A 57,671-nucleotide genomic window follows, 5' to 3' on the forward strand; every position below is an offset into this window, starting at 1 on the left:
GACAGCGCGACGAACTCCTGATAGGCGCCCATGGCGAAAGCCGACGACCCGGAAACCCGTTCGCCGACCTGAAACCGCGTCACCTTTTCTCCGACCGCCACCACTTCGCCTGCCACCTCCATGCCCAGCACCGGCTGGCGCGGACGGGTTACCCCCAACGCGAGCCGCACCGGCACCCAGGCCCAACTCACGACCTGGAATTTTCTGAGCTCACAGTCACCCAGTGTAACGCTCGCCGCGTGGACGCGGATAAGCACCTGGTTGGGTTTCGGCACTGGAACCGGAACCTCTTTGAGTTCAAGCACTTCCGGCCCGCCATAGCGGGTGCAGTGAACGGCTTTCATGGCAAAATCCCCCGCAGGCAGACTAGGCGGCAGGGCGAATAAGGCAAGACTGCTGCGATTTCGCCCGGCGAAAGACATGCGGATGAACGGAAGCTGACGGGCGTTTTGGGCGTGTTGCAGCGGTCACGGGGCAAGCTGAACAGCCGTTGCTGGATCGTGGGGGGCACGCCCTCGTGGTTCGACAAGCTCACCATGAGGGCTGCTGCTGGGACAGTGCCGTTGGCGAGGCGCCTCATCCTGAGCTTGTCGAAGGATGGGGCGGGCGCATCGGGACACACCCTCGCGGTTCGACAGGCTCACCATGAGGGCCGTCGAACAAAATCTGCATTAGTCCGTCGACGGGGCACCGTAGACGGGGGTGGGGATGTTCTCCATCCGGGCCTTGATCTGCAGCGCGACGAATTTCGAGAAGAAGCGCGACAGGGCGAGATTGCCGCCGTGGATGAACAGGTTCGGATGGGCGACGGGCTTGTACATGTTGCGCAGCTCGCCATGCCACGGGCCGGGGTCGTTGCGCGTGCCCGAGCCGAGGCCCCAGCAGGTGCCGATCCGGTCGCCGACCTCGCGGGAGACCAGGTTTGCGATCACCTCGTGCAGCGAGTGGAAGCCAGTCGACTGGATGATGACATCGGCCTCGAGTGTGCGGCCGTCGGCGAAGGCGATGCCGGATGGCGTGAGCCGGTCGATCTCGACGCCGGACTTCACCTTGATCTCGCCGTCGATGATCAGCTGCGAGCCGCCGACATCGACATAATAGCCGGAACCGGTGCGATAGGCCTTCATCAACAGCCCGGTGTCGTCGGGCCCAAAATCGAGCAGGAAACCGGTCGCGGCGAGCTTGTCGTAAAAATCGGCGTCGCGCTCGCGGATCTTGTCGTAGAGCGCCTTGGCGGCGACTGGCTGCAGTGCAAAGGGCGTCGCCATCGCCAGCATGTCGGCGGTGTCGACGTCGATGCCGTCGGCCACCGCCTGCTCCGAATAGGTGTCGAAGGCGAGCGCCATCAGCGTGTCGGACTTGACCACGGTGATCGGCGAGCGCTGCACCATGGTGACTTCGGCCCCGGCTTCCCAGAGGTCCACCGACACATCGTGGGCGGAACTTGCGGCGCCGATGACGGCGACCTTCTTGCCGGCATATTTGCGGCCATCGAAATAGGCCGAAGAATGCAGCATCTCGCCGGTAAAGCTGTCGGCCCCCGGCAGATCGAGCGTGCGCGGCGGCCCATAGGCACCGGTGGCAAAAACCAGTTGCGTTGGATTGAGGGTGATGGCTTCGCCGTCGCGGATCAGCTCAAGCGTCCAGTGTCCGGTTTCGGCATCGAAGCTGGCGGACTGCGCCTCGGTCGCGCCCCAGTAGTCGAGCTCCATCAGGCTCACATAGGACTCGAGCCAGTCGCCCATCTTGTCCTTGGGTGTGAACACCGGCCAGTTCTCGGGGAAGGGAAGATAGGGCAGATGGTCGTACCAGACCGGGTCATGCAGGACGAGCGAGCGGTAGCGGTTGCGCCAGGAGTCGCCGGCCCGCGGATTCTTTTCGACGATGATCGTCGGCACGCCGAGCATTTTCAGCCGGGCACCGAGCATGATGCCGCCCTGCCCGCCACCGATGATCACGCAATAAGGCTGCTCGGTGACCCCGAGCGCAGCGGTTTCGCGGGCCCGCTGCTCGGTCCAGGTTTCGCGGTCGCGGCGGGCGCCGTGCCGGACACCGAGTGGCCGCTCGAAGCCGGTCGGCTCCTCGTGCCCGGCCAGCGATTGCAGCGTGGTGAGGATGGTGCGGCAGAGCCCGCCCTCAAGCCGGAAGATGCCGGTGCCGCTGCCGACGGCCGTGGTGAAGCTGAACCAGGCCTCGATACCCTCGGGCGTGCTCTTGGCGCGCGTCACCTGCCAGCCGGACGGCGCGGTGGCGCCCAACTGCGCCTCCAGCATGTCGCCGATCGCCGCCTTGCCCTCGAGCGTCTTGATGTTCCAGGTGAAACTGACGAAGTCGCGCCAATAGCAATCGGCTGCGAAACCATCGAGCACGGCGGCAATGTCACCGGCTGCAAGGGCGGTGGAAAAATCGGCAAGCCAGCGGCGCGCCTCCGCGGCAGACGCGGTGTCGTCCATGGTCAGTCCCCAAAATGCGCGCCCGGCGGGAGGTGCCGGGCGAAACTCAGTCGCCCAAAGGCTCCAGCACCTTGCCCTTGCGATGGGTCAGCACCGTATATTTGATCCGTCGCAGCGTTTCGCGCGCGGCCGGATCGAGCTGGTAGCCGACCGCCGTAGACAGCAGGTCGATGATGGCGAGGAAAGCGTAGCGCGAGGCCGTGGGCTTCAGCGTATCGGGATACTCGGGCACCTCGACCGTCAGCTTGACGTCGCAGAGTTCGGCAAGTTCGGAGCCCGGCGCGGTGATGCCGATCGCGCCGGCACGATAGTGCCGCGCCAGTTCGACGGCTTCGATGATTTCACGGGTGCGCCCGGTGCCGGAAATGGCGATGACGAGATCGTTGGGCTTGAGCGTCGCCGCCATCATCCTGAGCATATAGGGATCGGCATGGGCATGCGCGACGACACCATAGCGGAACAGCCGGTTCTGCGTTTCCTGCGCCAGTGAGGTGGACGAGCCACCGAGCCCGAAGATGAGCACCTGATGCGCCTTGGCGACGAGTTCGGCGCCCCTGAGGATTTCCGCCGGATCGACGCTGCGTTCGGCAGCGGCCAGCGCATTGCGCGCCTCGCCGAACACGACACTCCACAGCGGCGATCCGTCCTCGCTGGAGGGCGCCGGGCCATCGGAGGCGAGATAAAGCCGCCCGACGACGACGCTTTGCGCCAGCTTGAGCTTGAAGTCGCGCACCCCGTCGCAGCCGATGGCGCGGCAGAACCGCGTGACGGTCGGCTCGCTGGCATCGGCGCGCCGGGCGATTTCGGCATTGGAGGCATCAACGGCGAAGCCGACATCGGCCAGCACCACATCGGCGACGCGCCGCTCGGCCGGGCGCAACTCGGCGTAGGAATCCTTGATGATCGACAGGATATCGGGGATCGGCTTGTCATAGCCGTCAGTCTTCGCGGGTGTCGGCGTGCGCATGGGGCGCCTTTCTGCTGTGGCCGTCATCTCGCCTATAGCACTCAGGATCGCGATTGCACTGCTCCGCCACGCGTTGGCACTGGAAAACCCGCCACAACAGCTACGGTTCAGACGGATAGTGTAGGAAACTTACAAACTCTGCAAGCGCCAAAATGCCTTGTAATTGGGCAGAAATCGAGAGAGAGCCGACATCTGTTTCAGTCGCTTGACAGCAAAAGTAAGTTAGTTACAGACTGAGCTGTCGGGGGGCAAAACTGCGAAAGCATCCTCCCCAAAACTTGGCTCAAGTCACAGGGGGCGATGAGACGATGAGCGCCGCGGCGGAACCCAAACTGCGGGTCAGAAACGCCACCAAGGCCTATCCCACGCGCTCCGGCGACGTGCTGGCGCTCGACCATTGCAGCCTCGACGTCAGACCCGGCGAAATCGTCTCGATCGTCGGACCTTCCGGCTGCGGCAAGACCACGCTGCTGTGGTCGATGTCGGGCCTGCACGGGCTGACCGCCGGCGACGTGCTGCTGGACGGCAAAGAAATTACCGGCCCGAACCCCGAGATCGGCATGGTGTTTCAGGACGCCAACCTGCTGCCCTGGCGCAATCTCGAGGCCAATATTCACTTCCCCTTCGAGATCAAGGGCACCAAGCCCGACCGCATCTGGATCGACGAACTGCTGAACCGGGTCGGGCTGGAAGGCTTTGGCGGCAAGTTTCCGCGCGAACTGTCGGGCGGCATGCAGCAGCGCGCTGCCCTGGTGCGGGCCCTGAGCTTCAAACCCTCGGTGCTGCTGATGGACGAGCCCTTCGGCGCGCTCGATGCTTTCACGCGTGAAGAGATGAACCGCATGGTCGAGGAGATCTGGCTCGATAGCCCGACGACCATCGTTCTGATCACCCATTCGATCGAGGAAGCGATTTTTCTCAGCGACCGCATCGTGGTGATGACGCCGCGTCCGGGTCGGGTCGCCGCCATTCACGACGTGCCGTTCCCGCGGCCGCGCTCGCTCGAGATCATGTCGACCCGCGAAGTGTTCGACCTGACCAATGCCATCAAGGCCGAGATCGTCGGCAAGCAGCAGAGCCGCTACGCCGACCCTGTCCCCCAGCCCGCGCAGTGAGGTGACACCGTGAGCGATACCGACGCCATCCCCCAGTTCAAGCAGTCTTCGGGTTCAGGGGACGTCGGCCTGTCGGGCGGCATGTCGGCGCTGGCCGCCGGACCGGGCATTCGCAGCCTCGGCGAAGCACTGGCCATCCTGCTGGTCGCAGTCATCATCATCGGCGGCACCGAGCTGACGCTGCTCTATTTTGAGGTGCCGCAATATGTGCTGCCGCGCCCCTCGGAGATTTTTCTGGCGCTGGTCACCGAATTTCCGCTGATCGCGCCGCACCTGGGTCATACGCTGGTCGAACTGCTCGGCGGCTTTGCCATCGGCGCCTCGGTCGGGCTGGTGCTCGCCGCGGTCATCACTCAGTTCCCCTTCGTCGAAAAGATCGTGACGCCCTATATCCTGCTGCTGGTGACGACGCCCATGCTGGCGCTGGTGCCGCTGCTGATCCTGCGTTTCGGCTTCGGCTATGAACCACGCATCATCGCCGTGGCGCTCGCCTCGGGCCCGATGGTGATGATCAATGCCGCGACCGGCTTCCGCCGCGTCGACAAGGGCAAGATCGCGCTCGCCCGCTCCTACGGCGCCTCGACATTGCAGATCTTCTGGAAGGTGCGGGCGCCCATGGCGCTGCCGATGATCTTCGTCGGTCTGATGGTCGGCTCGATCTTCGGCCTGCTGACTGCCGTTGGCGCCGAAATGGTCGGCGGCGGCTTTGGCCTCGGCAACCGGCTCACCTCCTACTCATCCATGATTCAGATGCCGCAGTTTTTCGCTGTGGTGCTGATCCTGTCCATCCTCGGCATCCTGATCTACGTGCTGTTTTTCCTGTTGGGAAAGAAGTTCGCGAGCTGGGAAGCCTGAGTATCGTCCGGCGCGTGGGGTGCCGGACGCGCCTAGGAAACGACCAAGACAAAGAGGGTACCACATGCACAAGCGACCACTGTCTGGCGGTATGAGCCGCCGTACGTTCCTGCAGGTTTCCGCCGCCGGCGTCGTCACCGCCACGGCACTCGGCACCGGCCGGGCCCAGGCCGAACCCTATGACAAGTTCACCTGGATCTCGCCGCGCGGCACGCTCGAAGTGCTCGACGACTATCCCTACTGGATCGGCAAGAAGCTGGGCTATTTCGACGATCTCGGCGTCGAGACTGAAATGCAGCCCGGACCGTCAGACGGCACCGCCACGGTGAAGTTCGTCGACGTCGGCCAGGCCGACATGGGCTTCCCGTCGCCCGGCGTTTTCTCCTTCGCGCTCGAAAACGGCATGAAGCTGCGCTCGGCCTTCCACATGGGCGCGCTCGACACCTTCTCGATCGCGTTCAGGAAGGGCGAGGGCTCGAACGATCTCAAGTCGCTCGAAGGCAAGACCATGCTGCTCGGCTCGGCCGCCTGGCAGTCGATCGTCGACCCGATGCTGGCCGTGCAGGGCGTCGATGTCTCCAAGGTCAAATATGTCGAAGCGGGCTGGCCGACCTGGTCGACCGCACTGCAGGCCGGTCAGGGCGACGCGGCGCTGAGCTGGGAGGGCCTGCGCGCCGAATGGATCGGCTCGGGGCTCGACTTCGAATACTGGCTCGGCGTGCAGAAATCGCCGCTGTTCGCCAACACCTTCGTGGTGCGCGCCGAAGACCTCGAGGATCCGGACAAGAAGGCCTTCCTCGACAAGTACCTGCGTGGCTGGGCCATGGGGCTGGAATTCGGCTATCACAACCCGCGCGCTGCGGTGGAAGCGGTGTTCGAAGAGTTCCCGACGCTGGCCAGCAATATCGGGCCGGAGCTGGGCACCACCTCGATCCTGCAGCAGATTGCCGTGTTCCGCGGTGACATGTCGAAGCGCGAGGGCTGGGGCTGGCACGACATGGCGGCCTGGCAGACCTTCTTCGACCAGATCTACGAGCTGGGCCAGATCAGCTCGCCGGTGAATGCCGAGGAGGCCTGTTCCAACGCCTGTATCGCAGCGGCCAACGACTTCGACCACGACAAGGTCGCCGCCGATGCGGCCGCCTATACGCTGAGCGAGGATTTCGCCGCGATCGACATCGACGACGTGCAGGCACATCTGTACGACCAGGCGATCCCGGCCGACCGCTAAGGTCGCACCACACCTGGGACGGGCGGCACCGCGCGTGCCGTCCGCACCCGACAGCAAGAACATGAGACGGAGCGAGGGGAAAAATGGCGGATAAAGTGCGCGTACTGGTGGTGGGCCTGGGCAATATGGGCGTGTCCCATGCCAGCTCTTACCACCGCAATGAGGGTTTCGAGATCGTCGGGCTGATGAGCCGTTCGATCAAGTCCAAGACCATCCCGGACGAGCTCAAGGGCTATCCGCTGTTCGAGGATTTCGACGCGGCATTGGCTGAAACCAAGCCGGACGCCGTCTCGATCAACTCCTGGCCGAATTCCCACGCCGAATATGCCATCAAGGCGATGGAAGCCGGCGCCCATGTGTTCATGGAAAAGCCGATCGCGACGACGATCGAGGACGCCGAAAAGGTGGTCGAGACCGCCAAGCGCCTGAACCGCAAGCTGGTGCTCGGCTATATCCTGAGGGTCCACCCGAGCTGGATCAAGTTCATTGAGCTCGGCAAGACCATGGGCAAGCCGTTGGTGATGCGGCTCAACCTCAACCAGCAGTCGAACGGACCGGCCTGGACCTGGCACAAGAACCTGATCGACAGCCTGATCCCCATCGTCGATTGCGGCGTGCACTATGTCGACGTCATGTGCCAGCTGACCGGCGCCAAGCCGGTGCGCGTGCACGGCATCGGCGCGGCCCTGTGGCAGGAGGCGGCCCAGGCCAATTACGGCCACCTGCACGTCACCTTCGATGATGGTTCCGTCGGCTGGTACGAGGCCGGCTGGGGCCCGATGATGAGCGAGACCGCGTTTTTCGTGAAGGACGTCGTGGGCCCCAAGGGCGCCGTGTCGATCGTCCCCGGACATTCCGATGACAAGGACCAGCTCGAGGACGTCTCGGATTCGGCCGATATCGACAGGCACACCAAGACCGACCTGATCCAGGTGCATCACGCCGAAGTGGGGCCGGACAAGAATTTCGTGCACAAGGACGAGTTCGTCCGCACCGAGGACGAGCCGGGTCATCAGGAGCTGTGCGACCGCGAGCAGGCGCTGTTCCTGCGCGCCATCACCGAGGACCTCGACCTGACCGAGTCTATGGAAGCGGCGGTCAACAGCCTCAGGATTGTGCTTGCCGCCGAGCAGAGCATCGAAGAAAAGCGCGTCGTGGAACTGGCCTGAGGCCACGCCCTTCGCTATGCCTGCGGCGGGTCAAGCGACCCGCCCACCCTTTCCTCTCCGGAGCTCCGGATGCCAAAACCCACCACTGCCCCCGCCTTCGACCTCGTGCTCAAGGGCGGCCGGGTCATCGATGAACGCAACGGGATCGACGGGATCCGCGATGTCGCCATATCAGGCGGCAAGATCGCCGCGGTTGCGGCCGATATCGCGCCCGACGGCGCTCCGGTCCGCGACGTCAGCGGCCTCGTCGTCGCGCCCGGCCTGATCGATATCCATACCCATGTTTATCACAAGGCGACCTCGCTGAGCGTCGACCCGGGCTTCATCGCTAGGCGCTCCGCCTGCACGACGCTGATTGATGCGGGCAGCGCCGGCGCCGGCAATTACGACGGCTTCCGCGACTATGTGATGGCGCATTCGCCCTATCGCATCTTCGCCTATCTAAACATCTCCTTCCCCGGCATCTTCGGGTTCGACAAGGACGTGGCGATCGGCGAGGCGACGGCGAAATCCATGCTGCCGGTGCACCGCTGCGTGCAGACCATCGAGGCCAATCGCGACCGGATTATCGGCGTCAAGGTGCGCATCGGCGGCATCGTCACCGGCGATTTCGGCCTCGGCGCGCTGAACCTGGCGCTCGAAGCGGCCAATGAGGTCGACCTGCCGCTGATGACCCATATCGGCACCGCCCCGCCGAGCTATGCCGATGTCGTCGACAAGCTGCGGACCGGCGATATTCTCACCCATTGCTACCGCCCCGACCCGAACTCGGCCATCGGCGAGGACGGCAAGGTGCTGGACGCGGTATGGAAGGCGCGCGAACGCGGCGTGCTGTTCGATATCGCCCACGGCATGGGCGCCTTCGGCTATCAGAGCGCCGAGGCGGCCCTCAAGGACGGCTTCAAACCCGACCTGATTTCGTCCGACGTGCACGTCATCGCCGTCAACGGCCCGGGTTATGACCTGCTGCACACGATGAGCAAGCTGCTGAACTGCGGGCTGACGACCGCCGAGGTGATCGGCATGTCGAGCTCGCGCCCGGCCCTCGCCATCCAGAAGCCCGAACTCGGCCAGCTCGGCGTCGGCTGCCCGGCCGATATCACCGTGCTCAAAGAAACCCCGTCGAACTATGTCTTCGAGGACGTGGTGGGCACGAAGCGCGACGGCTCGGTGCTGCTGCAGCCCGAGGCGGTCTATCTCGCGGGCCGCGAGATGGAAGTCAGCCGCCGCCCCTTCGAGGAGGGCTTCCTGCTCGACCGGACCCACAGCCACTAGGACAAGACCATGAGCGGACAGTTTGCAGGAAAGACCATTGCCATCACTGGCGCCGCGGGCGGCGTCGGCCAGTGGCTCTGCCGCTTCTTCGGCGAGGAAGGCGCGACCATCGCCGCGCTCGATCGCTCCGAAAAGGTGCATGAGCTGGTCGATACGCTGGGTCAGGACGGCATCACCGTGCGCCCGGCCCAGGTGGAGCTGATCGAAACCGAGGCGGTCGAGACAGCCATCGCCAGCTTCGGCCAGGTTGACGTGCTGATCAACAATGCCGGCATTTCGACCAACCCGACACTCGCCAACACCACCCCGGCGAGCTGGCGCGCCGACATGGCCGCCAATCTCGACGCGGCCTTCACTTGCGCCCATGCCGTCTTGCCGCAGATGGTCGAGCGCCGCGCCGGCAACATCGTCAACGTCGGCTCGGTCAACGGGCTGAGCGCTTTGGGCGATGCCGCCTATTCGGCCGCCAAGGCGGGGATGATTTCGCTGACCCGCTCGCTGGCTCAGGAATATGGCCGCTACGGCATCCGCGCCAATATCGTGCTGCCCGGCACGGTCCGCACCCCGATCTGGGACCATCGCATCGCCAAGGATCCGGATGTGCTGAAGACGCTGGAGCGCTGGTATCCGCTCGGCCGCATCGTCGAGCCCTACGAGGTCGCCCGCGTCATCGCCTTCCTCGCCTCGGATGCCGCCAGCGCCGTGACCGGCGCCGTCATCCCCGTCGACAACGGCCTCACCGCCGGCAACATCGTCATGGCGCGGGAACTGACGGTCGAGGAGTTCTGAGGGCGGTCAGTCGGACCAGAACGCGAGCCCCGCAGCCTTGAACTGCTCCAGCACATATCGGGCGCCGTCGAGCGTCAGGTGACCATAGTCGTTTGCCATTACGGCGCCCGACGGAGCGAGGGTCCGGCAACTGGAGGCGCCTGCGCGGCAGATGGCATCAAGCGGCGAGTAGAACTCCCCAGCACGACCAGCCACTTGATCGAGAACCGCGTCATCGACAGCGCGCATGGCATCGTACCGTGTCAGCTCTTCAATCGGAATCTGCCGCCTCAGCAGCGTGTCGGCTGCCATCAGAACCGGCAAGTCGACGGCGTATTCGATGGTCTGTCCAAAGACGATAACCCGGGGCGTGAAGCGCTGCAGATAGTCGACGGTTTCGGCAATCCTGTGGGCGTTCCCGTTATGCCAGCGTGCCGAAAGGATGATCGCATCAAATCCGAACACCGGTACGACGTCCTCAAACAGTCGCTCCGTCGCTTCGAAACACGTCTCACGTCCCAGGCTCCTGTCCATGTCCGCCGATGCGAGCACCGGCCGACAATTGACCTGAACGGCAACCACGAAGTTCACATTCGGGAACATTTCGCCCAACGCGCGACCGAAATGCCGCGCGTGACTATCGCCAGCCAAGAGAACATTGGGACGGTCCGACGCGAGATGCAGGCAGTTTCTGTCGCGCCCGGTGCCAACGATCAACGCAACCTCGCAGTCGCGCGCTCTTTTGGCAGGCTTGGCGACCGATGCCATCGCGATGGCACGTTCGGCTTCGGGCAACCGGTTCGGGAAACCCTTGTTCGTGTATAGCGCCAGGCCGAAACCGAAGCTGATCGCTATTGCCCCGACACCTACGAGTGCCATTCGCCATGGATGCAGCGGCCGTCTGCGGAACGGCTGCTCGACGAAGCGCCAGCTCAAAATCGATAGACCCACCGTAGCGACGAGCAAGAGAGCGATTTCCGCAACATCCGGAGACTGCCACTGCGCGTAGTGTAGAAAGAGTGCAATGACCGGGTAATGCCACAGATAAAGAGAATAGGAGATGAGCCCGATACCGACGAGCGGCCGCATGGCCAGTCCACGATTTACGAGGCTTGCCTGCTCTACCGGCCAGATGACCAGCAATGCCCCGAGGCACGGCAGCAGGGACATCGCCGGCAACGGCAGCGAGCGATTGAGGAGAAAGACCGAAACGGCGATCGCGACCAACCCGACTGCTGGCACCAGTTCGACCAGCCAGCGCCGTCGGAGGACCGGCAGCAGGCACCCAAGCCCGCCGAGTGCAAGCTCGAAGGCCCGCGTGTGCAGCAGATAAAAGGCCTCGTCCGGGTGGGCGACCGACTGACTCAGCGCCAGCGCATAGCTCCCAGCCCCGATCAGCGCGATGAGAGCAAGAACGGCAGCTCGGGACCCACGCGACAGCTTCCAGGTAACCACCACCAGCGCTGGCCACAGCAGATAGAACTGCTCCTCGACGCCGAGTGACCAGGTATGCAGCAGCGGCTTCAGCGTGGCATCGGGATGGAAGTAATCGACGATGCTGTAGAACAGGAAGTTCGACAGCCCTACAGATGCCAACCCTGCCTGCTCGCCCAGGCTCTGCAGTTCATTCGGCAGCAGGAGGAACCAGCCCGCAATCATGGTCGCCACAAGCATGGTGAGCAAGGCGGGGAGGATGCGTCGCGCGCGACGGGCGTAAAAGCCGAGGAATGAAAAGCGCCGCTGCCCCAGTTCGGCGAGGATCAACGAAGTGATCAAATAGCCTGAAATAACGAAGAAGACATCGACGCCAAAGAAGCCGCCACGCAAACCCATCTCGAAGTGATAGGCAATTACACTCAAAACTGCGATGGCTCGCAGGCCATCGATTTCCGGTCTATAGGTTCGCAATTTGACGTACCGAGATTCTGTCGAGTGCTCGACGTTGGGAAGATTGAGCTTCGAATGCAATGTCACTTTGGCACAGAACGGTTCAGTTCCACGCACATTGCCCCCGCAACGATCGATCTGCGCCGAGGAAATCGTCGCGCACTTGACATTGAAGGCGTGAGCGGCGCACCGGTTTCGCGGGGGGGATGGGCATCATGGTTACGCTGAAACAGATCGCGCAGTCAGTCGGGGTTTCGACCGCGACGGTTTCGCGTGTTCTGAACTTCGACACCTCGCTGTCGATCACCGATGCCAAGCGCCAGGCGATCATCGAAACCGCCGAGGCGATGAACTATGCGACGCCGCGCAACCGCAACCGGGCCAACCAGCTCGGTCTGACGCGGCTGGCGCTGGTGCATTTCCTCAGCCCCGACAAGGAGCTGATCGACCCCTATTACGTCGGCTTGCGGCTAGGGATCGAGCGGCGCTGCCAGGCGCTGAAGATCGAAACAGTAAAAGTTTACCACACGCGCTCGCTGCCGGACCCGACGCTGCTGCAATCGGCCTCGGGCGTCATCGCCATCGGCCAGCATTCGCCCGACGAGATCAACTGGCTGCTGCAATATGCGCGGCTGCTGGTGTTCGCGGACTTCGCCCCGCCCGAGGGCGGGCTGGACAGCGTCAGCAGCGATTTGCGGCTCGCCATGCACCGGCTGGTCGCTGCGCTCTGGGCCAAGGACTACCGCCGCATCGGCTTCATCGGCTGGATGGAAGACTATGCCGAGGACCCTTATGGCGAGCTGCGCTGCAGTGCTTTTGTCGAGGAGATGAATCGGCGCGGCGCCTTCGACCCGCGCATCTGCCTCACCGAAAAGACGCCCGAGCGCAACACCGAGCGCATCGGCTATGACCTGACCCGGCGGATGATCCAGTCCGGCGACCCTCCCGACGCGCTGATCACCTGCAATGACAATATGGCTGTCGGCGCCTATCGCGCGCTGCACGAAGCCGGGCTGACCATTCCACGCGATATCGCCGTGGCGAGCTTCAACGACACCTCGGTGGCGCAGTTCGTCACCCCGCCGCTGACCACCGTGCACCTGCCGGCCGAGGAGATCGGCGAGACGGCGGTCGAACTGCTGCTGGAACGGGCGTCGGGGCGTGAGCTGGGCAAACGCATCACGCTCGAGAGCCAGATCATCTGGCGCGGCAGCACCCGGCGGCCAGAACCGGCAGCAGCCATGACGCCCGGCACACCGGCGACCTGATCGCGCCGCTGCGAGACCAGGCTGCCAAGGGACCAGCAGATGCCGCCGGGCATGCATTTCCCGGCGCCGATCGACGGCCTGCTGGATCGATCACGAAGGCCAGTCGCCACTCATCAGCCGCCTCACATGCACGAAATTTACCTCGACCGCTGCATTGCAGAGGGCCGAAAAATGGCCCGCGCAGAGGAAGACGCTGGCGCCAGAACGTATTCTGTTACAGGTACTTAATAATGGGGACCAGCCCCAGAAACGTCAGCCATGCTGCCCGAGATAAAAATTTACTGAAAAACTTGCGCTCGCGATTTGGCCCGGCTAACACTTTGGTCTGAGGCAAGAGGATGCCTCGCCCATTGGGAGGAAATTTCATGACTCGCTTCGCAACGCGAATGCTGGCCCTTGCCGGTATCTCCACGCTCACGATTTCGACCGCCATGGCCGGCACGGTCACGGTGTGGTGCTGGGATCCGAACTTCAACGGCGCGACGATGGAGCTCGCCGGTGAGATCTACGCCAAGGATCATCCGGACTTCGAACTGGAAATCGTCGACTTCGCCAAGGCCGATCTGGAGCAGAAGCTGCAGGCGCAGCTGGCTTCCGGCACGACCCAGGGTCTGCCTGACATCGTTCTGATCGAGGATTACGGCGCACAGAAATACCTGCAGTCGTTCCCCGGCGCGTTCGAGCCGCTGAACGACAAGATCGATTACTCGGCTTTTGCCGACTACAAGGTCGAACTGGCCACCGTGAACGGCCAGACCTATTCGCTGCCCTTCGACTCCGGCGTCACCGGCTATTTCTACCGCTCCGACATCCTGGGCGAGGCCGGCTATACCGAAGCCGACCTGCAGGACATCACCTGGGACCGGCTGATCGAGATCGGCAAGGACGTCAAGGAAAAGACCGGCAAGGAACTGCTGCCGCTCGACCCCAATGACGCGGGCTGGATGCGCATCATGCTGCAGTCGGCCGGCTCGTGGTACTTCGATGCCGACGGCAACGCCACGATCTCCGACAACCCGGTGTTCCGCGCCGCGCTGGAAACCTATCAGGATCTGCTCGCCGCCGGGATCAGCAAGCCCGTCGCCGGCTGGACCGAATACACCGGCAGCTTCACCTCGGGTGACACGGTTTCAACCTTCACCGGCGTGTGGATGGTCGGCACGATCAAGGCCAACCCGGACCAGTCCGGCATGTGGGGCGTGGCGCCGCTTCCGGCGCTCGACGACGTCGAAGGCGCAACCCATGCGTCCAACCTCGGCGGCTCCAGCTGGTACGTTCTGTCCTCGTCTGACAACAAGGACGAAGCCATCGACTTTTTGGCTGATGTGTGGGGTTCCGACGTCGAGTTCTACCAGCAGATCCTGGTGAACCAGGGCGCGCTCGGCTCGCTGACCGCGGCCCGTGACGGCGAGGCCTATTCGGCTTCCGACGACTTCTTCGGCGGTCAGCCCGTGTGGCAGAACTTCACCAAGTGGCTCGGCGAGATTCCCGCGGTCAACTACGGCATCTTCACCAACGAGGCCGACGCGGCCGTCGTGGCGCAGATCCCGGCGCTCACCAATGGTGGCGATATCGACCAGATCATCTCCGACATCGACGCCCAGGTGCGTCAGCAGATCCAGTAATCTGAACAATGAAGGGCGGCCATTGCGCCGCCCTTCATTTCCACGCGCCGCCCATCGGGCCGGGCGCGACCATGCTGCGTGACGTGAAGCGGGGATTGCCGAGTGGCTGAGGGAAGGCTGGACCGTAGCGGTCAGATCAATGGCTGGCTGTTCATCATGCCGGCGCTGGTGCTTTTGGGCATCTTCATGGTCTATCCGATCCTGTGGTCGCTTTGGATGAGCCTGCAGGTCGGCCGCGGCATGAACCTGAATTTTGGCGGCTTCGCCAATATCGTCCGGCTGACGCAGGACCCGGTTTTCCAGCGCGCGCTTTCCAACACGCTGATCTTCCTGGCCATCCAGGTGCCCATCATGCTGGTCCTGGCGCTGCTGTTCGCCAATGCCCTTAATGACAGCAAGCTGTGGGGCCGCAGCCTGTTCCGCACGGCGATCTTTTTGCCCTGCGTCACCTCGCTCGTCGCCTATTCGGTGGTCTTCCGCGCCATGTATGCGCAGGACGGCATCATCAACCAGATGCTGATGGGCCTCAATATCATCGCCGACCCGATCCCGTGGCTGGCGGACCCGTTCTGGGCCAAGGTCGTGATCATCTCGGCGATCACCTGGCGCTGGACCGGCTACAACATGATTTTCTATCTGGCCGCGATGCAGAACATCGATCGCTCGATCTATGAGGCGGCCCGGATCGACGGCGTGCCGGCCTGGGCGCGGTTCTGGCATCTGACCGTGCCGATGCTGAAGCCGGTGATCCTGTTCACCACGGTGATTTCGACCATCGGCACGCTGCAGCTGTTCGACGAACCGAACCTGCTGACCCAGGGCGGACCGTCGGATTCTACGCTCACGCTGTCGCTCTATATCTACAACCTGAGCTTCAAGTTCATGCCCAGCTTCGGCTACGCCGCGACCGTCAGCTACGTGATCGTCGTCCTGGTGGGCATTCTGAGCTTCTTCCAGTTCTTCGTTGCACGGGAGCGCCGCTGATGCACAATCCTCTGGCGCTGGTATCGCGGGCCATCACCTATCTGGTGCTGTCCATTGCCGCCTTCATCTCGATCTTCCCCTTCTTCTGGATGATCGTCGGGGCAACCAACAGCTCGAACGACATCATCAAGGGCAAGGCGACGCCGGGTGGCGCGCTGTTCGAGAACCTCGCGAACTTCTTCGCCGCGGTCGACATGCCGCGCGTGCTGTTCAACTCGTTCCTGATCGCCGGTGTCGGCACGATCCTGACACTGCTGGTCTCCTCGCTGGCCGGCTATGGCTTCGAGATCTTCCGCTCGCGCTTCCGCGAACGGGTGTTCGGCGGCCTGCTGCTGATGCTCTCCATCCCCTTCGCGGCGCTGATGATCCCGCTGTTCGTGATGATGGCCAACCTCAAGCTGATCAACACCTACCAGGCGATCATCCTGCCCACCGTCGCCTCGATCTTCATCATCTTCTACTTCCGCCAGGCGACGAAGGCCTTCCCGCGCGAGCTGCGCGATGCGGCGCGCGTCGACGGGCTGAAGGAATGGCAGATCTTCTTTTTCATCTACCTGCCGGTGATGCGCTCGACCTACGCGGCGGCGACGATCATCGTCTTCATGCTCAACTGGAACAACTACCTGTGGCCGCTGATCGTGCTGCAGACCAATGACATGAAAACCCTGACCCTTGCGGTTGCGAGCCTGATTTCCGCCTACACGCCAGACTTCGGCGTCGTGATGGTCGGCGCGATCTTCGCCACCCTGCCCACTCTCATCATCTTCTTCCTGCTCCAGCGCCGCTTCGTCGAAGGCATGCTGGGCGCTGTCAAATAGGTCTATCGATGCGTTCTGTGACGAATTTCAACGACAACTGGGTGTTCGAGGGCGGCGAGACCGTCACCCTGCCGCATACGGCGGTCGAACTGCCCTTCGCCTATTTCGACGAGCGCCGCTACCAGCGCGCCTTCACCTATGAGAAGCGCTTCACCGCCGATGCGTCCTGGGACGGCAACGAAGTCGCGCTGGTGTTCGACGGCGCCATGGCCGACGCCAAAGTGAAGCTGAACGGTACCGAGCTCGTCGCCCACAAGGACGGCTATACGCCCTTTACCGCGCGGCTGACGGACCACCTGACGCCGGGCGAGAATGTCGTCACCGTCACCATCGACGGCTCGGAGAACCCCGAGATCCCGCCCTTCGGCGCGATGATCGACTATCTGACCTATGCCGGTATCTATCGCGACGTATGGCTGCGCGTCACCGACAAGGTGTTCATCGACAATGTGAAGATCGAGACCCCGGACGCGCTGGCGGAGAAAAAGACCGTCGTCGCCAAGGTCTGGCTGGCGAGCTCCGGCAATGCCGAGGTGACCGGCACGCTGCACGCGGCGCTCGTGGACGAAAATGGCCGCCAGATCGCCAGCGTCGACGCCCCGGCCGGCGATACGGTGGAGCTGCGCTTCGACGGGCTCGAAGGCCTGGCGCTGTGGGATCTCAAGACGCCCAGGCTCTATACGCTCACCCTCTCCCTGGGGGATTCGGACGCGCTGGAAACCAGCTTCGGTTTCCGCACGGCCGAATTCACCCCGGAGGGCTTCAAGCTCAACGGCAAACTGCTGAAGCTGCGCGGCCTCAACCGCCACCAGAGCTTCCCCTATGCCGGCTATGCGCTGGGCCGCGCCGCGCAGGAGCGCGACGCCGAAATCCTCAAGCACGAGCTGCACCTCAACATGGTGCGCACCTCGCACTATCCGCAGTCAAAGTGGTTCCTCGACCATTGCGACCGCATTGGCCTGCTGGTCTTCGAGGAGATCCCCGGCTGGCAGCACATCGGTGGTGACGCCTGGAAGGACGAGTCGGTCGAAAACGTCCGCCGCATGATCACCCGCGACTGGAACCACCCCTCGATCGTCATCTGGGGCGTGCGGATCAACGAGAGCCAGGACGACCACGAGTTCTACCTGCGCACCAATGCGCTGGCGCATGAACTCGACACCACCCGCTCGACCGGTGGCGTGCGTTACATCACCGAATCCGAGCTGCTCGAAGACGTCTATACGATGAACGACTTCATCCTCGGCAATGAGGAGCTGGGCGGCAACCGGCCGCGCACCCCGCTGCGCCCGCAGCAGGAAGTGACCGGTCTCGACCATGTCGTGCCCTATATGATCACCGAGTTTGGCGGGCACATGTACCCGACCAAGACCTACGATCAGGAGCAGCGACAGGCCGAGCATGTGACGCGCCATCTCGAGGTGCTGAACGCCGCGTACGGCGACCCTCAGATCGCCGGCGCCATCGGCTGGTGCGCCTTCGACTACAACACCCACAAGGATTTCGGTTCGGGCGACCGCATCTGCCACCATGGCGTGATGGACATGTTCCGCGAACCCAAGTTCGCCGCCTATGCCTATGCCAGCCAGTGCGACCCGGACGAGGAAGCGATCCTCAAGCCGGTGACCTTCTGGGCCCGCGGCGAACGCAATATCGGTGGCGTGCTGCCGCTGATCGTGCTGACCAATTGCGACGAGGTCGAAATCGCCTATGGCGACGCACCGCCCAAGCGCATCGGCCCCGATCGTGAAGCCTATCCGCACCTGCCGCACGCCCCGGTGATCATCGATCGCCGCCACTTCAGCGCCGACGAACTCGGCCGCTGGGGCATGCAGTGGAACGACGCGACGCTGACCGGCTATGTCGATGGCAAGCCCGTCAAGACTGTCAGCTTCGTCGCCGACCCGGTGATGAGCAAGCTGGAGGTCGTCGCCGATCGCGAGACGCTCGAGGCGGACGCCGGCGACAGCACCCGCATCATGGTGCGGGCGCTCGACCAGGCCGGGCACAAGCTGCCCTTCCTGTTCGATTCCGTTGCCATCGCTGTTGAAGGACCTGCCAGACTTGTCGGCCCGGACCAGTCGCCGCTACGCGGCGGCGCGACCGGCTTCTGGGTCGTGACCACCGGCGGCAGCGGGGCGATCACCGTCACCGTGTCCAACCCGGATCTGGGTGAACACACCATCGTGCTCAAGGCACAATAGGGGAAAAGCGATGAGCGGGCTCAAGCTGCGCGGGGTGCGCAAATCCTACGGTAATGTCGAGGTCATCAAGGGTGTCGACCTCGAGATCAAGGACCGGGAATTCGTCGTCTTCGTCGGCCCCTCGGGCTGCGGCAAGTCCACGCTGCTGCGGCTGATAGCCGGGCTCGAAACCATCACCGGCGGCGATATCGAGATCGGCGACCAGCGCGTCAACGAGCTCGACCCGTCCAAGCGCGGCATCGCCATGGTGTTCCAGTCCTATGCGCTCTATCCGCATATGACTGTGCGCGAGAACATGGGCTTTGCCCTGCGCTTTGCCGGCGAAAAGAAGGATGCGATCGCCAAGCGCGTCGATGAGGCGGCCCGCATTCTCGAACTCGACCCGCTGCTCGACCGGCGCCCCGGCGAACTGTCGGGCGGCCAGCGCCAGCGCGTCGCCATCGGCCGCGCCATCGTGCGCCATCCCGAAGTGTTCCTGTTCGACGAGCCGCTGAGCAATCTTGATGCCGAACTGCGCGTCCACATGCGCATCGAGATCGCCAAGCTGCACAAGAAGCTGGCGACCACCATCATCTACGTGACCCACGACCAGGTCGAGGCGATGACCCTGGCCGACAAGATCGTGGTGCTCAAGGACGGCGAGATCGCCCAGGTCGGCGCACCGCTGGAACTGTTCAACGATCCCGACAACCTGTTCGTCGCCGGCTTCATCGGCTCGCCCAAGATGAACTTCATGAAGGGTGAGCTGAAAAATGGCGTGGTGAAGCTCGACGGCTATGAGAATGTGAACATTCCGGTGACGCTGAGCTCGGCACCCGCCGATCAGCCGGTGACCGTCGGCCTCAGGCCCGAAGCCTTCCTGCGCGGTGGCCAGATGTCGCTGCCGCTGACTGTGGAATTCGTCGAGCACCTGGGCACCGAGGCCTATGCCTATGCGCGCTACGGCGCCGAAGAGCTGCTGACCATCGGCATCGCCAATGACCGCGCACTGAGTGCCGGCGACAGCTTCGCAGCCGAGTTCGACCCCACTGCCGCCCTGCTCTTCGACGCCAAGGGCCAGCGTCTGCGCTAAGCCCGGAGCGCGCAAGCAAAGCGCGCGATCACGGCCGATTACCGATTGCCTCTACATCCCCGGCATCGCCTTGCGGGAGCGCCTGCTGATCATGATCAGCAGGCTGCGGCCGCCTATCCTTGCGGCGAAAGGCCAGCAGGGTAAGGCCGGGTGAGCTAATCAGACATTTTTGTAAACTGACAATCGCTGGGCCGTAATGTACTGAAACGGAAGCGATGCCGCGGCGCTTTCGGGCGTTGCAGGGCATCGGGTGACGGAGGTTGATGCGGGCGCGGCACCGGGTTGTAGCGCGGCAGTGCGAGGGTCTTGGTTTGAAGACGCCTATCTTTTGGGTGACGAGGGTGATCGCCGGCGCGGTACTGGCGGGCTTTGCGGCAGACGTGGCATTTGCGGCCCAGCCGCTTGAGCAGAGTTTCCTGCAGCCCATGGGGCCGATCGCCGACGAGCAGTTCGCCCATCTGATGCGGGTCATCGCGATCTCGATGGTCGTCATCCTGCCTGTCCTTATCGGCGTACCGTTGATCCTGTGGCGCTATCGCTATGCCAAGCCGAGGGGCCGCTACGCACGGGATTGGGACTTTTCGCCCAAGCTCGAAGTGGCCATGTGGGGCGTGCCCATGCTGATCGTCCTCATTCTTGGCGGCTGGCTCTGGTACTCCACCGGCAAGCTCGACCCCTACAAGACGCTCGGCCCGGACCCGGTCCAAGTTCAAGTCATCGGCCTCGACTGGAAGTGGCTGTTCATCTACCCGCAGGAGGGGATCGCCACGGTCGATGAACTCGTCGTCCCCGTCGGCCGACCCGTGCAACTGACCCTGACGACCGACACCGTGATGCAGAGCCTGCTCATCGCGCCGCTCACCGGACAGATCTATGCCATGCCGGGCATGACCACCCAGTTGAACTTTGAAGCCAACCGCACGGGCGTGGCGGAGGGCGAGAACACCCAGTTCAACGGCACCAGCTTCGGGCGACAGAAATTCACCGTGCGCGCGATCGAGCCGGACGATTACGCGGCCTGGGCGGCACAGGGCGGTGGCGCGCTGACGCTCGATGAAGCCACCTACAGCACCCTGCGCGAACGCTCTGTGCTCGCCGACGCCCGCACCGATCTCGGTCTTGCCGCGGGCACTGAGCCCATCGTCATGACGCTCGGCCAAGCCGATGTCTTTGATCAGATCGTCGCCAAGTACAAGCAGCCGGGCGGCGCGCAGGCGACCACCACCTGGGGCGGGACCGGTCTGCCCGGAAGCGACAAGCCGGAGGCAGGCCAATGAACGGCGAGACCAGTCCCATCTTCGGCAACCTCACCTGGTACGTCACGCCCTATACCGACCTCATCGAACATCCGAGCCTGAGCACGCTGGTGGGTGCGGGTGCGGCGAGCGTATTGGTTCTCGGCGGCATCGCCACCCTGGTCCTTATGACCTACATGCGCTGGTGGGGGCCGCTCTATCGCAACTGGCTGGTCTCGGCCGACGCCAAAAAGATCGGCATCATGTACATCGCGCTGGCGCTGGTCATGCTGGCGCGTGGCGTCATCGAGGGCTTCGTCATCCGCGCGCACCAGGCGACGGCGCTCGGTACGCTCGCCCAGCCGGAAAGCGGGCTCGTCGCGCCGGACCACTTCGCTCAGCTGTTCAGCACCCATGGCACGATCATGATCTTTTTCGTCGCCATGCCGCTGCTCATCGGGCTCATCAATTTCGTGCTGCCGCAGCAGCTCGGCGCCCGCGACATGGCGTTCCCGGTGCTCAATCAGGTCAGCCTCGGCCTGACCGCGGCCGGCGCCGCGCTGGTGATGGTGTCGCTGCTGATCGGCCAGTTCGGCACCGGCGGATGGACCATGTATCCGCCCTATACCGGCAAGACCTTCAGCCCCGGCGAAGGCGTCGACTACTGGCTCTGGGCCATCCTGATATCGGGCGTCGGCTCGACGCTGACGGGCATGAACTTCGCCGTCACCATCTTCAAGAAGCGCGCCCCCGGCATGCACTTCATGCGCATGCCGCTGTTCTGCTGGACCTCGCTGTGCGTCGCCATCATGCTGATCTACGCCATGCCGGCGCTGACCGTGTCGAGCGGCATGCTGGCGCTGGACCGCTACGCCGGCTTCCACTTTTTCACCAATACCGCCGGCGGCAATATGATGAACTACGCCAACATCTTCTGGATGTTCGGCCACCCGGAGGTCTACATCCTGATCCTGCCGGCCTTCGGCGTGTTCTCCGAGATCAGCTCAACCTTCGCGAGCAAGCGGCTGTATGGCTACACCTCGCTGGTCATCGCCAGCATGAGCATCGCGGTGATCAGCTTCACCGTGTGGCTGCACCACTTCTTCACGATGGGACAGAGCGCCGGCGTCAACATCGCCTTCGGCATCGCCACCATGGTGATCGCCATCCCGACGGGCGTGAAGGTCTACGACTGGATGGCGACCCTGTGGCGCGGCCGCGTCCGCATCACCGCGCCGATCGTCTATCTCGTCGGCTTTTTCATGCTGTTCGTGATCGGCGGCCTCTCCGGCATCATCCTCGCCAACCCGTCGATCGACTATCAGGTCCACAACACGACCTTCCTCGTCGCGCATTTCCACAATGTCATCATCCCCGGCGTGCTCTACGGCATGCTGGCGGGCATCCACTACTGGTTTCCCAAGGCCTTCGGCTTTCGCCTCGACGAGAAATGGGGGCGGCGCACCGCCCTGCTCTTCGTGGCCGGCTTCATCGTGACCTTCATGCCGCTCTATGTGCTGGGCCTGATGGGACTGCCGCGCCGCTCGCCGACCTTCCAGAACCCGGACTTCATGCCCTGGATGTATGTGGCGGCGCTCGGCGCCGTCTTCATGCTCTGCGCGCTGGCCAGCCTGTTCTGGACCTTCTGGACCAGCTATCGCCACCGCGCCGACCTGGCGGTGCCCGGCGGCGACCCCTGGGACGGGACCTCGCTCGAATGGTCGACCCCCGCGCCGGTGCCGGAATGGACCTTCCCGACCATCCCCGAGGTCAGCACGCGGGACCAGTGGGGCGCCACCAAGCGCGCCGGCAAGGCGTGGCAGGCGCCGGCGGAATATGTCGACATCGAAATGCCCCCCGATACCGCGCATGGCGTGATCATTTCGGGTGCCGCCGTCGTTTTCGGCTTCGCCATGGTGTGGAACATCTGGTGGCTGGCGATCGTGAGCCTCCTCGTCATTCCCGCCGCACTGATCCTGCGCGGTATGCGCAGGATCGAGCCGAGGATCATCCCTGCTGCCGAGGTGGAGGCCGCCGACACCCGCTTCCGCGAGACGGTAGCCAGCCTCACCCCGGCGACGCGCGCCGATGAATCGACCGCCCGCAATCGCGGCGTTCCAGACGTTGCGGAGTTCGCTGCATGAGCAATAACGATGCCTATCCCGGCCTGAACCTCGGCGGGGGCCATGGCGAAGCGGACCAGAAGGCCGAGCCGATCGTCTTCGGCTTCTGGGTCTTTTTGATGAGCGACCTCATCATCTTCGGCATCCTGTTCGCCTCCTACGCCGCCTATCTCGATCCGATCGGCCTGGCCGGCGCGCCGGGACCGAGCGAGCTGTTCGACATCCGCAGCGTCGCGATCCAGACCGCCCTCCTGCTCGTCGGCGGCACCGCCTATGCGGGTGTGTCCCTGAGCGTCAAATACTGGGATGGGCGCGGCAAGGTGATCGCCTGGCTCCTCGTCTGCGCGGTCTTTGGCGCCGCGTTCCTCTATTTCGAGATCAGCGATTTCCTGACCCAGGCCGGCAGGGGCGGCGTGCCGCAGGCGAGCGGCTGGCTCAGCACCTATTTCGCGCTCGTCGGGCTGCACGGACTGCATGTGTTTGCCGGGATATTGTGGATCCTCGCCATGGTCGGCCAGATCCTCTGGCGCGGCATCGACGACACGGTGAAGGTCCGCCTGTCGATGCTGGGCGTTTTCTGGCATTTCCTCGACCTCATCTGGGTCGGCATCTTCTCATTCGTCTTCCTGGTGCCTCTCGCATGATCAGAACCAACACCGGCATGCTCGACCCCAAGCAAAGCGCCAGCCACGAGCGTCGCAGCTATGCTGTCGGCTTCGTCATCAGTCTGTGCCTGACCGCGCTCGCCTTCGGCGCCCTGCTGTCTGGCCTGTCGGCGACCGTCACGATTGTCATTATCGTCGTCGCGGCGCTGCTGCAGATCGTCGTGCACATGCACAATTTTCTGCACCTCAGCTTTTCAGCAGGGCAATCGCGCGAGGACCTGCTGCTCGTCCTCTTCTCGGTCAGCCTTCTGGCGATCATGGCAGGCGGCACCTGGTACATCATGTCCGACCTCAGCGGCCGGATGCACCAGACCATGACGCACGACGCCCAGGACCACATGCCATCGGGTGACTGAGCGGGGCTGCATCCTGCTGCCGAAGCCGGTCGCATCGCCAACTGCATGACAACCCGAGTATTGGTAGCATGCTCGATGTCGTCGCCGTCTCGCAGGGACGCTGAGCGGCCCCAAGTCCAAGCAGCTACCGCTACCCACCCCTTAAATTACACTGCCGCGGCCAGATTCTTGGCCGGTGAGTTCTTGCGGTCTTTGGAGGATTTGCCAAACACACTGCGGCCTTTCTGTACCGGCACTAGGAAGGCGCCTGAACGCCACGGCTGCGTCATCCGCACCGGTATCAAATGGGATCTGGGAGCTGGAGCGGGTGAAGGGAATCGAACCCTCGTCGTAAGCTTGGGAAGCTTCTGCTCTACCATTGAGCTACACCCGCGACGGCTTGGTTTTGCCGGAACAGCAGCGGGGCGTCAAGCGGGATGGTAGGACCAGCTGAATGCGGGGGGCTCAAGACTTCGAGACTTCAGGCACGGCGCACCTAGGCCCGGCGTTCGGGCGATTTGTCAGACTTGTCGCCAACTGCGGGACACAGGGCCGCGCCTGGGCATGGCCTGCTGCCAAGCAGGGAAGGCCGCCGCCCAAATTACGACCCAGCTACCCCTCAGCGGGTGGGTGACGTGTCGAACGCGATGCGTATCTAGATACTTACGCTCAACTCCATAGTCGCGAGCATTTTGCGGTTCACGTCACGGATATCGAATTTCTCCTCGGCCAGTTCTCGGCTTCTGTGTCCCATCGTGGAAATGAGCGACGGGTCTTTTGCAAACTTAATCATTGCGCTTGCGAGCTGATCCGGGTCGCGTGGCGGAACGAGAAATCCATTCTCCCCCGGGATGACGGTTTCCTTGCAGCCAGGCGTATCCGTCGTGATCACCGGCCGGCCGCTGCTTAGCGCTTCGAGGATGGAACGCGGGATTCCTTCTCGGTAGTATGAAGGCAGCACGAACACGCTGGACTGCGCGAGATAGGGCCGCACATCGACATGGCCGGTCCATTTCACCAGCCCTTCGTCGACCCACGCCGCGACATCCGTCGACGAAAGCGCGCCGGGGTTGGAATCTAGGCCGCCGACTATGAGAAAACGGGCCTCGGGCGCCATTTGCCTAACGATGCGAGCGGCGAAAACGAAGTCCTCGATGCCCTTTTCGCGCAGCAGGCGGGCGACAAGGATGAAGGTGAGCGGCCGCGCGACGGGCGAAAGCGCGGGAAACGCATCGAGGTCGACGCCGGTGCCGTTGACGCGGGTTATCCTGTGAGCTGGAACAATGCCCATGCGGACGAAGTCGTGGGCATCATCCGGGTTTTGCATGAACACCCGGTCGGTCAGTGACAGCGCCAGCTTGTAGGACCAGCGGGCAGCCTGGCGCAGGGCCCAGCGACGCGGCCCGCTGCCGTCGCCGAAGGCGTAGCCCAGTCCGGCAATGAGCGCATAACGATGTGGAATGCCCGCCCATTTGGCGGCAATCGTTCCATAGACAACGGGTTTGATGCCATAGGACAGCAGGACGTCGAGCTTCAAGGACCGTAGCTGACGCGCCAGCGCGACCAGGTCGCTGGAATCACGCAGCGAGTTGGTCCCCGCGCGCGCCAGGGAGACCGGGACCGGTGTGATGTTTTCCGCCACCAGCGCAGCCCGGGTCTGCTCGTCATAGTCGGGCGCCACGGCGAACACCTGATGCCCGTGCCGAACCATCTTGCGCATCAGCGGCAGGCGAAAATTTACCAGAGTGAACGCATTGCTGCCGAATACGCCTATGCGTTGATGTGTGGTTCGCAAAGCCGCTATCTTTTCGCCGTCCAGAAACGAGCGAAAGCCTATATTGGCGCCTTTGAGAAAGTGTCAAAGGCGTATTTCCCAGACCGAAAGTGCAACGATGAGCTGCAATGACGAGGTTTTGTCCATACGCCGTGTGCGCATTGACATGCCGACCGTATACGCGTGAAACCTAGGTTGTGAGCGCGCTAAGCCGAGTCTAATTTTTCGGCTATCGATGGGCGGGCGAAAATCGCTCTTTGCCCAGTTTTCGACGGCGGGTGAGCATCATAGAACGCTGGGGCCAGATACCTAGGAAGAGGTTGTCAGCTTGATCATTTCACATAAGCACAAATTCATATTCATTCATTGTCCCAAGACGGCCGGTAGCTCGATAACATCGGCATTGGCACCGCTGCTCGGCGTTCGAGACATACAAATAGGTCACTTTCCCGAGACAATTCCGCTAGGCATCGTACCGCCGCTGGCCATGATTGCTCGCTCGTTCACCTTCACGGGGGCCAAGACCATTGCCGGAAACATTCGGGCGGGTAAACCTATGAACAAGGCCTTCGACGCGGCGGTGAAAGCAAGCTATCGTAAGGCACTTGGTCCTGTGCCTGCGCATGCCTCTGCAGTCAATGTCCGTCGAGCATTCCCCAAATCGTGGGAAGAGTACAGCTCTTTTTGCGTGGTTAGAAACCCATACGATCGAGTCGTTTCAGATTATTTCTACCGAACTAATAAAATGTCCACAAGACCTGAGTTCTCGAACTACCTTCGTGCCGTCCTAGGCGACGAAAGGAATGAGTTGAGTTCACGGCTTTATGGCAATCCCATTAAAACGTGGCCTCTTTATACAGCAGACTCCCGCCCTATTGTGAGCCGTGTATTAAGGTACGAGAACTTGGAGGACGATTTTCCCCGGTTTATGGCCAGCATAAATGTGCAACCTGCACCTCAGCTACCACGTCTAAAACAGGGCATCCGCAACGAGGCCGGATTTCGACAGTTTTTCCAAAGCCAAGATGTTGACTTAATGAAGCGCCACTTTGGCGAGGAGCTGGACCACTACGGATACACAATATCATGATATTATTTGATGTATTTGTGATGAAAAAGAAGATACCGCAAATATTGCACAGATATTGGCGAAAATTCCTGCTCAAGTTTTTCGGTATTAGGCCAAATGGAAGATCGCGGCCGATATTGGCTCCAGCCACCTTTCCCAAAACGATATGGTTGTACTGGGCTCAGGGCGAAGATGATGCTCCTGAACTGGTTAAATTTTGTATGCGGTCCTGGGCGGCGATGAACCCTGACTGGGATTTGAACTTTGTGTCCGATGCCAATGCTTCAAGATTCGTTAGCATGGCAGGTATTCCGCCAACCTTAAGACCCGCGCACAAATCTGATGTCCTAAGAGTTCGGCTGCTCGCGAAGTATGGCGGTGTGTGGGCAGACGCAACGTGTCTTTGTACGGTGCCTTTGGACCGCTGGCTGCCCGTGGTCATGCAGAGTGGCTTTTTTGCGTATAGCAGACCGGCAAGAGATCGCATGATCTCGAGTTGGTTCCTAGCCTCAGTTCCCAATGGCATGATAACCCAGAGGTTGGAAGAGGCTACCACCAGATATTGGCGCTCCCGGAAGGTTGCGGGACACTACTTTTGGCTTCACTACCTGTTTGAGTGGAACGTAATTGTCGACTATCAATTTCGACAATATTGGCGGGCGACTCCACATTTGAGCGCTGATTCGGGCCATCTTCTGCAGAGACATTTCAAGGGGTACGCAAGAGCAACATGTAAGTTGGAAGAGTCGCACTTTGCCGCAATCCCCGTTCACAAGCTTACTTGGAAAGAAGGACTCAAAGTGAACGATATTATATCGTACATTATGGATTCCGGTCTGAGCATTGATGCAAAGCGGGCTTTGACGAGTACTGGCAATGATCATAAGTCATAAACATAAGTTCATTTTCCTGCATATTCCGAAGACCGGCGGGAGCTCTGTCACCTCGTATTTGGCCAGCCAACTGGGGCCGTCGGATATTCAGGTGGGTCTCTATCGGGAGACTATGACGGCGGGAATCGCTCCTACGCGTGCTATGGTGAACCGACTGCTCAGGCCGAAAAGCGTAGCAGCTTTCGCGAGAACGCTTGTGAGAACAAATAGTCTCTGTGACTCCGTCGACGCAGGGATAAAGGCAAGCTATCGGCCTCAACTCGGCCATCAGCCGGTGCACTGCTCTGCATCCCATCTTGCAAATTTTGACCCTCAGTCATGGCGAGAGTATCTGAAGTTTTGTGTGGTGAGGAACCCGTTCGACAGGGCGGTGTCCGATTACTATTGGCGCACCAGGGTGCAGAACGCACGCATGCCTTTCGAGGAATACGTGCAGAAGATATATGTCCAAGGGCTGCCACCCAAAGAACTTGGCCTGGGAACAGACCCAATTTGGACGTGGCCACTTTATACAATAAATGGGACAGTCGCCGTAGATACTATAATTCGCTTTGAGAGGCTGGAGGAGGACTTTCGCGATCTGTGCTCGCGGCTAGGCATCGCAAGTGGTCGGGCGTTGCCAAGAGAGAAGGCTGCAATTCGTTCACAGCGCGGTTATCGCGCAATGTACTCCGAAGAATCCCGTCGCGCCGTGGCCGCACTCAACCAAATGGAAATTGATGAATTTGGCTACGCGTTCTGAGACTCCGGCAGCGCTGACCGTCGGAATTACCTGCTACAACGCTGCTGATACGATCGTGCGAGCTATATCCAGCGCTTTGGCGCAGAACTGGCCCAACCTCGAAATTCTGATTGTGGACGATTGTTCAGACGATGGGTCCTTAGCGCTTATACAGGAATGCGCCGCAGCGGACAGTCGCGTTCGGGTTATTACTCACAAGGATAATACTGGGGTAGCTGGCGCGCGTAAGACGATATTAGAGCACAGCACTGGGGTTTTCCTCGCCTACTTCGACGATGACGACGAAAGCGATCCGGACCGGCTACGTCTTCAACTTACACGGATACTCGATTACGAGGTGAAGACCGGCGCCGGCCTGGTTTTTTGTTATTCTGATCGGGCCGTATTACGTGTACGGGAGAGAGTAGTTGATCACATTGGTTTTGGCATGGGACGCCAAACGCCGGAACCCCACGGGTCTATGGTCGCCGACTACGTTCTGGGGGTGGGTTCAAGGGAAGGGTATTCTTGGGGATTGCTGGGAAGCTGTACAATGATGGCTCGCCGTGAGGCTTACCTGAAAGTGGGAAGCTTTGATGCCGCCTTCCGCCGCTGTGAAGAACTGGACCTAGCTATTCGCGCTGCACAAATGGGTGCCCACTTCATCGCGGTGGATCAGCCACTTGTTACCCAGTACAAAACACAAAGCCCCGACAAGTCTGGCATGAAACCACTGCACTATGCTCTGATGCTTCGGGATAAGCATCGAGAGTATCTCGCCCGCAAAGGCCTCTACCACGCGTCTCGCATGTTTGCGCGGTCCAATTTCTGGAGCAGCAAGAAGGATAAGCTCAAAAGCCGGTTCTACAGGGCGTTGGGCTATGCCGTGGCACCCCAATTGATCCCCGGCTATTTGAAGCGCCGCTCGGCGAAGGGATAATGACGCAACTGGTTACCATCGGTGTCACTGCGTTCAATGCCCAAAGTACAATCGGGAAAGCCATCGCCAGCGCATTGTCCCAGGACTGTGCTGCGCTGGAGATCATTGTCGTCGACGATGCCTCGACCGACGGCACCTGGGACATTGTGTGGGCCCTAGCAGCCGAGCATCCAGCGATCAGAACCATTCGGCTGTCCACCAATCAGGGCGTCGGCGCCGCGCGGGACCGCATTGTCGCGGAGGCCCGTGGCGACTTCATCTGCTTTTTTGATGATGACGACATCAGCGCGCCGGAGCGCGTCCGCCTGCAAGTCGAGCGGATTGTGCAGTATGAGGCCGAATTCGCCCACAACGCGCCCGTAATCTGCCATACGGCGCGACGGCAGATTCAGCCGGACGGACACAAGCGGGTTGCACCCACCATGGGTACGCGAACCGGCGTCCCCGCGCCCCACGGGCCGGCGGTGGCGCGACGGATTTTGAGCGGCGCACCACTGGAAGATGGATACGGCGCCCTGGCAACATGTTCGCAAATGGCGCGCACCTTCACATACCGCCAGATCAGTGGCTTTGACGCGGCATTCCGTCGGGCGGAAGACACTGATTTGTGTGTGCGGCTCGCCCTCGCGGGTGGACACTTCGTCGGATTGGCCGAACCGCTCGTCACCCAAACGCTAACCCGGACCTCGGACAAATCGCTCGAGTTGGAGTTGCGTTACAAACTGATGCTGATCGACAAGCACCGGGGCGTGTTTGTTAATGAGTCAGAGTATCGCTATTGCCGCAACTGGGCGCGTCTGAAGCATCAGTGGCTTGCGGGCCAGCGGCTGCAGTTCGGCGCCAACCTGGCAGGCACAAGCCTGCGCCATCCGCTGCGGACCTGGCAAAGGCTGCGGCTCGCACTCCCCAATTTGGGGAGCAACCGCGCCTTCTCGCGGTTCCATCGTAATAGTAAGGCAACATGACCGAGATGCCCAAGGTCACAATCGGCATCACCTGCTTCAACGCCCGCGAAACGATTGGCCGCGCAATCGCCGGCGCGCTGGCCCAGGACTTCGATGACTTCGAAATTCTCGTCGCCGATGACGCCTCAACAGACGGCTCAGCCGCCGTTGTGGCCACAATGATCGTTGACGAACCGCGGGCCCGGCTGATCCGGCTGGACGCCAACGGCGGGCCCGCTGCGGCGCGCAATGCAATCATCTCGGAGGCGGCCGGGGACTTTATTGCGTTTTTCGACGACGACGACGAGAGCCTGCCGGGCCGTGTCGCGGGGCAGGTCGAAGCCATTCTGAGTTTCGAGGCAGGTATTGGAGAGCTGCCAGTAGCCTGCTATGCGGCGGGCGAGCGCCGATATGCGAATGGCTATTCGAAAGAACTGATTCCGATTGGTGTCAGACCCGAGTTTCCGCATGGCGCGGCCGTCGCCAATTACCTCCTTTTCTTCCAACGGCAATCCGGTTGGAGTTATGGTGGCACCGGCGCAGGTACACTCATGGCCCGCACGACGCTGTTGCGCCGACTGGGTGGTTTTGACTCGAGCCTGAGACGTGTCGAGGATGTGGACTTTGCTATCCGTCTGGCGTTGGACGGGGGATGGTTCATCGGCACCGCGGAGAAGCTGTTCGTGCAATACGCAACAGGCGGAGCAGACAAGTCCTACGAGCGCAATCGCGATGCGGAGGTTGCAGTGGCAGACAAGCACGCACACTATCTCCGTTCAATCCGCCGCTATCACTATGCGCGAAACTGGCCGGTGCTTCGCTATTACCACTTCAAGAGGGACTATCTGCGTTTCGCGCTGCAGTTCGCCCGCATATGGATGGTCAACCCTGTGCTGGCCACCCGGCACATTCTGGCAACAGGGCCCAAACGCCTGGCCCATGAACGCCAGATGAGAGCGGAGACGTGATTTGCGGATGATGTTTGCCGCCCGTGCCTTAGACAAAATGGCCGGTGGTGTCGAACGCATGATCATCACGATCATGAACGAAATGGTCAGTCGCGGCCACGATGTCGCGCTGTTCAGTTGGGACCTCGAATCCGCTGAAGCCTTCTACCCCATAGATCCAAGAGTGAAATGGTTCAGGCTGGGCCTGGGGGCACCATCCCAGCGGGCCGGGCTTGGACTGCGCCTGAAAAGGGCGCCAAAAGTGCGTAAGCTGGTCGAGTCGTTCAAACCGGACGTGCTCGTAGGGTTTCAAGGTGGCGTGTTTCGCGCGATGTTGCTCTACACCTTTGGGTTAGGGATCCCGGTCGTCGCGGCCGAGCGAACTGCGCCATCGCTATACGACTACGCCAGCACACAACGAAATCGCCTTATTGAGCTTTTGTCATTCCGTTTTGCCAAAACCATTGCTGTGCAGTTTGAACGCTATCGTGACGCGTACCCTAAGTACCTGCAGGGAAAAATTGTTGAGACGCCTAACCCGGTTGCGTTGGCAGAAAAACTCGCGGCGCCAGGCCGGCCCGGCGCCAATGGTCGGTATACGCTCCTGGCTGTGGGGCGGCTCGGATATCAGAAGAATTTTCAAGTCCTGTTGAGGGCCTTCGAGACTCTTGCGCAGCGATTCCCAGATTGGGACCTACGGATAGTCGGCGAGGGTGAGGATCGCGTCGAACTCGAGGCTATGGTGGCATCACGAACGGCGTTGTTGGGCCGGGTCAGTCTTCCCGGGGCAACAACAGACATTGCCTCCACCTACGCCTCATCACATGCATTTTGCCTTCCGTCGCGGTGGGAAGGATTTCCGAACGCGTTGGCAGAGGCACTCGCCCATGGACTGCCTTGCGTTGGCTTCGAAGACTGTTCCGGCGTGCGCGACCTTATCAACGACGGAAGAACTGGAATTCTCGCAACAGGCAATAACGACGCAAACTCTCTCTCGGGCGCCCTGTCCAAATTGCTCAATGACCCAAACGGCCGCACCGAGCTGGGGACTAGAGCAGTAGAGTCAATGCAGAAATATGATCCGAAGAGCTGCTTTGACCGTTGGGAGATGGTGCTCCGGGACGCGGTCAGCTGATGAAACTTCTCTTCGCCATAAAGTCGCTGAGCCAGCTGGGCGGCGGGGCTGAACGTGTCTTTGCAGATGTGGTCAACGGGATGCAAGCCCGAGGGCACCAAGTTCATGTGATGACGTTTGAGAATAGTACAAACCGGAGCTTTTATCCGCTCGATAAAGGCATTGTTAGGCTCGACATAGGCGCAAGCAAAACTAGCAAGATTAGCCAAATACTGAACCTACACAGCGCCCGGAGACAGGTTGTCGGCCTGAAGCCAGCGGCTGTGATCGCTTTCATGCCTTCCTGCTACGTACCTCTCGGCGTCGCTCTGGTCGGCACGGGCATCCCCGTCGTGGCGAGCGAACACAATGTACCGGAACGCTACTCTCAGCAGCCCACTCGTTGGCTCTCTATCTATGCTGCGAGGTGGTACACTGCAGCCTTCACCGCAGTGTCACATCAGATGCGAGAGCGCTATCCTGTCGCACTACGTAATAGGATGACAGTAATTCCAAACCCGTTGGGTGCGTCGAAAGAGTTAAGGGCAAACGTTATCGGCGCAAAGTCAGATGTCGGTCAGGTGCTGGCGGTAGGACGCCTGCATTCACAGAAGGATCATGCGACCCTTGTGCGTGCGTTTGCCACGATCGCCAGCGAGTTCCCGGGGTGGACCGTGCGCATTCTGGGTGATGGCGACCAACGTAGTCGCATTGAAAACCTCGTCAGTGAGTTGCACCTGAAGGGACGGGTCGCTCTGCCTGGCACCGTTCAGGATGTCGCGTCTGAATACGTGGCGTCCCAACTCTATGTGATCCCCTCGCGCTATGAGAGCTACGGAATGGCGACCGCAGAGGCGATTGCCCACGGCCTGCCAGCGATTGGTTTCGCAGACTGTCCAGGGACGAATGAGCTGATCCACGACGGCGTCAATGGTATCCTCGTGAATCCAGGGGATGATCGAGTTGAAAGTCTGGCGAATGCCCTGCGTCCGCTCATGAGTGATGCCAGCGCCCGCCTGCAACTCGTACCGAGTAGTGACGCTCAAACCGGAACGCAGTCTCTTTCTCAGGTGCTGGATATTTGGGAACGCTACTTGGGGCAGACGGCCCAGATCTCCCGGCAATAGACGATACCGTCGCCTCCCCCTTCACAGCGGCCGCGATGAGCATAGCGCTGAGGAACGACCCGCTTGTTGACCTCAGCAACTTAGAAGTCCACGAACTAGTAAAAAAGACAGTAATTGGCCCAACGTCAGGCCCTTGGGTGCAGGCAGAGGCCCTTATTGCGGCGTTAAGAACACGCGGGATTCCCAATGCACATGAGCGGGTGCTTGTCAGGAACATCCCCTTTGGCCAGCAACGCAGGACCTGACAAGGGCGTAGGCGGATCGCTACTCTTGCTAGACAACGCGCTGTCTATGCCGCGCCCACGGGGAACGTGACCGGCTCCGGGCCGACCGTGATGGCATGGGTCTGGCCGTCGACGGTCAGGGCGATCTGTTGCGGGCGGGTGGCGGTGATGGTGGCGGAGGCCAGTTTGCCGTCTGACCAGGCGAGGTCGATGGTGAGGCCGCCGCGGGCGCGGACGCCGCGGAGGTGGCCATCGGGCCAGGCGGCCGGGAGCGCCGGCAACAGGTGGAGTTCGCCCACCCGCGACTGCACCAGCATTTCGAGAATGCCGGCCGCGCCGCCGAAATTGCCGTCGATCTGGAAGGGCGGATGCGCGTCGAACATGTTGGGGTAGGTGCGCTCGGGGGCAAGCAGCAATTGCACGACGTCATGGGCGTGATCGCCATCGCGCAGCCGGGCCCACAGATTGATGCGCCAGCCAATGCCCCAGCCGGTCGCGTCATCGCCGCGGATCTCGAGGGAGCGGCGCACCGCTGCGGCGAGCTCGGGCGTGTGCTCGATCGAGATCTGGTGGCTGGGATAGATGCCATAGAGGTGCGACACGTGGCGGTGATGGATCTCTGGGACGTCGAGATCCCAGTCCTCTGGCCATTCCTGCAACTGGCCGGCGGCTCCGATCTTCGGCGGCATCAGGCGCGCGCGGGCGGCTTCGACCTCATCGAGCATGTCATCCGCGATCTCCAGCCGGGCGGCCGCGGCCTGCATGGCATCGAACAGGTCGCCGATGATCTGGTTGTCCATGGCGGGGCCGTAGCAGAGTGCCGCGCCCTGCGGGTGAATGTTCTCGGGCGAGATGGATGGCGCCGTGACGAGGAAATCGGTGCCGGGCAGCGGCACGAGAATGTCGAGGATGAAACGCACCGCGCCAGCCATCACCGGGTAGAGACGGCGGAGCAGTGCCGGATCCTCGCCGAAGCTCAGCTGATCCCAGAGCTGGACGCACAGCCAGGCGCCGCCTGTCGGCCACAGGCCCCATTGGGCCCCGTCGACCGGCCCCGTGGCACGCCACAGATCGGTGTTGTGATGCAGGACCCAACCGCGCGCATCGTAATGCGCCCTGGCCATTTCGGCACCGGGGACCGTGAGGTCCTCGGCCATCCGCAGCAAGGGCTCGAGGCATCCGGGCAGATTGGCGAGCTCGGGCAGCCAGTAGTTCATCTGCAGATTGATGTTGGCCGTATATTTGCTGCCCCAGGGCGGATCGGTCAGATCGTTCCAGATTCCCTGCAGCGTCGCCGGCTGCGTGCCGGGACGCGACGACGAGGCAATCATCAGGTAGCGCCCGAACTGCACATAGAGCGCAGCGAGACCGGGATCCAGCGTATCGAGATTGGCCGCGATGCGCTTGTCGGTCGGCAGGTGCTGGCCGGGTGCCGGCCCCAGGTCGAGATCGAGGCGCCTGAAGAGCCGCTGGTGTGCACTGAGATGATCGTCGCGTAGCTGTGTGTAGCTGCGTCTGCGGCCCGTCGCGAGGCGCTCGGCAACCAGCGCGGCGGGATCGCCTGAGACATCGTCGAAACGGCGGAAACTGGTGGCGGCATCGACGAGGATCGTCGCCTCGGTGGCACCGCGGATCGACAGACCCTCTGCGCCGCGTGACAGGGTGCCGTCGCTCGCAACCTTCGCCTCGACGACAAAGCTGAGTTGGCCTTCGATACCTTCCGCGCCCCGGTTCCGGCCGGAAAAGCGCAGCCTTTCGTCATCGGTTGCCTCGATGGCGCCCGGCTGTTCCGAGCTGAGCGAAAGATCGAAATTCAGCGCGCCCGGCTGGTTGGCGGAGAGCCTGACCACCAGCAGATTGTCGACAGCGCTGGAAAAGACCTCGCGCGCGAAGCTGACGCCACCGCTGGTGAAGCGGGTGACCGCGATCGCTTCATCGAGATCAAGAGACCGCCGGTAGTCCGTGGCGGCTTCCGGCAGTTGCATGTCGATCCACAGATCGCCGGCGGGCTGGTAGGACATCTGCTTGATCGGCTGCGCCATCAGGCAGCGATTGGCCAGGGCCTCGGCTTCGGCGAACCGCCCCGCAAACAGCAGCTCCCGCACCTCGGACAGATGCGGCAGGGCTTCAGGATTGACTGGCGAATAGGGACCGCCGGTCCACAACGTTTCCTCGTTCAGCTGCAGGCGCTCGCGCGCGACGCCGCCAAAAACCATGGCGCCGAGCCGGCCATTGCCGACCGGCAGCGCCTCCGTCCAGACATCGGCGGGTGAGTCATACCACAGCGCAAGATCGGTCATTTTTGTCCGTATCGGGCCAGTTCGTCCGGCGTCAGCATGCGGCGGGTCGAGCCGCGGAGAATGATGTCGCAGTTGAGCGTGATCACATGCGGCTCGTGAAACACGCCGCGTTCCGAAAGCCGCGATTCAACGATGCCTGAAATGCTCTCGGCGATCTTTTCGAGCGGCTGGGCGATGGCCGTGATCCCGGTATCGTGCAGCTGGAACAGCGGCACATCGTCGAAGCTGACCAGCGAGATATCGTCGGGCACTTTCAAGCCGTGCTCCTTCAGCATGCGCAGCGCCCCGAAGGTCATGTTGTAGTTGCAGCAGAACAGTGCCGTTGGGGGCTCTGCCAGCGACAGCAGCCGCAGCATGCCCGAATAGGCTTCGTCCTCGTTCCAGTGCATGTCGAGAACATAGCTCGGGTCGACCGAAAGGCCGCGGCCATCGAGCGCCTGCCGGTACCCCTCAAACCGCTCGCGGGCGGAGAAATTGTCGGTTGAACCGGTCAGTACCGCAATCCGGGTGTGCCCGATATCGAGCAGATGGCTGACCGCGCGGAAGCTGGCGGCCCGGTTCTCGACGAAGACCCGGTCAACCGGCAGGCCAGGTACGTCATTGTCGTAAAAGATTACCGGCGTTCCATTGGCGACGAGATCGCGAATGCGGTCGTCGACGCCGGCATGGCCATCCATGATCAGGCAATCGACGCGATGCATGTCGAAAAAGTCGAGCGCCTCTACGACCGATGCATCATCGGAATTGTGGCAATAGCTCAGCATGGCGCGCCCGCCCGCGCGCATCCGCCGGCTCAGGTGCTCGAGCACCGGCGAATGAAACTCGCTGAGCGACGGCACCATGAAGCCGACCGTATTGGTGAGGTCGGACTTCATTGCCGCTGCCACCGCGTTGCGCCGGTAGCCGAGGGCGGCGATCGCCGCTTCGATCTGGTCGCGATTGCCCCGACGGATCGGATGTCCGTTGAGATAGCGCGAGACCGTGCCGATGGCGACGCCTGCCCGCTCGGCGACCTCTACGATGGTCGCCGAACGCTTGCGTCCAATGTCGTCGGTTGTGCTCAAGCGGTCCCCTCGAGAACGAGCGCGGTGTGGATCCTCAGCGACGGCACAGTGACCTCCACACGATCGTCAGCGTGGCTGAACTCGACATCGGCGCCGCTCAGGGCGTCATAGACGCGCGACGGCTTACGGGGAACCCGGATGCTGGCGGTAATCGCGCCGAGCGTCGGAATATCCTCGATCATCTCCATCACACGGAAACCGCCCTCGCCGTTCGGCACCTGTTTGCCGCGCACCTGGGGCGCGCCATAGAGCAGATGCAGCACATGCCGGCCCGCTTCGGCCTGCCGGGTGAGCGTGGCGCGCGCCGACGACGGCATGTCCGAAATGATCACCGGATCGGGCAGCAACCGGTCCAGCAGGCCACGGATCACGTATTTGTACAGCGGCTGCCCCATGGCGTGATACATCTGGAACAGCGGGTAGGCGACATAGCCGACACTGTCGGTGAGCGTGACCGCAGCCCCGAGAGACTCGGCTTCCGGATCGTCGGGCGCGTGCTGGTGCGAGCTGAAATGCGCATAGCTGCGGTTGAAATAGGACGGGCCGATTTCGGCCAGCACTTCGGCACCATCCGCCGCAATGCTCTGCCCGGCGCCATACATCACGAACGGGGTCTGCGTGATGGAGGGGTCGAGCGCCGGAGAGGCGCGCATATAAGAGGGATTGGACCCGACCGGCGGGCCGGACCGCCGGATGCCGGCCGGCACCGCAAAGCTGCCATCCTCCCGCATGCCCGAGGTGCCCGTCAGCAGCAGCTTGCCACCACCGTCGACAAAGCTGTTGAGGCGCCCCGCCAACTCGTCGTCGACCGGTATCTCGTCGGGCAGGATGATCAGGCGATAGGTCTCGAACTTCGCGCTGGGATCGATGACGTCGAAGGGCTGCTTCAGCTCCTGCAGCATTTGCGCCGCGCCATCATCGCTAAGGTTGTTGCGCGCCCCCACCGGGTGGAAGAACTCGGCGGAGAGGAGGGCGACGTCGGAGACCTGGCGGGCCCCTTCGAGGAAGGGCTCGAGCTTTTCGATACGCGCGTAGGCCGGGGCAATCGAGGCATAGGTGTCGGGGTTGATCGCGCCATTGGGGTGCAGCTGATCGCCGACGAGGCATTTCGAGCCGAGCGCCACCATCTGCGCGGCCTCGTATTCCAGCGCATCGGGATGCTTGAAGCCGCCGAACTCGCCCCAGGAGGTGTGGAACTTGCCGGTATGGGCGACGAAATCGAGCCCCAGCGTCGCAGCGTAGCGCGCACTGGAGGGGAAGTGATCATAGCCCCAGCCGCCGGTCGGCAGGCTTTCGAGTTCGAGGTGGCTATAGGGGGCGAAGCGCTTGGGGCCCTGCTTGTGGATGTGTCCGCAATTGTAAAAGACCCGCAGACCCGGGAATTCCTCGCGCAGCGCCGCGCTCATTTCGGTGCGGAAGCGCTCATTGACCCATTCGTCGTTCTGCAGCCGGTCCGCCGGGCTCTCCGGATCAAGGCCATGCTCTGCCATTGACGCGAGACATTCGGCGCATACGCAGTCAGCGGTCAGAACGATATCGAAGAAGATGCCCTGCGTGGGATAGTTGCGCGCCACTTCGCGGGCCTGTTCGAGCAGTTCGTCGCGATAGGCCTTGTGGTTGAGGCACAGCGTGTGCCAGCCGGCGGTCAACTGGTCGGGGTCGAAACGGTTGGGCTCCGCAGCACGAACCCGCCATTCGGGATGCAGCCGCGCATTGCGCTCATCCCATTGCACCGAAATGTAGATCGGGCATTCGATGTCTGCCGCCGAGAGCGCCTTGACCATGTCTCCCATGAGGTCAGGCCGCGCCATGTTGGGATGCGGCGCGCCGACCTTGGTGGGGTAGTAGGACCACCCGTGATGGCACTTGGCGAAAATGGTGACCGAGTCGACATGTGCCGCCTTGAAGGTCGCCACGAATGCGTCGGGATCGAACGCCGATCCAATGCCGGGGATATGTTCCGACGTATGGAAATCGAGATGGATCTGGCGATAGCGCATCGGGCGGTTGGTAGAACTGGTCATGGATTATTCCTTGGCGCCGGACCGGGTTTCGGCCCCGGCGGCGAACTGACGTTGGAAGACGAGAAAGACCACGAGCGGAACGATCGTGGTGACGATTGCAGCAACCGAGCGCAGGTCCCAGTTGAGATCATAGGTGCCCGAGATCCGCGCCAGCACGACGGGCAGCGGCACATCGGTACGCAGGTAGAGCATGGGCAGCAGCAGCGCGTTCCAGGTCCACAGGAACTGCAGGATGCCGACCGCGAAGATGGGCGACAGCGTGTTTGGCAGCACGATGTACCAGAAGATCTGCAACGGCCCTGCCCCATCGATGCGCCCCGCCTCGACGAGTTCGCGCGGAAAATCCTCGAGGAAGTTTTTGACGAGGAAGATCGACCACGCAAAGCTCAGGCCCAGATAAGGGATGAGCACGGCAAGGATGTTGTCGATCAACCCGGTATCGCGCCACAGCTGGAACAGCGGGATGATCACCACCTGCTGCGGCAGGACGAATGCGTTGATGATGATGATCAGCAGCAGGCGCCTGAAGGGGAACTTCAGAAAGTGGAATGCATAGGCGGCTGCGGGGGCCAGCAGCATGGTGCCTGCTGTTGCGAGGCATGCGAGTTGCGCCGTGGTCCAGAACGCCTTGGCCAGCGGATATTCGTCCCAGACGCGCATCCAGGCGCTGAGCGTGAAGCTGAGATCATCGAGGCGCCACCAGCCGAGCGCAATCTCGGCTGGCGGGCGGATGGAGGTGACCACCATGCCGACGATCGGGATGATCCAGATGAAGGCGATGATGGCGACGAGTGGAGTGGCCCAGACGGGCGGACGACCGATCATCTGACACCTGCCGTACGCTGGATGATGGCGGGAACGGAGATGACCAGCACGGCAACGAGCAGAATGACGGTTGCGGCCGCGCCATAGCCCAGTTTGAACTGGGTCATGGACTCCCGGTACATGAAATAGCCCACTGTTTCGGTGGCGCGGACGGGGCCGCCACCGGTGATGATGTAGATGATGTCGAAGGCGCGCAGCGCGCCCAGCAGATTGATGAAGATCGCGACGCGCACGCCCGGAAGCGACAGCGGCATCATGACGTGGCGCATGATCTGCATCGACGTCGCGCCATCGAGATAGGACGCTTCGAGAACCGATTTTGGAATGGCCTGCACCGAGGCGAAGCACAGCATGAGGGGCAGACCGACGCCGCTCCATGAGGCCGCGATGATGAGCGAGCCCAGCGCCGTGTTCGCATCCCCCAGCCAGGGGTGCGCGAAGCCGGGGATGACGAGGCCGATGACGGTGTTGAGCAACCCGCCGGCGTCGGGCCGGAAAATGCCCAGCCACATGAAGCCGGCAACCGCTTCGGAAACGCCGAACGCCGCAAAGATCATGACGCGAAACGGCAGCGTGCGGCGCGGTGAGAAGGCGCAGAGCATGGCGAGGAGCCAGCCGACGCTGACGGTGATGGCCGTGGTGCCGAGGGTGAAGATGAGCGTCGTGCCGATGGTGTTGCGGAACGTCGCGTCGCCAAACAGGCGAACATAGTTGCCGAGGCCGACAAACTTGGGTTTGCCCAGCCCCTTGATGTCGAACAGGCTGAGCCTGAGCGTTTCAAACAGCGGGAAGATAACCGCGATGCCGAACAGCACGATGACGGGGGCGATGAGCAGCCAGGCCGCGGGCCAGTCACGCACTCTCCAGCCACGACTGGCAAGCAGCTTTCGCCGCTCGCCAGCCGCGCGGGGGGAGTGCCCGGCTTCCGAGCCCGCCGCATCGGGTGCGACGGTCTCGTGCATTAGTAGGCGTCCGCTGCTTTGGCTTCGATGGCGGCAGTCACCGCATCGATATTTTCATCGGACGGATCCTGCAGGAACTTCTGCAACTGGACGCGGTATTCATCGACCAGATCGCCGGGCAGCAGATCGCCGAGAACGAACTGCACCTTGGACGAGGCGACGGCGTCAGTTGCCGTCTGCTGCACCGGGCCGAGCATCGAGGTATCGGCCGCCGTGCTGGGCGAGGCATAGCCGTAGTCGGCCAGGATCTTGGCCGCGTCGGCACTGACGATGAAATCGAGGAAGGCGTTGGCCGCCTCGGGGTTGCCGCCATTGGCCGTGACGTTGAGTTCCTTGGTGTCGACGCTGGACGTGTCGTCATGACCCATGCCGAGGGCCGGGAACTGGAAGATGTTGTAATCGACACCCTCGGTGAGGCCGTAGTCGTTCTTGGCGCGGGCGTTGTTCCACATGCCGATCATCATGTAGTTCGACGTATCGGCCTTGAACACGAGGTCGGCGGCACCGTCCCAGTCGCTGGCGAACATGGTGTTGGCGTCGGCACAGCAGCCGGCATTCAGCATTTCGGCGAACTTCTTCAGCGCCGTCTTCACCGCCGGATCGGTCCACGGGATCTCGTGGCGCGCCAGCTTGGCCGCAGTCTCGACGCCGGCGGTCCGCAGCAGGAGCGTTTCGAACCATTCGGCATGGGCCCAGTATTTCGCACCGATCGCGACCGGCGCCGGATAGCCCGCGGCCTTGAGCGTATCGAAACTGGCGAGGAATTCATCCCAGGTCGCCGGGGGCGTGAGACCCGCCTTTTCCATGTGGTCGGTCTTGTACCAGATGGCTGAACGGTCACCGTAGGTGTAGGTCAGGCCGTAGGTGTCATCGCCGATCTGGCCCAGCGCTTTCCACGAGGGGCTGAGCTTGTCGTCCCAGTTGTATTCGGCCCATTCCTCGTCGATGGGGCGCAGGATGCCCGCATCTGCGAGTTCGGCGCGGAAGGCCGGCCAAGTGTTGATGATGATATCCACGACCTCACCGCCGAGCAGCGCGGTGCGGATACCGCCGCGCGCATCGCCCTGTGCGGTGATCACCAGCTCGCGGACGCTGACGTCGGGATTCTGAGCGACGAAGGCCTCCTCCAGGTCCTTCCACAGATCCCCGTCGGTGCCGGACTGCCACTGCAGGATAACGAGTTCGCCGCTGACATCCTGCGCCAGAGCCGGCGCCGTCGAGAGCATCAAGACAGCACCGGCAGCCGCCAGTACGGAGCGTCGGCCAAGCCGCGCCTTCAACAAATTCATGATCATCAGTCTCCTCCTCCGTGACCCGACCTTTTGGCCGTGTGTCAACTAAGTTGAAACGTTATCATCTAAGCGACGGTTGGCAAGCCGGAAAAATGCGGCGCGGTCATCCAGGGGGAAAACCGAAGAGCGAGTGGGAGGCTAGCGGCAAACATCGAGCCGGTCACGACCGCATAAACGCAAGAAAGATCAGTGGTTTGAGCGGCGGGCGGGATCATCTCGTCGGCAGGTTCCTAGAGACGGTATCCCGATCTATGGCCGGCTCGGGTCCGCTCGCGTAACGCCGGGCCGGAGAGACTGACCCAACCTCAACTCACCCTGTGAGGCGAAAGCGTTTCATCTGCGACGGGCATTGCGGTCACGACGAAACGCCTGCCGGAATCCGGAATGCAAAGGCAGCGGCTGTGTTGATTTCGACCGGGCGGATTAAAGGAAACCTGGCGACGCCCCACCCCGGACCGCGCGGCCGGCCAGTACCGCGTTGGCTCGCCGCTTACACGCTCAAAGCATTTGGCAATCTTGATTTTCTGCTTCGGAATGACCGAAACAGCCAGACAACCAATCGCTACACGAACAACCACAATATTATCTATAAAACGCGTCAAAATACGTTTGATGCAAACTGCCTGATCTGGAGAATCCCGTACGCCTAAGCACTATGACAGAGATTGACTGACAGCCTTCTCCCGTATCTGTGAATTATATGATCCTACAGGCTTTTTATATTAGCTGACCAAAAGACAAAGGGGTGGCTTCTGTGTCCGGTGCGACGAAATCAACTCTGCCTGAGGCTGGCGTTGATCGGCGTGCGGCCAAACGCCAGTCATTGGTGAATCTGCTGCCAGATCGCGTCTATCAAGTGGCAATCGTCGATACCGACGCGGGGCGCCGCAAAGAGCTGCACGATCGGCTCATCAACGATACGCGCTTTGAATTGCATGACGTCGGGAGCCTCGACGATCTGCTGACACTTGCCGGGCGTCTCGACCTCGACTGTGTCCTGATCGCGTCCAAGCTCGGCGACCTGACCGGTTTTGCCGTCAATGAAAAGCTGACCATGGCCTGCGCCGAACCGCCTGCGGCCATCATGATTGCCAACAGCAGAAACGAACGCAGTGCGATAAAGGCCTTTCGATCCGGCTTTCAGGACTATCTGAAGCGCGACATGATGGCTGACGCAGACCTGCAATCTGCGATCACCCGGGTCGCGAAAGTGCGGCGGGAGCGACAGCGGGAAAAGCTCAAGCTGGCGCAATTGTCGGAAATGGCGATGCGCGATGCGCTGACAGGCCTGTCCAACCGCAACGCGCTAGAAGACCATCTAAAGATAATGATGGAAGCCGGCCTCCGGCACGGCAAGCCATTCGCCATCATCCTGATGGACGTGAACCGCTTCAAGTCCATCAACGACACGTTCGGGCACTTCATCGGCGATCACGCCCTCAAGGCCTTTGCCGACAGGCTGCAGCAGACCGCGCGGCATTCGGACGTATTTGGCCGGTTGGGCGGCGACGAGTTCCTCTATCTGATTGGCGAGGGGGTTTCGATCGAGGCGATCCGCAGCGCCTGCGCCCGGCTGTCGCGCGCTCTGACCTTCGACATCGAGCTGGAGCACGCGCGCTTTTCCATGCAGGCCAGCATCGGCGCCGCGATCTATCCAATTGACGGCAAGACGGTTGAAGACCTGATCAAGGCCGCAGACGGCGCCATGTATGCCGCCAAGCGCTCCGAGACCGGCACATGCCTGGCGATCGATCGGCCCGCGCTGGAGATTCTTGCCGACGCAGCCGAGCCGGACGGCCTGTTCGGTAAGAGCATCTCGCCGAACCTTACGCCAGATCGGACAAACGCGGCTGAGGGCTCCGAGGCAGACGCGGCGACCGACCAGCGCACCGAGCCGGCAGCGGCGACCCCCGTCAAACCGCAGACCACGGCGCGCGCCTTCGTGATCGACGATGATCCGCAGATACGCGGCATCATCCGCAAGGCACTCGAGCGCCGTGGCTACGCCAGCACCGAATATGTCACGCTCAAACAGATCGAAGCCGCGCTGGGCGTACTCAATCCCGAACTCATCGTGCTCGACCTGACGCTGGGAGAGACTGACGCGATCGCCGTCATGCAACGGATCGGCCAGTCCCAGTTCGACGGCCACATCCTGCTCATCAGCGGCCACGACATCAGAACCCTGCAACAGGTGCAGCAGCTCGGCGAGGCCGCCGGGCACAAGATGCTGCCCGTCCTGCGCAAACCATTCAGGATCAGGGAGTTTTCGACCCGGATCGATGCCCTGCAGACGGCTACGGCTCAAGAAGATGTCGACGGTCTGCTCAGCCTTGCGCTCGACAAGGGCTGGCTAGAGGTGTGGTACCAGCCCCAGATCGACCTGAAGACCATGACCGTGATCGGCTCGGAAGCGCTGGCGCGGATCCGGCATCCGGAACGAGGGATCCTGCATCCGCATGAGTTCCTGCCGCCACCCAGCAGCCGGCACTACAAGCAGTTCGGACAGTTCGTCATCGAAACGGCATTGAACGACTGGGGCAAGATCGCCGCGCCCTCCATCGCGCGGGGACAACAGGCACATCGCGTTGCAGTGAACGTGCCCTCTGCACTGCTGCTGTCGCCTGGGTTCGTCGAGCGGATCCGGGCCATGCTGCCCGACAGTCCGCAGTTCCCGGGCATGACCATAGAACTCACCGAGAACGAGACGATCGCCGACCCCACGGCAGTCAGCAAAATCGCCGTGCAGCTTCGGCTGAACAAGATTTCGATGTCGATCGACGATTTCGGTGCCGGAGAGTCGACCATTACGCGTCTGGCGCAATTGCCCTTCGCCGAGATCAAGCTGGACCGAAGTTTCGTGCACGGCTGCACGACTGACGAGACCAAGCGGACCATGTGCAAATATGTGGTGACCTTGGCGCACAGTGCCGGATTGCATGCCGTGGCTGAAGGCGTCGAAAACGCCGATGATCTGCAGACCGTCATCGATACCGGGTTTGATTGCGCCCAGGGGTTCGTTTTCGCCCAAGCCCTGCCCCGCGACGGCTTGGTGCAGTTGCTCGAAACACCCACCGGCTGGCCGGGCAAAGACTGAATGGGAAATCAGCGCAGCGACGGAAAACACGACCGTGGCTGCCACACATGTCGTAATCGTCCTGGCTGGACTGACAGCAGTCGCAGCACAGCGCCATGAGCACCCGCGCTGCACATCCCCAGGTTGGCATAGCTGCCAAACTGGTGCTGGTGATCTCCGCCCTCAGCGCCGTAGCAATGATCTCGCTGACCGTCTTCATGTACAATGGCACGGTCAACGTGCTGCTGAGCGAGGAGCTGCAGCGTCTCAACGGAAGTGTCGACGCGGCTGCGACGCGCTGGCAGGCGGGCGTTGATTTCTACCATCAGGATGTCGTGTTTCTCGCCAAGGTGCCGCCGATCGGCGGCATCGCCCGCGCCAGGGCTGCGGGGGGGATGGATCAGCTCGGCGGCTCGACCGAGACGGTCTGGAAATCGCGCTTGCAAACGATCTTTTCGGCACTGCTGCTGGCGCATGACGAATATGCGCAGGTGCGCCTGATCGACGTCTCGAGCGGCCGCGAGATCGTGCGGGTCGACCGCACCGACGATGGTGCGATCCGCACGGTGCCGGAGGCGGCGCTGCAGAACAAGTCGGACCGCCCCTATTTCACTGAAACGCTGCCGCTCGCCAGAGGCGAAGTCCATCTGTCCAGCATCGACCTGAACGTGGAATTCGGTGAGATCGAGCGTCCGTATCGTCCAGTCATGCGCGTCGCGACCAAGGCGTTCGATGACAATGGACAGCCTGCGGGCATCATTGTGATCAACATCTCAATGGAGGACCTGTTCGCCAAACTGCAGCGCTTGCCGGCGCCGAGCGCCAGCTTCGTTACCAATATGCAGGGCGACTATATCGATCATCCGGACCCGGCAAAGACCTACGGCTACATGCTGGGTCGACGCCATCTGCTGCAGGACGACTATCCCGAACTCGCCGCGCTGTTCGCGGCGGACGGCGACGCGTTTTCCGGTACGATTGCATCGCCCTCCGGTGCGCAGCTCGCAGTCGCCAAGCGGGTCTATTTCGACCCCCTGGACCCGCAGCGTTTCATCACCCTGACGCAGATGTCGCCGCGCAGCCTGCTGGCCGAGCAGATCGCCGAGGTGCGCAACAACACGATCGTACTTGCGGCCGTGCTGCTGCTGCTCGAACTGGCGGCACTCATCTGGATATCGCTGCTGCTCACCCGCCCGGTGCGCAGGATCACTCTGGCCGCGCGCGCGGTGGCCAACGGGGAACGCGACGTTGATCTGACCGGCCTTATCACGCGACGTGACGAGCCAGGCGAACTGGCACGCGCCTTCAACGTCATGGTCACCAACGTTGCCGCCAAGGAGCAGGCGCTCGACGAAAAGGCCAAGGAACTGGAGCGCTCCAACCAGGAACTCTCGCAGTTCGCCTACATCGCCTCGCACGACATGCAGGAACCCCTGCGCATGGTTGCAAGCTTTCTCAGCCTGTTGCAGCGCCGGCACGCCGACAAGCTCGACGCGGAAGCGAACGAGTTCATCGACTATGCCGTAGACGGCGCGACGCGCATGAAGCTGCTGATCAACGAGCTGCTCGGCTATTCACGCATCAGCAACAGGACGCTGGCGGTTAGCCCGGTCCACCTGCCCGAAACGCTTCAGGGCATCATCAAGCTGCTCGCACCCCGCATCGATGAGCTGGATGCGACGATCACCATTGGCCGCCTGCCGGTCGTGCAGGCGGACCCCAGCCAGATGGAGCGCCTGTTCCGGAACCTGATCGAGAACGCGCTGAAATACCACGGCGAAGCGAAACCGAAGGTCTCGGTGTCAGCCAAACGGCAGAAGACGGTCTGGACCTTCTCCGTCACCGACAACGGCATCGGCATCGACCCCGCCCATAGCCAGAAGATCTTCGCGATCTTTTCGCGCCTGCACAGCCGCGACAAATACGAGGGAACCGGCATTGGTCTTGCCGCCTGCAGGCGCATCGTCGAGCGCCATGGCGGCACGATATGGGTCGATGCCAATCCGGATGGCGGCTCTATTTTCCGCTTCACTTTGCCGACCACACCACCAACGGAAGAGGTGAGCCATGAGCCTGACCGATAGCGGACGTCCGATCGAAATCCTGCTGATCGAAGATAACCCGGCCGACATCCGCCTGACCGTCGAGGGGTTGAAGGAGGCCAAGGTGGCCAACCGCCTGCATTCGGTACTCGATGGCAAGACGGCGCTGGATTTTCTGTACAAGCGCGGCGCGTATCAGGATGCCGTGAAGCCAGATGTCGTGCTGCTCGATCTCAATCTGCCGGGAACCGACGGCCGCACCGTCCTGACGCAGATCAAGAACGATCCCGACCTGCGGGTGATCCCGGTTGTGATCGTCACGTCTTCCGAGGCGGAAAGCGACATCATCCAGTCCTATGAGGCCCACGCCAATTGCTTTGTCTCCAAGCCGATCGACTTCGACGGTTTCATGAAAGTGGTGCGGGCCATCGAGGATTTCTGGTTCACCGTGGTGCGGCTTCCGACGAAGGATTAGGCGATGGCGACGCGAGCAGGCGATGAGGCGCCGGGCCTCTCCATTCTGCTGATCGAGGACAATGCGTCCGACCGGCGGCTGGTAGAGATTGCCTTCGGCGAGGCCTCGGTGGACACACCCGCTGCTATGCAGTGGGCAGAATCCCTGAAGGACGGCCTGGCGCTGCTGGCGACGGAATCGTTCGATGCCATTCTGCTCGATCTTGGTCTGCCGGACACCGAGGGGCTCGGGGGACTCACCGCCCTGCAGGCGGAACACCCGAAGACGCCGGTCATCGTGCTGACGGGACTGTCGGATTTTGACGTTGCCAAGACGGCGCTGCAGCAGGGTGCAGCCGACTTCCTGGACAAGGGTGAGCTGGAAGCACGCGCCTTGCTGCGCGCCATTCGCTACGCCATGGAGCGCAAGAAACAGGATCTGGCGCTGCGTGAAAGCCAGATCCGCTTTCGCAATTTCCTGCTGGCCAGCCCAGACGGCGTGCTGATTATCGATCAGGCCGGTATGATCCAACTGGCCAGCACCCGCGCGGAAACCATGTTCGGCTACGATCCGGACCAGTTGAACGGTGTCGCGCTATCGGCGTTGATACCGGGCCAGGACATTACCGTCGGACGCAGACACGTGCTCACAGACGAGACGTCCCAGGCCCTGGACCAGACCATCCATGGCGTCCGCAAAGACGGAACCAGCTTCCCGCTGGAAATCAATCTGAGCCCTGAATCGGACGATCACGACGCTGCCACGATCGCCGCCATTCGCGACATTTCCGACCGCAAGGCGATGGAAAACCAGCTGATGCAATCGCAGAAGATGGAGGCGATCGGCACGCTGACGGGCGGCATGGCGCATGACTTCAACAATCTTCTGGCGGTGGTTATCGGCAATCTCGATCTGGTGGCGGAGGGGAATAGTCTCAACGCTGAAGACAATGAGCTGATCGAAGAAGCGCTCGAGGCTTCGCTCCGCGGCGCGGATCTGACGCAACGCCTGCTGGCCTTTGCGCGCCGCCAGCCTCTTCAGCCGACACGGATCGAGGTCAATGAGCTCGTCGACGGTCTGTTCAGGCTGGCCCGGCGAACATTGGGGGCGAACATCGAGGTCAAGTTCGTTCCGGGCAATGACGTCCCCTCGATCATGGCGGATGCGGCGCAGCTCGAAGCCTGTCTGTTCAACATCATGAACAATGCGCGCGATGCCATGGCAGATGGCGGTGAACTCGTCATCAGGACCGACGCCCGCTTCCTGGATGCCGATTTCGCCAGCGGCGGCACTGACTTCAAGCCGGGCCACTATGCGATGGTCGAAATCCGCGACACCGGCTCGGGCATGCCGCCGGAGGTTGTCGACCAGATCTTCGAGCCGTTCTTCACCACCAAGGAGCCCGGCAAGGGCACCGGCCTGGGCCTCAGCCTCGTCTATGGGTTCATCAAGCAATCGGGCGGGCAGGTCTATGTGTATTCTGAGGTCGGGGTCGGAACGATCTCTCGGCTTTACCTGCCCAGCGCATCGACGCCCGATCACGAACGCAAGGCGGAAAAGTCGCGGCAGGACGCCGAACAGGGGGGGACCGAGACCATTCTGGCGGTGGAGGACAACAGCGGATTGCGCCAGGTCGTCGCCCGCCAGGTCACGGGACTGGGCTACCGCTTTCTGGAGGCCGAGAACGGGAAAAAGGCGCTGCAGGTGCTGGAAAAGGAACAGGTCGATCTGGTGTTCACCGACGTCGTCATGCCCGGCGGGATGAGCGGGTATGATCTGGCGAAACAGGTGACCGAGCGCTGGCCACACACCAAGGTGGTCCTGACCTCCGGCTTTACCGACCCCCGGCAGAACGTCGGCACCGCACCGTCGACAAATCCGCGCCTGCTGGTCAAACCCTATCGCCGGCACGAACTCGCCCGGATCCTCCGCGAGGCACTGGACGCGACCGACTGATCTGCACTTGGCGCGCCAAGCGTCGAGACGCCTTTGTCGATTAAGATCCGACTGTGCTCGAGCTGGTCGGCCGGCTCACGGCGTCGGTTGCTCTGTCAGCCAAAACAAGGACGATCTGCCCTTCAATTCCACCCGCCCAAGGCATATGGGCATCTACCGAGGCCCGCGGGCCAGGGTGTGAATGAGTCGGGGATATGAGCATGACGGTCGCAGTTATCGGGGGCACCGGCTTCATCGGCACGGCGGTCTGTCGGCGTCTGCTGGCGCGGGGGCATGAGGTCGTGGCCGTCGCCCGCGGCACCGAACCGGTGACGCTGCCACCCGGCGCGGTGTTTGCCAAAGGCGACCGGATGGACGCGGCGCGGCTGGGCGAAATCTTCGCCGAGCACGGCGTCGATACGGTGATCGACATCTTTGCGCTGGGGATGCTGAACACAAGCGCCGTCTTCGAGGCAATGGGTACCCGCGGCGGGCGCTATCTGCTGCTGAGCTCGGTGGACGTTTACAGCAATTACGGCGGTCTGCTGCGCCGCGAGCAGCCGGACGTGCAACTGGAGCCGGCGCGGGAAGACGACCCGCTGCGCAGCTTCCGCTACCCCTATCGCGGCAACCCGAACCGGCCGAAAGGCGTGTCGGCGGAACTGTTCGAAGACTACGACAAGATCGTGCTCGAAGAGGCGGTACGCGCCGATACACGGTTCGAAAGCACGATCATTCGTGCCCCGATGATCTTCGGACCCGACGACAAGCAGCACCGGTTCAAATGGGCGATCGACGCGGCAAAGGCCGGCGGTCTCGCCAAGCTCGACGAACGCGCCAGCCGCTGGCCCAACTCTTACGGCTATGTCGACGACGTTGCCGACGCCATGGTGCTGGCCGCGACCGATCCGCGTGCGGTCGGCCGCACCTATAACGTCGGACAGAATTTCGTCCGCACGCCGATCGAATGGCTGCTGAGCTTTGCCGTGGTGCTGAACCGCAGTCTCGAGGTGGAAACCGTGCCGCCCACAGAAAAAGGCCTGCTGTTCGAGCGCGCCGAAGCGACCGATCTCAGCTATCCGCTGACGCTCGACACGACCCGCATTCGCGCGGAACTGGGCTATGCCGAGCCCACCCCGGAACGCGAGGCACTGCTGGCGACCATTGCCGCCGAGACGGCCTGACACGCCAGTGGGGGGCGCCCCCGATTGACTCCGGCGCCAGACAATTTAGTGTAGCTAAAGTTATCTGGGGCCTCCTTTACGATGCATGATGGCGACATCCGCGAGATGTCTGAGATTTCTGCGAGTGCAGGCGAGAGCCTCGGCGACCGGTTGCGGGCGCGCCGCAAGGCCATCGGCAAGACCATGCAGCAGGTGGCCGACGAGGCCGGCCTGACCATCGGATTCATCTCGCAGATCGAGCGCTCGATTTCGACGCCGTCGCTGGCCTCGCTCTACAATGTGGCGAAGGCGCTTGACGCCTCTGTGGACATGTTCGTCTCCCAGGCCCCGGCCCGCACCCATCCCGTGGCCACCCATGCCGGCAAGCGCCCCACCTTCAAGGTCGACGGCACGTCGCGCTATTACGAATTTCTGGAACGCGGCTTTGCCGACGCCAAGCTCAATGCCTGCCTGTCGCATGTGCCGCCCGGCCACGCCTCGGAGGTAATGCGCCATGAAGGCGAGGAGTTCGTCTATCTCGTCTCCGGCGCCATGCTCTACGAGATCGATGGCGAAACCTATGAACTGACAGCCGGCGACACGCTGCATTTCGACAGCCGCAAGCCACACCGCGGCACCAATATCGGCACCGGAACAGCGGTGGAGCTGTGGGTCGGCACGATGCGATTGTTTCCCGAATGATGCCACTCGACGCAAAGATCGCCGAGCGCCTGACCACGGCGCTGGCCGAGGGCCCGCAGCAGACCATTGCGGCGCTGAACACGCTGTTCTGCGCCGTAGATGGCGTGCGCACGGTCACTTGGCTAGCGACGGCGCCTGATTATTCGGTGACGCATCGGATCGGCACGTCCGACGCGGAGCATTTTCCGCTCGGCGGGTTCGACCCGATCGATGACAGCGCCTGGAACAGGCGGATCTTTGGCGACAAGCGCCCGGTGCTGGGTGACGATGTGCCCGGCATGGCCGCCTTTATTCCCGAGACCGACCAGCTGGTCGCGATGGGCTATGGCGCCACCGGCTGCTTTCCCATCGTGATCGCCGGCGCCGTGCGCGGCACGGTCAATGTTCTGGGTGACGCCGGGCTGTTCACGCCCGCGACCCTCGCGCGGATCACCGCGCTGCTGCCTCTCGCCGCCCTCGTCTTCACCTTCGAGGGCATCAGCGACAGATGACGACCCATAAAGGACCGGCTCCTCAGCCGGACCGGAATTTCAACCAGGGAGACTGCCATGCGCATGTATAAAGCGCTTGCCGCAGCAGCACTCGGAGCGGTTCTAACCGTGACGGGCGCGTTTGCGGAAACGCCCAAGAACACGTTGGTGATCGCTGATGCGATCGACGACATCATCACGCTCGACCCGGCCGAAGTGTCGGAAGTCGGCGGCGTGCTGGCCAGCCAGCAGATCTATCAGCCGCTGGTGACCTTCGATCCGGCCGATCCGACCAAGATCGTCGGCGTGCTGGCGGAAAGCTGGACCGTTTCGGACGACGGCAAGACCTTCACCTTCAAGATGAACCCGAACGCCAAGTTCGCGTCGGGCAATCCGGTGACGGCCCATGACGCGGAATATTCGCTGCGTCGCGTCATCCTGATCGACAGCCGCATCTCGTTCATTCTGAACCAGTTCGGTCTGACCCAGGACAATGTTGCCGACAAGATCAAGGCCGTCGACGATGCGACCCTGACGCTTGAAGTCGACCAGAAGTATGCGCCGAGCTTCGTGCTCTACGTGCTGAGCTCCTTCACCGGCGGTATCGTCGATTCCGAGATCGTCAAGCAGCATGAAGCGACGCTGGAAAGCGGCGGCAACGACTATGGCAATGCCTGGCTGAAGACCGAGAATTCGGCCGGCTCGGGCCCCTATGTGCTGACCAAGTGGGATCCGAAGGTCTCGATTCTGCTCAGCCGCAACGAGAACTTCTGGGGCACGCCCCCGGGTGTCGACCGCATCTTCCTGCAGCACATGCCGGAATCCGCCACCCAGCGCCTGGCGCTGGAAAAGGGTGACATCGACATTGCCAACAAGCTCGGCCCGGACGACATCGGCGCCATCGAGGGCAATGACGACATCAAAATCCTCGAAGGCAACAGCTCGACCATCTATTATTTCGGGCTGAACATGCGCAACGAGGCGCTGAGCAACCCCAAGGTCGTCGAAGCGATGAAGTATCTCGTCGACTATGAAGGGATTGCCGAATCCATCGGTCGCGGCACCATCAAGGTGCACCAGACGATGATCCCCGACGGCTTCCTCGGCGGCAATATCGACTACAACCCCTACACGCTGGATATCGAGAAGGCCAAGGCGCTGATCGCCGAGTCCGGCGTGGCGACCCCGATCAAGCTCGAGACGGTCGTGTGGAACGTGCCGCCCTACCCCGATTATGCGCAGGCCGTGCAGGCCACCGCAGCGCAGGCCGGCATTGAGCTCGACCTGCAGGTCGTCGACGGCGGCCCGTGGCTCGACCGCTACCGCTCGCACGACCTCGACATCTGGGTCGGCCTGTGGGGCCCGGACTATCCGGATCCGCACTCGAACGCCAAGGCCTTCACCTATAACGACCCGTCCGATCCAGACGGCAGCAAGGGCAACCTGGCCGATCGCTTCGGCTGGAACTCGGGCGAACTGTCGGACAAGGTGATGGCTGCCGTGCGCGAGCAGGACACCCAGACCCGCAAGGAAATGTATGACGAGATCCAGAGGGCGCACACCGACTCCTCGCCCTTCGTCTACATGTTCCAGGACAGCCGTCGCGTTGCGATGCGCGACAATGTCGAGGGCGTCGTGCTCGGCATCACCTTCTCTGATGACCGCTACGGCGGCGTCAGCAAGGACTGATCGACCCCTTCGGTGCCGGGGGTTCTGCCTCCGGCACCGGTTTCACTGAGGTTCAATGACCCAATCCCCGCCCCGCGCATTGCGCCTTCTGACCGGTCTGGCCTCCTGGCTGCTGACTGTTGCGATCACCCTCGTCGGGCTGGCCGCCGTCACCTTTTTCATCGGCCGTATCCTGCCCATCGATCCGGTCCTCTCGATCGTCGGCGAAAAGGCGACGCCCGAAGTCTACCAGCGCGTCTATGTCGAGCTCGGTCTCGACCAGCCGCTGTGGAAGCAGTTCATCGACTATCTCGGCAACATTCTGCGCGGCGATTTCGGCACTTCGTTCTCGACGTCGCGCCCGGTGCTGACCGACCTGCTCGCGTTCTTTCCGGCAACGCTCGAGCTGGCGACGATCGGCCTCGTCATCGGCATGGTGCTAGGCATTCCCATGGGCGTCGCCTCGGCCTATTGGCACGAGAAATGGCCCGACCATCTGTTCCGCATCATCGGGCTGATCGGCTATTCGGTGCCGATCTTCTGGCTCGGCCTCGTGGGTCTGTTCGTCTTTTACTACAAGCTCGGATGGGTCGCCGGCCCCGGACAGGTCGACGTCTTCTATACCGGCATCGTCGACCGCATCACCGGATCGATGCTTATCGATTCCGCGCTGCAGGGGGAGTGGGACGTGTTCTTCAACGCGATCAGCCACATGATCCTGCCGGCGCTGCTGCTCGGCTACTACAGCCTCGCCTATATCTCGCGCATGACCCGTTCGGTGATGCTGGATCAGCTCAGCCGCGAATATGTGCTGACCGCCCGGTTGAAGGGCGCCAGCGAGTTGACCGTCGTCGTCCGTCACGCACTCGGCAATGCCGCCATTCCGCTGATCACCGTGATCGCGCTGAGCTATGGCGGACTGCTCGAAGGCTCGGTGCTGGTCGAGACCATCTTCTCCTGGCCCGGCATCGGCAATTATATCTATTCGTCGCTCTTTGCCGCCGACATGAACGCGGTGCTGGGTGGCACGCTGCTGGTCGGCATCGTCTTCGTTTTCCTCAACATGCTGTCGGACGTGCTCTACACCACGCTCGATCCGCGCGCGCGGGGAGCCGGCGCATGACCATCGCATCAGAACCCATGATCGATCGCCGCCGCGCCCTGCGCGCCGCGCGCATCAAGGAATTCAGGAGCTTCGCCCGTCGTTTCGTGCGCAACCCGCTCGGCGTGATCGGCCTGCTCATCGTCGCGTTGTTGATCCTGACGGCGATCTTTGCGCCGCTGATCGCCACCCACGATCCCTACCTGCCGGAACTGTCGGCCCGGTTGTCGGCACCCAGCGCCGAATACTGGTTCGGCGCCGACGAGCTTGGCCGCGATATCTTTTCCCGGCTGGTCTATGGCTCGCGGCTGACCCTGCTGATCGTCGGGCTGGTGATCGTCACCTCCGCCCCGATCGGGCTGGTGATCGGTGCCGTTTCGGGCACCACCGGCGGCTGGATCGATGCGGTCTTCATGCGCATCACCGACGTGTTCCTGGCGATCCCCAAGCTGCTGCTGGCGCTGGCCTTCGTCGCCGCGCTTGGCCCCGGCATCGTCAACGCCGCTCTGGCCATCACCCTCACCGCCTGGCCGCCCTATGCGCGGCTGGCGCGCGCCGAGGCGCTGGTCGTGCGCAACTCGGACTATGTGAATGCCGTGCGCCTCGCCGGCGCCAGCGAGTTCCGCATCATCTTCTTTCACGTCATCCCGATGTGCATGAGTTCGGTGATCGTGCGCATGACCTTCGACATGGCCGGCATCATCCTGACCGCGGCGGGTCTCGGCTTCATCGGTCTCGGCGCCCAGCCGCCGCTGCCCGAATGGGGCGCGATGATCTCGACCGGCCGCAAGTTCATCTTCGATCAGTGGTGGGTGGCGACCATCCCGGGCGGCGCGATCTTCATCGTCAGCCTCGGCTTCAACCTGTTGGGCGACGCGCTGCGCGATCTGCTCGACCCGCATCTGAGGCAGCGCAATTGACCGCCCCGCTCGTTGAAATCGAAAACCTGCGCGTCACCTTCGGCAGCGACGACGGCAGCGTCAACGAGGCCGTACGCGGCGTCTCCTTTTCGCTGGGGCGCGAAAAGCTCGGCATTGTCGGCGAAAGCGGTTCGGGCAAGAGCCTGACCGGCCGCTCGCTGCTCGGCGTATTGCCCGGCTATGCGCGGATGCGCGCAGACCGCATGAGCTTTGATGGCATCGACCTCACGACCGCCTCGGCGCGGCTGCGCCGTTCGCTGCGGGGCGGGCGCATGGGGATGATCCTGCAGGACCCGAAATACTCGCTGAACCCGGTGATGAGCGTCGGCAAGCAGATTGTCGAAGCGATCCGCATCGGCGACCGAAAACTGTCGCGCACTGCCGCCCGGACCAAGGCGATCAGCGCGCTGGAAGCTGTGCAGATCCGCGAGCCCGAGCGAGTGTTCGACCTCTACCCGCACGAACTGTCGGGTGGCATGGGCCAGCGCGTGATGATTGCCATGATGGTGGTGCGCGAGCCCGACCTGCTGATCGCCGACGAGCCGACCTCGGCGCTCGACGTCACCGTGCGCACCCAGGTGATGTCGATCCTCGACGAACTGGTGACGCGGCGCGGCATGGGGCTGATCTTCATCAGCCACGACCTCACCCTCGTCAGCCGGTTCTGCGACCGGGTGATCGTCATGTATGCCGGCCAGATCGTCGAAACGCTCGATGCCAAGCGCCTCAGCGAGGCCACCCACCCCTATACGCGCGGCCTGCTGGCCTGCCAGCCCGAGATAAATGGTTCGCTCGAACCGCTGCCAGTGCTGGAACGCGAAGCCAGCTGGCGGGAGGCCGTGTGATGATCAGCGTCGACAACCTCACCGTGCGCTTCGGGCCATCGACCGCCGTCGATGACGTGAGCTTTACAGTTGCCGAAGGCGAGAGCTTTGGCCTCGTCGGTGAGTCCGGCTCGGGCAAATCGACCATCCTCAGGACCATGGTCGGGCTCAACCGGCACTGGACGGGCAAAATTACCATCAACGGCCAGGACGCGCGCACAACGCGCCAGCGCGACCTAGCCCGCACCGTGCAGATGGTGTTTCAGGACCCCTATGGCTCGCTGCATCCGCGCTACACCATCGGCCAGCAGATCGCCGAGCCGATGCGGATCAACAAGCTGCCCGATCCGTTCGGCCGCACCGGCGAACTGCTGGAGCTAATCGGCCTCGACCCCAGCTTCCAGTTCCGGTTTCCGCATGAACTGTCCGGCGGCCAGCGCCAGCGCGTCGCCATCGCCCGGGCCCTGTCACTGAACCCGCGGATCCTGCTACTCGATGAGCCGACCTCGGCGCTCGACGTGTCGATCCAGGCCGAAATCCTTAATCTGCTCAACCGGCTGCGCAGGGAGCTTGGGCTGACTTTCGTAATCGTCAGCCACGATCTTGCGGTGGTGTCTTACATGTGCGAGCGGCTGATGGTGATGCGCAATGCGAAGACCGTCGAGACCCTGACGCGCGAACAGCTGCGCTCGGGCGATCTGGCCGACGCCTACAGCCGCGAACTCGTCGCGGCATCCTAGGCGCGGCGGGCGGCGCACTACCTCAGAAATCGTAGCCGAAGGTCTCGAGGTCGTCCTTGAACAGTTCCTCGGCCAACCGGCGGCTCTCGGCATTGAAATACTGCCGGTAGCCCGCCTCGCGCGGACCATCGGTCTATTCGCGGCGCAGGGCAATTCGCCCTGCATCCTGATTGCCACAGTTGCCGTCGCCGACCGTCAATCTTGATCTAGATCAAAGCCAATTTTTCCCGCCCGCCTAGGGTCCGGCCGAACCAGGCTGTTCGACCTATGGGGGCCAAACTTTGCCAAATCTGCCTTGGATAATCA

At 62.4% G+C, this 57,671-nt stretch carries 47 protein-coding genes and 1 tRNA gene; 36 read left to right on the forward strand and 12 right to left on the reverse strand.

Annotation, left to right across the window (positions count from 1 at the left end; all coding sequences use genetic code 11):
* The 3 genes from ACN0TK_RS15570 to ACN0TK_RS15580 all read right to left on the reverse strand — a co-directional run.
* Nucleotides 1-344, reverse strand: a 344-nt coding sequence (locus ACN0TK_RS15570) for an alcohol dehydrogenase catalytic domain-containing protein (protein ID WP_417310447.1), incomplete at its 3' end; no start/stop codon positions are given.
* A gap of 327 nt (nucleotides 345-671) precedes the next feature.
* Nucleotides 672-2,453 (reverse strand): NAD(P)-binding domain-containing protein, encoded by a 1,782-nt coding sequence (locus ACN0TK_RS15575; RefSeq protein ID WP_417310448.1) that lies wholly within the window; start codon nucleotides 2,451-2,453, stop codon nucleotides 672-674.
* A 46-nt stretch (nucleotides 2,454-2,499) separates the two neighbouring features.
* Complete coding sequence (locus ACN0TK_RS15580; protein ID WP_417310449.1) at nucleotides 2,500-3,420, reverse strand: MurR/RpiR family transcriptional regulator; 921 nt, start codon at nucleotides 3,418-3,420, stop codon at nucleotides 2,500-2,502.
* 308 nt (nucleotides 3,421-3,728) lie between these two features.
* Here ACN0TK_RS15580 and ACN0TK_RS15585 point away from each other — a divergent pair, with 308 nt between their 5' ends.
* The 6 genes from ACN0TK_RS15585 (at nucleotide 3,729) to ACN0TK_RS15610 (ending at nucleotide 9,854) form a co-directional block, all read left to right on the forward strand.
* Entirely contained in the window at nucleotides 3,729-4,535 is an 807-nt protein-coding gene (locus tag ACN0TK_RS15585) for an ABC transporter ATP-binding protein (RefSeq protein WP_417310450.1), read from the forward strand.
* Nucleotides 4,536-4,544: 9 nt separating this feature from the next.
* Complete coding sequence (locus tag ACN0TK_RS15590; protein WP_417310451.1) at nucleotides 4,545-5,390, forward strand: ABC transporter permease; 846 nt, start codon at nucleotides 4,545-4,547, stop codon at nucleotides 5,388-5,390.
* Nucleotides 5,391-5,454: 64 nt separating this feature from the next.
* Nucleotides 5,455-6,621 carry an ABC transporter substrate-binding protein gene (locus ACN0TK_RS15595; RefSeq protein WP_417310452.1) on the forward strand — a complete coding sequence of 389 codons (1,167 nt, stop codon included), beginning with the start codon at nucleotides 5,455-5,457 and terminating at the stop codon, nucleotides 6,619-6,621.
* An 83-nt stretch (nucleotides 6,622-6,704) separates the two neighbouring features.
* A complete protein-coding gene (locus ACN0TK_RS15600; protein WP_417310453.1) occupies nucleotides 6,705-7,790 on the forward strand; it encodes a Gfo/Idh/MocA family protein in 1,086 nt (361 codons plus the stop codon).
* 69 nt (nucleotides 7,791-7,859) lie between these two features.
* A complete protein-coding gene (locus ACN0TK_RS15605) occupies nucleotides 7,860-9,065 on the forward strand; it encodes an amidohydrolase/deacetylase family metallohydrolase (RefSeq protein WP_417310454.1) in 1,206 nt (401 codons plus the stop codon).
* Between the two features lie 9 nt (nucleotides 9,066-9,074).
* Nucleotides 9,075-9,854 carry an SDR family oxidoreductase gene (locus ACN0TK_RS15610; protein ID WP_417310455.1) on the forward strand — a complete coding sequence of 260 codons (780 nt, stop codon included), beginning with the start codon at nucleotides 9,075-9,077 and terminating at the stop codon, nucleotides 9,852-9,854.
* 6 nt (nucleotides 9,855-9,860) lie between these two features.
* Here ACN0TK_RS15610 and ACN0TK_RS15615 read toward each other — a convergent pair whose 3' ends face one another.
* Nucleotides 9,861-11,837: an acyltransferase family protein gene (locus ACN0TK_RS15615; protein WP_417310456.1), complete on the reverse strand. Its 1,977-nt coding sequence runs from the start codon at nucleotides 11,835-11,837 to the stop codon at nucleotides 9,861-9,863.
* A gap of 98 nt (nucleotides 11,838-11,935) precedes the next feature.
* Between ACN0TK_RS15615 and ACN0TK_RS15620 the strand changes: the two genes are divergently transcribed.
* The 10 genes from ACN0TK_RS15620 to ACN0TK_RS15665 all read left to right on the forward strand — a co-directional run bounded on the left by ACN0TK_RS15620 (nucleotide 11,936) and on the right by ACN0TK_RS15665 (nucleotide 24,070).
* Nucleotides 11,936-12,988, forward strand: coding sequence for a LacI family DNA-binding transcriptional regulator (locus tag ACN0TK_RS15620; protein WP_417310457.1), 1,053 nt, complete (start codon nucleotides 11,936-11,938; stop codon nucleotides 12,986-12,988).
* 365 nt (nucleotides 12,989-13,353) lie between these two features.
* Complete coding sequence (locus tag ACN0TK_RS15625; RefSeq protein ID WP_417310458.1) at nucleotides 13,354-14,613, forward strand: ABC transporter substrate-binding protein; 1,260 nt, start codon at nucleotides 13,354-13,356, stop codon at nucleotides 14,611-14,613.
* A gap of 156 nt (nucleotides 14,614-14,769) precedes the next feature.
* Complete coding sequence (locus ACN0TK_RS15630; protein ID WP_417310502.1) at nucleotides 14,770-15,597, forward strand: carbohydrate ABC transporter permease; 828 nt, start codon at nucleotides 14,770-14,772, stop codon at nucleotides 15,595-15,597.
* Entirely contained in the window at nucleotides 15,597-16,415 is an 819-nt protein-coding gene (locus ACN0TK_RS15635) for a carbohydrate ABC transporter permease (protein ID WP_417310459.1), read from the forward strand. The genes ACN0TK_RS15630 and ACN0TK_RS15635 overlap by 1 nt, the downstream gene beginning before the upstream one ends.
* Before the next feature lie 8 nt (nucleotides 16,416-16,423).
* Nucleotides 16,424-18,619 (forward strand): glycoside hydrolase family 2 protein, encoded by a 2,196-nt coding sequence (locus ACN0TK_RS15640; RefSeq protein ID WP_417310460.1) that lies wholly within the window; start codon nucleotides 16,424-16,426, stop codon nucleotides 18,617-18,619.
* A gap of 10 nt (nucleotides 18,620-18,629) precedes the next feature.
* The gene (locus ACN0TK_RS15645; RefSeq protein ID WP_417310461.1) at nucleotides 18,630-19,691 is read left to right on the forward strand and encodes an ABC transporter ATP-binding protein; all 1,062 of its coding nucleotides are present in this window, start codon (nucleotides 18,630-18,632) and stop codon (nucleotides 19,689-19,691) included.
* A gap of 311 nt (nucleotides 19,692-20,002) precedes the next feature.
* Nucleotides 20,003-20,968 carry a cytochrome c oxidase subunit II gene (locus ACN0TK_RS15650; RefSeq protein ID WP_417310462.1) on the forward strand — a complete coding sequence of 322 codons (966 nt, stop codon included), beginning with the start codon at nucleotides 20,003-20,005 and terminating at the stop codon, nucleotides 20,966-20,968.
* The gene (locus ACN0TK_RS15655; protein WP_417310463.1) at nucleotides 20,965-23,070 is read left to right on the forward strand and encodes a cbb3-type cytochrome c oxidase subunit I; all 2,106 of its coding nucleotides are present in this window, start codon (nucleotides 20,965-20,967) and stop codon (nucleotides 23,068-23,070) included. The genes ACN0TK_RS15650 and ACN0TK_RS15655 overlap by 4 nt, the downstream gene beginning before the upstream one ends.
* Nucleotides 23,067-23,693, forward strand: a complete 627-nt coding sequence (locus ACN0TK_RS15660; protein ID WP_417310464.1) for a cytochrome c oxidase subunit 3 — start codon at nucleotides 23,067-23,069, stop codon at nucleotides 23,691-23,693. The genes ACN0TK_RS15655 and ACN0TK_RS15660 overlap by 4 nt, the downstream gene beginning before the upstream one ends.
* Nucleotides 23,690-24,070, forward strand: a complete 381-nt coding sequence (locus ACN0TK_RS15665) for a cytochrome o ubiquinol oxidase subunit IV (RefSeq protein ID WP_417310465.1) — start codon at nucleotides 23,690-23,692, stop codon at nucleotides 24,068-24,070. Before ACN0TK_RS15660 ends, ACN0TK_RS15665 begins: the two co-directional genes overlap by 4 nt.
* 299 nt (nucleotides 24,071-24,369) lie before the next feature.
* On the opposite strand, the gene ACN0TK_RS15670 is transcribed toward ACN0TK_RS15665, so the two are convergent.
* Together ACN0TK_RS15670 and ACN0TK_RS15675 are read right to left on the reverse strand one after the other, a co-directional pair.
* A tRNA-Gly gene (locus ACN0TK_RS15670) sits at nucleotides 24,370-24,443 on the reverse strand.
* Between the two features lie 261 nt (nucleotides 24,444-24,704).
* Nucleotides 24,705-25,844: a glycosyltransferase family 4 protein gene (locus ACN0TK_RS15675; protein WP_417310466.1), complete on the reverse strand. Its 1,140-nt coding sequence runs from the start codon at nucleotides 25,842-25,844 to the stop codon at nucleotides 24,705-24,707.
* Nucleotides 25,845-26,151: 307 nt separating this feature from the next.
* On the opposite strand from ACN0TK_RS15675, the gene ACN0TK_RS15680 reads away from it, so the two are divergent.
* From ACN0TK_RS15680 to ACN0TK_RS15715, 8 genes are read left to right on the forward strand one after another with little or no spacing between them, the layout of a single operon-like run.
* Entirely contained in the window at nucleotides 26,152-26,913 is a 762-nt protein-coding gene (locus ACN0TK_RS15680; protein WP_417310467.1) for a sulfotransferase family 2 domain-containing protein, read from the forward strand.
* A gap of 20 nt (nucleotides 26,914-26,933) precedes the next feature.
* Nucleotides 26,934-27,785, forward strand: a complete 852-nt coding sequence (locus ACN0TK_RS15685; RefSeq protein WP_417310503.1) for a capsular polysaccharide synthesis protein — start codon at nucleotides 26,934-26,936, stop codon at nucleotides 27,783-27,785.
* Nucleotides 27,769-28,527, forward strand: a complete 759-nt coding sequence (locus ACN0TK_RS15690) for a sulfotransferase family 2 domain-containing protein (protein WP_417310468.1) — start codon at nucleotides 27,769-27,771, stop codon at nucleotides 28,525-28,527. The genes ACN0TK_RS15685 and ACN0TK_RS15690 overlap by 17 nt, the downstream gene beginning before the upstream one ends.
* On the forward strand, nucleotides 28,505-29,446 hold the full coding sequence (locus tag ACN0TK_RS15695; protein ID WP_417310469.1) for a glycosyltransferase family 2 protein: 942 nt from the start codon (nucleotides 28,505-28,507) through the stop codon (nucleotides 29,444-29,446). The genes ACN0TK_RS15690 and ACN0TK_RS15695 overlap by 23 nt, the downstream gene beginning before the upstream one ends.
* On the forward strand, nucleotides 29,446-30,411 hold the full coding sequence (locus tag ACN0TK_RS15700; protein WP_417310470.1) for a glycosyltransferase family 2 protein: 966 nt from the start codon (nucleotides 29,446-29,448) through the stop codon (nucleotides 30,409-30,411). The genes ACN0TK_RS15695 and ACN0TK_RS15700 overlap by 1 nt, the downstream gene beginning before the upstream one ends.
* Nucleotides 30,408-31,358: a glycosyltransferase family 2 protein gene (locus ACN0TK_RS15705; RefSeq protein ID WP_417310471.1), complete on the forward strand. Its 951-nt coding sequence runs from the start codon at nucleotides 30,408-30,410 to the stop codon at nucleotides 31,356-31,358. Before ACN0TK_RS15700 ends, ACN0TK_RS15705 begins: the two co-directional genes overlap by 4 nt.
* A gap of 7 nt (nucleotides 31,359-31,365) precedes the next feature.
* Nucleotides 31,366-32,472, forward strand: a complete 1,107-nt coding sequence (locus ACN0TK_RS15710; RefSeq protein WP_417310472.1) for a glycosyltransferase family 4 protein — start codon at nucleotides 31,366-31,368, stop codon at nucleotides 32,470-32,472.
* Nucleotides 32,472-33,578: a glycosyltransferase gene (locus tag ACN0TK_RS15715; protein WP_417310473.1), complete on the forward strand. Its 1,107-nt coding sequence runs from the start codon at nucleotides 32,472-32,474 to the stop codon at nucleotides 33,576-33,578. Before ACN0TK_RS15710 ends, ACN0TK_RS15715 begins: the two co-directional genes overlap by 1 nt.
* Nucleotides 33,579-33,867: 289 nt before the next feature.
* Here the strand turns inward: ACN0TK_RS15715 and ACN0TK_RS15720 are convergent, their stop codons facing one another.
* Genes ACN0TK_RS15720 through ACN0TK_RS15745 form a run of 6 tightly spaced genes read right to left on the reverse strand, consistent with a single transcriptional unit; the run spans nucleotide 33,868 to nucleotide 42,266 of the window.
* Nucleotides 33,868-36,102 carry a glycosyl hydrolase family 95 catalytic domain-containing protein gene (locus tag ACN0TK_RS15720; protein ID WP_417310474.1) on the reverse strand — a complete coding sequence of 745 codons (2,235 nt, stop codon included), beginning with the start codon at nucleotides 36,100-36,102 and terminating at the stop codon, nucleotides 33,868-33,870.
* Nucleotides 36,099-37,166, reverse strand: coding sequence for a LacI family DNA-binding transcriptional regulator (locus ACN0TK_RS15725; protein WP_417310475.1), 1,068 nt, complete (start codon nucleotides 37,164-37,166; stop codon nucleotides 36,099-36,101). The genes ACN0TK_RS15720 and ACN0TK_RS15725 overlap by 4 nt, the downstream gene beginning before the upstream one ends.
* On the reverse strand, nucleotides 37,163-39,190 hold the full coding sequence (locus tag ACN0TK_RS15730; RefSeq protein WP_417310476.1) for an alpha-L-fucosidase: 2,028 nt from the start codon (nucleotides 39,188-39,190) through the stop codon (nucleotides 37,163-37,165). Before ACN0TK_RS15730 ends, ACN0TK_RS15725 begins: the two co-directional genes overlap by 4 nt.
* Before the next feature lie 3 nt (nucleotides 39,191-39,193).
* On the reverse strand, nucleotides 39,194-40,015 hold the full coding sequence (locus ACN0TK_RS15735; RefSeq protein WP_417310477.1) for a carbohydrate ABC transporter permease: 822 nt from the start codon (nucleotides 40,013-40,015) through the stop codon (nucleotides 39,194-39,196).
* Nucleotides 40,012-40,977 (reverse strand): carbohydrate ABC transporter permease, encoded by a 966-nt coding sequence (locus ACN0TK_RS15740; RefSeq protein ID WP_417310478.1) that lies wholly within the window; start codon nucleotides 40,975-40,977, stop codon nucleotides 40,012-40,014. The genes ACN0TK_RS15735 and ACN0TK_RS15740 overlap by 4 nt, the downstream gene beginning before the upstream one ends.
* A complete protein-coding gene (locus ACN0TK_RS15745) occupies nucleotides 40,977-42,266 on the reverse strand; it encodes an extracellular solute-binding protein (RefSeq protein WP_417310479.1) in 1,290 nt (429 codons plus the stop codon). Before ACN0TK_RS15745 ends, ACN0TK_RS15740 begins: the two co-directional genes overlap by 1 nt.
* 829 nt (nucleotides 42,267-43,095) lie before the next feature.
* Between ACN0TK_RS15745 and ACN0TK_RS15750 the strand changes: the two genes are divergently transcribed.
* The 12 genes from ACN0TK_RS15750 (at nucleotide 43,096) to ACN0TK_RS15805 (ending at nucleotide 57,365) form a co-directional block, all read left to right on the forward strand.
* Nucleotides 43,096-45,366, forward strand: a complete 2,271-nt coding sequence (locus ACN0TK_RS15750) for an EAL domain-containing protein (protein WP_417310480.1) — start codon at nucleotides 43,096-43,098, stop codon at nucleotides 45,364-45,366.
* 95 nt (nucleotides 45,367-45,461) lie between these two features.
* On the forward strand, nucleotides 45,462-47,429 hold the full coding sequence (locus tag ACN0TK_RS15755) for an ATP-binding protein (protein ID WP_417310481.1): 1,968 nt from the start codon (nucleotides 45,462-45,464) through the stop codon (nucleotides 47,427-47,429).
* Nucleotides 47,413-47,862, forward strand: a complete 450-nt coding sequence (locus ACN0TK_RS15760; protein WP_417310482.1) for a response regulator — start codon at nucleotides 47,413-47,415, stop codon at nucleotides 47,860-47,862. Before ACN0TK_RS15755 ends, ACN0TK_RS15760 begins: the two co-directional genes overlap by 17 nt.
* A 3-nt stretch (nucleotides 47,863-47,865) precedes the next feature.
* The gene (locus ACN0TK_RS15765; protein ID WP_417310483.1) at nucleotides 47,866-49,797 is read left to right on the forward strand and encodes a response regulator; all 1,932 of its coding nucleotides are present in this window, start codon (nucleotides 47,866-47,868) and stop codon (nucleotides 49,795-49,797) included.
* 200 nt (nucleotides 49,798-49,997) lie between these two features.
* Nucleotides 49,998-50,960 carry an NAD-dependent epimerase/dehydratase family protein gene (locus ACN0TK_RS15770; RefSeq protein WP_417310484.1) on the forward strand — a complete coding sequence of 321 codons (963 nt, stop codon included), beginning with the start codon at nucleotides 49,998-50,000 and terminating at the stop codon, nucleotides 50,958-50,960.
* A 105-nt stretch (nucleotides 50,961-51,065) separates the two neighbouring features.
* A complete protein-coding gene (locus ACN0TK_RS15775; protein WP_417310485.1) occupies nucleotides 51,066-51,641 on the forward strand; it encodes a helix-turn-helix domain-containing protein in 576 nt (191 codons plus the stop codon).
* The gene (locus ACN0TK_RS15780) at nucleotides 51,638-52,132 is read left to right on the forward strand and encodes a hypothetical protein (protein ID WP_417310486.1); all 495 of its coding nucleotides are present in this window, start codon (nucleotides 51,638-51,640) and stop codon (nucleotides 52,130-52,132) included. Before ACN0TK_RS15775 ends, ACN0TK_RS15780 begins: the two co-directional genes overlap by 4 nt.
* Nucleotides 52,133-52,189: 57 nt before the next feature.
* Nucleotides 52,190-53,800, forward strand: a complete 1,611-nt coding sequence (locus ACN0TK_RS15785) for an ABC transporter substrate-binding protein (protein ID WP_417310487.1) — start codon at nucleotides 52,190-52,192, stop codon at nucleotides 53,798-53,800.
* A 55-nt stretch (nucleotides 53,801-53,855) separates the two neighbouring features.
* A complete protein-coding gene (locus ACN0TK_RS15790) occupies nucleotides 53,856-54,902 on the forward strand; it encodes an ABC transporter permease (protein WP_417310488.1) in 1,047 nt (348 codons plus the stop codon).
* Nucleotides 54,899-55,801 carry a nickel transporter permease gene (gene nikC, locus ACN0TK_RS15795; protein WP_417310489.1) on the forward strand — a complete coding sequence of 301 codons (903 nt, stop codon included), beginning with the start codon at nucleotides 54,899-54,901 and terminating at the stop codon, nucleotides 55,799-55,801. The genes ACN0TK_RS15790 and nikC overlap by 4 nt, the downstream gene beginning before the upstream one ends.
* Nucleotides 55,798-56,646, forward strand: a complete 849-nt coding sequence (locus ACN0TK_RS15800) for an ABC transporter ATP-binding protein (protein WP_417310490.1) — start codon at nucleotides 55,798-55,800, stop codon at nucleotides 56,644-56,646. The genes nikC and ACN0TK_RS15800 overlap by 4 nt, the downstream gene beginning before the upstream one ends.
* Nucleotides 56,646-57,365: an ABC transporter ATP-binding protein gene (locus ACN0TK_RS15805; protein ID WP_417310491.1), complete on the forward strand. Its 720-nt coding sequence runs from the start codon at nucleotides 56,646-56,648 to the stop codon at nucleotides 57,363-57,365. Before ACN0TK_RS15800 ends, ACN0TK_RS15805 begins: the two co-directional genes overlap by 1 nt.
* Nucleotides 57,366-57,671: the final 306 nt, after the last annotated feature.

The sequence above is a fragment of the Devosia sp. genome, from assembly GCF_048261455.1.
Taxonomy (GTDB): domain Bacteria; phylum Pseudomonadota; class Alphaproteobacteria; order Rhizobiales; family Devosiaceae; genus Devosia_A.

Bases quoted from the DNA above. Each gene is read 5' to 3' on its own strand.
- ACN0TK_RS15575 (WP_417310448.1), bottom strand. From the start codon at position 2,453: ATGGACGACACCGCGTCTGCCGCGGAGGCGCGCCGCTGGCTTGCCGAT.
- ACN0TK_RS15580 (WP_417310449.1), bottom strand. From the start codon at position 3,420: ATGCGCACGCCGACACCCGCGAAGACTGACGGCTATGACAAGCCGATC.
- ACN0TK_RS15585 (WP_417310450.1), top strand. From the start codon at position 3,729: ATGAGCGCCGCGGCGGAACCCAAACTGCGGGTCAGAAACGCCACCAAG.
- ACN0TK_RS15595 (WP_417310452.1), top strand. From the start codon at position 5,455: ATGCACAAGCGACCACTGTCTGGCGGTATGAGCCGCCGTACGTTCCTG.
- ACN0TK_RS15600 (WP_417310453.1), top strand. From the start codon at position 6,705: ATGGCGGATAAAGTGCGCGTACTGGTGGTGGGCCTGGGCAATATGGGC.
- ACN0TK_RS15605 (WP_417310454.1), top strand. From the start codon at position 7,860: ATGCCAAAACCCACCACTGCCCCCGCCTTCGACCTCGTGCTCAAGGGC.
- ACN0TK_RS15610 (WP_417310455.1), top strand. From the start codon at position 9,075: ATGAGCGGACAGTTTGCAGGAAAGACCATTGCCATCACTGGCGCCGCG.
- ACN0TK_RS15620 (WP_417310457.1), top strand. From the start codon at position 11,936: ATGGTTACGCTGAAACAGATCGCGCAGTCAGTCGGGGTTTCGACCGCG.
- ACN0TK_RS15625 (WP_417310458.1), top strand. From the start codon at position 13,354: ATGACTCGCTTCGCAACGCGAATGCTGGCCCTTGCCGGTATCTCCACG.
- ACN0TK_RS15630 (WP_417310502.1), top strand. From the start codon at position 14,770: ATGCCGGCGCTGGTGCTTTTGGGCATCTTCATGGTCTATCCGATCCTG.
- ACN0TK_RS15635 (WP_417310459.1), top strand. From the start codon at position 15,597: ATGCACAATCCTCTGGCGCTGGTATCGCGGGCCATCACCTATCTGGTG.
- ACN0TK_RS15640 (WP_417310460.1), top strand. From the start codon at position 16,424: ATGCGTTCTGTGACGAATTTCAACGACAACTGGGTGTTCGAGGGCGGC.
- ACN0TK_RS15645 (WP_417310461.1), top strand. From the start codon at position 18,630: ATGAGCGGGCTCAAGCTGCGCGGGGTGCGCAAATCCTACGGTAATGTC.
- ACN0TK_RS15655 (WP_417310463.1), top strand. From the start codon at position 20,965: ATGAACGGCGAGACCAGTCCCATCTTCGGCAACCTCACCTGGTACGTC.
- ACN0TK_RS15660 (WP_417310464.1), top strand. From the start codon at position 23,067: ATGAGCAATAACGATGCCTATCCCGGCCTGAACCTCGGCGGGGGCCAT.
- ACN0TK_RS15665 (WP_417310465.1), top strand. From the start codon at position 23,690: ATGATCAGAACCAACACCGGCATGCTCGACCCCAAGCAAAGCGCCAGC.
- ACN0TK_RS15685 (WP_417310503.1), top strand. From the start codon at position 26,934: ATGAAAAAGAAGATACCGCAAATATTGCACAGATATTGGCGAAAATTC.
- ACN0TK_RS15690 (WP_417310468.1), top strand. From the start codon at position 27,769: ATGATCATAAGTCATAAACATAAGTTCATTTTCCTGCATATTCCGAAG.
- ACN0TK_RS15695 (WP_417310469.1), top strand. From the start codon at position 28,505: ATGAATTTGGCTACGCGTTCTGAGACTCCGGCAGCGCTGACCGTCGGA.
- ACN0TK_RS15700 (WP_417310470.1), top strand. From the start codon at position 29,446: ATGACGCAACTGGTTACCATCGGTGTCACTGCGTTCAATGCCCAAAGT.
- ACN0TK_RS15705 (WP_417310471.1), top strand. From the start codon at position 30,408: ATGACCGAGATGCCCAAGGTCACAATCGGCATCACCTGCTTCAACGCC.
- ACN0TK_RS15710 (WP_417310472.1), top strand. From the start codon at position 31,366: ATGATGTTTGCCGCCCGTGCCTTAGACAAAATGGCCGGTGGTGTCGAA.
- ACN0TK_RS15715 (WP_417310473.1), top strand. From the start codon at position 32,472: ATGAAACTTCTCTTCGCCATAAAGTCGCTGAGCCAGCTGGGCGGCGGG.
- ACN0TK_RS15720 (WP_417310474.1), bottom strand. From the start codon at position 36,102: ATGACCGATCTTGCGCTGTGGTATGACTCACCCGCCGATGTCTGGACG.
- ACN0TK_RS15730 (WP_417310476.1), bottom strand. From the start codon at position 39,190: ATGACCAGTTCTACCAACCGCCCGATGCGCTATCGCCAGATCCATCTC.
- ACN0TK_RS15735 (WP_417310477.1), bottom strand. From the start codon at position 40,015: ATGATCGGTCGTCCGCCCGTCTGGGCCACTCCACTCGTCGCCATCATC.
- ACN0TK_RS15740 (WP_417310478.1), bottom strand. From the start codon at position 40,977: ATGCACGAGACCGTCGCACCCGATGCGGCGGGCTCGGAAGCCGGGCAC.
- ACN0TK_RS15745 (WP_417310479.1), bottom strand. From the start codon at position 42,266: ATGAATTTGTTGAAGGCGCGGCTTGGCCGACGCTCCGTACTGGCGGCT.
- ACN0TK_RS15755 (WP_417310481.1), top strand. From the start codon at position 45,462: ATGAGCACCCGCGCTGCACATCCCCAGGTTGGCATAGCTGCCAAACTG.
- ACN0TK_RS15760 (WP_417310482.1), top strand. From the start codon at position 47,413: ATGAGCCTGACCGATAGCGGACGTCCGATCGAAATCCTGCTGATCGAA.
- ACN0TK_RS15765 (WP_417310483.1), top strand. From the start codon at position 47,866: ATGGCGACGCGAGCAGGCGATGAGGCGCCGGGCCTCTCCATTCTGCTG.
- ACN0TK_RS15770 (WP_417310484.1), top strand. From the start codon at position 49,998: ATGACGGTCGCAGTTATCGGGGGCACCGGCTTCATCGGCACGGCGGTC.
- ACN0TK_RS15775 (WP_417310485.1), top strand. From the start codon at position 51,066: ATGTCTGAGATTTCTGCGAGTGCAGGCGAGAGCCTCGGCGACCGGTTG.
- ACN0TK_RS15780 (WP_417310486.1), top strand. From the start codon at position 51,638: ATGATGCCACTCGACGCAAAGATCGCCGAGCGCCTGACCACGGCGCTG.
- ACN0TK_RS15785 (WP_417310487.1), top strand. From the start codon at position 52,190: ATGCGCATGTATAAAGCGCTTGCCGCAGCAGCACTCGGAGCGGTTCTA.
- ACN0TK_RS15790 (WP_417310488.1), top strand. From the start codon at position 53,856: ATGACCCAATCCCCGCCCCGCGCATTGCGCCTTCTGACCGGTCTGGCC.
- nikC (WP_417310489.1), top strand. From the start codon at position 54,899: ATGACCATCGCATCAGAACCCATGATCGATCGCCGCCGCGCCCTGCGC.
- ACN0TK_RS15805 (WP_417310491.1), top strand. From the start codon at position 56,646: ATGATCAGCGTCGACAACCTCACCGTGCGCTTCGGGCCATCGACCGCC.